The sequence below is a fragment of the Bacillus sp. m3-13 genome (genome assembly GCF_000175075.1).
Classification (GTDB): Bacteria; Bacillota; Bacilli; order Bacillales; family Bacillaceae_I; genus Sutcliffiella_A; species Sutcliffiella_A horikoshii_C.
In genome coordinates, this window is sequence record NZ_ACPC01000009.1 from 346,028 (window position 1) to 403,698 (window position 57,671).

A 57,671-nucleotide genomic window follows, 5' to 3' on the forward strand; every position below is an offset into this window, starting at 1 on the left:
TCACCTAATATTAGATTTTTAAACGAATAGAGAAGGCATACAGGAGGAAACAGAAATGGACATAAGAAAACAGACGGAAGAGATTGTCCAAGCCTTAGGGGGAAAAGAAAACGTTAGCGCAGCCACACATTGTGTGACTCGTCTCCGTTTGGCTTTGCATGATGAAAGTAAGGTGGACCAAAAAGCGTTAGAAAGCATTGATGTAGTGAAGGGTTCTTTCTCCACTAATGGTCAATTCCAAGTTGTAATTGGACAAGGAACGGTCAATAAGGTTTACAAAGAGTTTGTAGACATTACCGGTGTTGGGGAGGCTTCTAAAGATGATGTGAAAAAAGCTGCCGAATCCAACTTGAATCCCTTGCAGCGTGCCATAAAAACTTTGGCGGATATTTTTATTCCGATACTGCCAGCTATCGTTACAGCAGGTTTACTAATGGGGATAAACAATTTATTAACAGGGCCTGGTATCTTTTATGATGAACAATCTGTTATTGATGTTCATACAGAATGGGCGGATATTGCAAGTATCATTAACCTTATAGCCAATACCGCCTTTGTCTTTTTGCCGGGGCTGATTGGTTGGTCCGCCGCAAAGCGTTTTGGCGGCAGTGAACTGTTAGGGATTGTGCTTGGACTTATGCTTGTGCATCCTGATCTTCTTAATGCATGGGGATATGCAGAAGCACAAGAAGATGGAGCAGTTGAAACTTGGAAATTCTTCGGATTAGAGATTGAAAAAGTCGGATACCAAGGACAAGTATTGCCTGTTCTTGTTGCAGCATTTGTATTGGCTAAAGTAGAACAATTTTTAACCAAACGTGTAAGTGATGCGTTTCATATGCTTATCGTACCGCCAATCACTTTGTTATTGACAGGATTCGTTACATTTGTAGCAATCGGACCTGTTACATTTGCTATCGGTAATTTCCTGACGAACGGCTTTGTCGGAATTTTTGATGCAGTTCCTGCACTAGGTGGACTTATTTATGGTGGTTTATATGCACCGTTAGTAATTACAGGGATGCATCATACTTTCCTTGCAGTAGATTTTCAGCTCATTGCGACAATTGGTGGAACATTCTTATGGCCGATGGTTGCCCTGTCTAACATCGCACAAGGTTCAGCTGCTTTTGCCATGATGCTTGCGACGAAAGATGAGAAGTTGAAAGGATTGGCGTTAACATCTTCCATTTCTGCTTGGTTGGGGATTACAGAACCAGCAATGTTTGGTGTTAACTTACGTTTCCGCTATCCATTTTTTGCAGCGATGATTGGATCTGCCATTGCAGGGATCATCATCACCATTGCTGGTGTTAAAGCTCCGTCCATTGGGGTTGGTGGAATACCTGCTTTCTTCTCCATTATGGCGGAATACTGGCCAATTTTCTTCCTTGGAATGGGAATTGTGCTTGTCGTACCATTTGTCATTACTTTCTTAATAGCAAAAGTGAAAATGAGAAAAGAAGCGTAGAGATTGTAAAAAGGGGTTGGACCCCTTTTTGCAATTTTTTCAATTAGGAAGGGAGAGATTGATAGATGAATCATTCTTGGTGGAAGGAAAGTGTCGTATATCAAATTTATCCTCGTAGTTTTATGGATTCCAACGGAGATGGAATTGGTGATATCCAAGGCATTATTATGAAGCTAGATTATCTGAAGGAACTTGGTATCGATACCATATGGCTATCACCCGTTTACGAATCGCCAAATGATGATAATGGATACGACATTAGTAACTACATGAAAATAATGGACGAGTTCGGATCGATGGAAGATTGGGAAGAACTGTTACAACAGATACATATGAGAGAGATGAAATTGATTATGGACCTTGTGGTCAATCATACTTCTGATGAGCACGAGTGGTTTGTGCAGGCGAAAACATCTAGGGAGAATCCGTATCGTGACTATTATATTTGGAGAGACCCAAAAGGAGACGGCAAGGAGCCGAACAACTGGGCATCCAATTTCGGAGGTTCTGCTTGGGAATACAATGAAGAAACAAAAGATTACTACTTGCACTTATTCTCCAAAAAGCAGCCAGACCTAAACTGGGAAAACGAACAGCTTCGTGAAGAAGTGTATCGCATGATGAAATGGTGGTTGGACAAAGGTGTTGACGGTTTTAGGATGGACGTCATCAACTTTATTTCTAAAGTAGAAAACATGCCTGACGCAGAGATCAAACACGGGAAAAAATATGCTTCGGGAAGTAAGTACTACCGTAACGGCCCAAAGATTCATGATTATTTGAAAGAAATGAATGAGAAGGTATTATCCCAATATGATGTCATGACCGTTGGAGAAATGCCTGGGGTTACTCCTGATCAAGCAAAAGAGTATACAGGAGAAGAGAGAAATGAACTGAACATGGTTTTTCAATTTGAACATATGGGATTGGATAATGGACCGCACGGAAAATGGGACTTGAAGGAACTAGATTTACTTGATCTCAAACAGAGTTTATCAAGGTGGCAGTATGCGCTCGCAGAAAACGGCTGGAACAGTCTTTATTTTAATAACCATGATCAACCAAGATCCGTCTCTAGATTTGGAAACGACGGAAAATACCGAGTGGAAACAGCTAAAATGCTGGCTACGCTTCTTCATATGATGAAAGGTACTCCATATGTCTACCAAGGGGAAGAAATCGGCATGACAAATGTAAGATTTGATTCAATCAAATCTTACAAAGATATTGAAACTCTTCAAGCTTATTCTGACTTAAAAGAGCAGGGATGGAGTGAAGAGGAAGTGATGGAAAGTCTCTTCAAAAAAAGCAGGGACAATGCCAGAACTCCGATGCAGTGGAATGATGAAGAGCAAGGTGGTTTTTCTAGCGGGGAACCTTGGCTCGCAATAAACCCGAATTACAAATCTATCAATGTAGAAGCGGAAAGAAATAATGAACATTCTATCTTTCATTATTACAAACGATTGATTCAATTACGAAAACAAAATGAACTGATTGTTTATGGAGATTACCAATTGATACTTGAGGATGAACCAGAGATTTTCGCCTATGTTAGAAGCTATCAAAACAAAAGGCTGCTTGTGATTTGCAACTTCTATGACAACAATCCGGTTTTCAAACTACCAAGAGATATTAACTTTATGACTAAACAACTATTATTAAGCAACTATACGGTAGAAGAACAAAGTAATATTGCTGAATTCACTTTGCAGCCTTATGAAGCGCGAGTGTATTTATTGAATTAACATCTATTATTTAATATATAGAAAAAGAGGTGCTTGAAGATGAGTAAAATAGAACAAGAACCGTGGTGGAAAAGGTCTGTTGTTTATCAGATTTATCCAAAAAGCTTCAATGATACTACAGGAAACGGAGTAGGTGATATCCAAGGTATTATTGAGAAGCTTGATTACTTAAAAGAACTTGGAGTGGATGTTATTTGGTTGACTCCTATTTATAAATCACCGCAAAAAGATAATGGTTATGATATCAGCGATTATTTTTCCATTCACGAAGAATACGGAACGATGGAAGATTTTGATCAGCTTTTGTCCCAAGCACATGATAGAGGAATTAAAGTTATCATGGACATTGTTGTGAACCATACATCCACCGAGCATGAATGGTTCCAGAAATCAATAGAACAGAAAGATAATAACCCTTATCGCGATTTTTATATTTGGAAAGACAGCAAGCAAGATGGCAGTGAACCGACAAATTGGGAATCCAAGTTTGGTGGAAATGCTTGGGAATTTGATGAAAAAACAGGTCAATGGTATTTGCATCTATTTGATGTGACGCAAGCAGACTTGAATTGGGAGAATGAAGAAGTTCGCAAACAAGTCTATGATATGATGACTTTTTGGTTTGAAAAGGGAGTGGATGGATTTTAGGTTGGATGTAATTAACCTCATTTCCAAAGACCAGAGTTTTCCGGATGATGACGGATCGGTGCCTCCAGGCGATGGCCGTAAATTTTACACAGATGGACCGCGAGTACACGAATATATGAACGAAATGTACGAAAAAGTATTTTCTAAGTATGACAGCATGACGGTAGGGGAAATGTCCTCGACTACAATTGATCATTGTATTAACTACACTCGACCAGATCGAAACGAGCTCAGCATGACATTTAACTTCCATCATTTAAAAGTGGATTATCCGAATGGAGAAAAATGGTCTGTTGCAGATTTTGATTTCCAACAATTAAAGGATATTTTATCTACATGGCAAATTGAGATGGAAAAAGGCGGCGGTTGGAATGCCTTGTTCTGGTGCAATCATGATCAACCACGTGTCGTATCCCGATATGGAGATGATGGCAAATATCACAATAAATCAGCAAAAATGCTAGCAACAAGCATGCATATGATGAGAGGTACTCCTTACATTTATCAAGGAGAAGAGTTTGGAATGACTAACCCAGGGTTTGTGAAAATAAGTGACTACCGGGACGTGGAATCCTTAAATATTTTTAATTTAAAGAAGGAAGCTGGAATGAGTGAGGAGGAAATATTGGAGATCCTCCGTCATAAGTCCCGCGATAATTCAAGAACACCGGTGCAGTGGAATCGTGATGAAAATGCCGGGTTCACGAATGGCACACCTTGGATTGGAGTAGCGGGTAATTATAAAGAAATTAACGCAGAGTCGGCTTTGAATGACGAAGATTCCGTTTTCTATCATTATAAAAAGTTAATTGAACTACGCAAGAACTATGATGTTATCACACATGGAGATTTCCAATTGATTTCCGGAGATCATCCGCAAATCTTTGCCTATATGCGTAATAGTGAGAATGAAAAACTTCTTGTAGTGAGCAATTATTATGGCATAGAAAGTTCTTTTGTGCTGCCAGTGGATATTGATGTAGATGGTTACAAGTCAGAAGTGTTGGTAAGCAACTATAAAGATTCTAGCAATCAGTTTAATGAAATAACCCTTCGTCCATACGAATCCATCGTTTATCACCTGAAAAAGTAGTGCTACAATAGCTATAGGTGGTAGAAAATGAAAAATAACAAATATCAGGCAATTTATCAGCAGTTGGTAATGAAAATAGAAAAACAGGAATTCATGGCGGGGAGTAAGCTTCCGTCCGAGCATGATCTGATGGAACTTTTCGATACTTCAAGAGAAACGGTAAGAAAGGCTCTAAATCAACTTGCTCAGAATGGTTATATTCAAAAAGTTCGTGGAAAAGGCTCTATTGTACTTGCACGTGATAAATTTGATTTTCCCATTTCAGGCTTGGTCAGCTTCAAGGAACTTGCCGAGAAAATGGGTAGGCCTTGGCAAACAGTTGTGCACGAACTACAAAGTGTAGTAGACTCTTCTGAGTTAGAATCTAAATTAGGGGAAAGCGAACTATGGAAGGTAGTCCGGTCGCGCAGAGTGGATGATGAAAGTATTATCTTGGATAAAGATTACTTTATCAAAAGCCAGGTTCCTTATCTTGACCAGGATATTTGCAAAAACTCCATTTACAACTATCTTGAGTCAGAGCAAGGTCTGCAGATAGCATTTGCCGATAAAGAGGTAACAGTAGAGGAAGCAACAGATGAGGACAGGCAGTTACTGGACTTAAATGGACTTACTCATGTGGTAGTGGTGAAAAGTATCGTCCATCTGGATGATGCAAGTCCCTTTCAATATACGGAATCGCGCCACCGACTGGACAAATTCCGATTTGTTGATTTTGCAAGAAGAATGAAATGATAATGAGGAAAGGCACTCTCGGTTATACGAGAGTGTCTTTATTGCTTTTTAGCGTCCTCATCGCAGGTATGAAGACCTCAGTGACAGGAAAGGAGGAAAGGTACTCATTCCGGGTATGAAGACCTTAGTGACGAAGAAAAAGGAGGAGAGAGGTACTCATCGCGGGTATGAAGACCTTAGTGACGAAGAAATAGGAGGAGAGATGTCCTCATCATCGTTATGAAGACCTCAGTGACGAGAAAAAAGGAGGAGAGAGGTACTCATCACCCGAATGAAGACTCCAGTGACGAAGAAAAAGGAATAGAGATGTCCTCATTGCCCGTATAACGGCCATGGTTTCAATGAAATTAATAGAATAATCAAAATAAAAGCGCAAAGGCAAGATTAGGAAGCGTCTAAAGAGATTGATATCTCATTTGTCCGCAGGTTTATGCTGCATTAGCGATTTTGTTCTTTCGATATATATTTTAATTTTCAAAAATATCATTTAAATTACCCTTATCTTCTTATATAATGGTTATATTAAAGATTCGAATATCGAAATAAATGGAGGGGAAGTAAATGGCACAGGTATTAAATAAAGCATTGAAAAGAGAGGAAGTCCCGGTAGAGCAAACTTGGAACCTTGAAGATTTGTTTGGTTCCACAGTAGAATGGGAGCAGGAATTACAAGCGGTCCAACAAGATCTTTCCACTGTCACTCGTTATAAAGGAAAAGTTGTGAAAGATGCGAAAACATTACTTATGTGTTTAAAGGACAAAGATTCATTGACAGAAAGAGTTATGAGGGTGATGACTTATGCATCCTTGAAACAATCCGAAGATGGGACAAACCCTGGTAATCAAGCAAATTCAACTCGTGTAGGCGGCATGCTTTCCAACTTTAGCGCAAGTATATCGTTTTTCCAATCTGAGATCCTCCAACTAAACGAAGAAACATTGAATGCATACATATTAGAAGAACCAGAGTTGGAAGAGTATAAAAAAACCTTGGTGGATGTTTTGGAAACAAAGCCACATAAACTTTCGCCTGAGGCAGAAGAAGTACTTTCTGCTTTCGGAGAGGTGCATAATGCACCATATACCATCTATCAAAGAAGTTTAATTTCGGATATGAGATTTCCTTCATTCTTTACTGAAGATGGAAAAGAGCACCCTTTATCTTTTAATTCTTTTCCTAATTATGAAGGGTCTTCCAATACAGAATTACGTAGAAAAGCGTATCAAACGTTTATTGAGACTCTAAAACAATACAAGCATACGTACGCAGCTACTTATGCAACTGAAGTGAAAAAGCAGGTAGTAGAAGCGCGTCTGCGAAACTATGATTCTGTATCGGATATGCTTCTTCACGACCAACAGGTGACTAAAGAAATGTATCATAATCAGTTGGATACCATCCAACATGAGTTGGCACCACATATGCGCAGATATGCAAAATTGAAAAAGCGCGTGCTGGGTTTGGAGAAGATGCATTTCTGTGACTTAAAAGCTCCACTAGATCCAGATTTCAACCCTGAGATTACCTATGAGGAAGCATCCAAATTAATTTTAGATTCCTTGGAAGTGATGGGACCTGAATACATGGAAATTATGGAAGAAGGGCTAAACAATCGTTGGGTTGATCTGGCTGATAACGTAGGGAAGGGTTCTGGTGCTTTTTGTTCCAGTCCGTATGGTGTTCATCCATACATTCTCATGACATGGAGTGACTCGATGAGGAATGCCTATACACTGGCACATGAATTGGGTCATGCAGGGCATTTCCGTTTAGCAGGCAGATACCAGAAGCTTTCTAACACCCGTCCATCAAGGTATTTTGTCGAAGCGCCTTCCACTATGAATGAAATGCTCTTAAGTCAGCACATCTTATCTCAGCCAAATGATGAAAGAATGCGCAGATGGGTAATCTTACAATCATTAGGGACGTATTATCATAACTTTGTGACACATATTCTTGAAGGGGAGCTTCAGCGCAGGGTTTACAACCTAGCAGATAAAGGGACTCCTATTACTGCTAATGTCCTCTGTGAACAAAAGACCGCATTGCTTTCTGAATTCTGGGGAGATGCAGTGGAAATGGATGAAGGAGCTGGATTGACCTGGATGCGACAGCCACATTATTATATGGGGCTTTATCCATATACTTATTCTGCTGGCCTGACTGCTTCTACGGCAGCAGCCAAAAAGATCCAGGAGGAAGGCCAGCCGGCTGTGGATCGTTGGTTATCCGCTTTAAAAGCAGGAGGAACATTGAAACCGTTAGAATTGATGCAATTGGGTGGAGTTGATATGACAACACCTGAACCAATTAAGACAGCTGTCGATTATGTTGGATCATTGATTGACGAACTAGAAAAGAGCTTTTCCTAAACCTCCCCAGCACCTTATCTAAACACAGATAAGGTGTTTCTTTTTAGCCTTTTCCGAAATGAACCAGCTAATCTATCAACATTTCCGCACTAAACCCGATAAAAAAAGAAGAGGACTAATTAGTAAAGAACGGAAGGGCGTATCAAATATGGAAAAGACAAGTGGAATCTTATTAGACTCCGGTACAAATGAAGTGGAATTTCTTGAGTTTCTAATAGGTAGTACCAGCTTTGGCATAAATGTATTAAAAGTAAGAGAAATCATCAAACCTGTAGCCGTCACCAAAATCCCACATTCTCACAAAAATGTGGAAGGAATCATGGAACTAAGGGGAGAAGTGCTGCCAATCATTAACCTAAGAACGGCATTAAATATAGAAGAGAAAAGTGAGTTTTTGGAAGAAAAGTTTATCGTTACAGAATTCAATGGCATGAAAGTCATTTTGAGGGTCGATCACGTAACTCAGATTCACCGTTTATCATGGGCTGAAATGGAAAAACCGGCTTCCTTACAGCATGGATTTGAAGATCATATCACCGGGATTATCAAACAACCATCACAGATGATACTTCTATTGGATGTGGAGAAGATTATGTTTGATATATATCCTAACCTTGATAAAGAAGCGTCCCGTCTTCATAAAAATCTTAACCCTGCTCGAAGTGAAAAACGGATTATCATTGCTGAAGATTCTCCGATGCTAAGAAAACTTTTAGAAGAGACATTGCTAGGTGCAGGATTTGAACATATTCAATTCTTTGAAAATGGAAAAAGTGCATGGGATTTCATGGAGACCGTAGTCAAAAATGGAGAGCAAAAGGTGGACTTGTTAATTACGGATATTGAGATGCCCCAAATGGATGGTCATCACCTCACAAAGAAAATCAAGGAAGATGGCGTTCTTTCCAAGATACCGGTTATCATCTTCTCATCCCTGATAACAGATCATCTCAGACATAAAGGGGAACAAGTAGGAGCGAATGCCCAAATCAGCAAACCCCAATTGACAAAGTTAGTGGAATTACTAGATGACCAACTGCTAATTAACTGACCTAATAAAGAAATGGAAAAGCCCAATCTATTAAAAGATTGGGCTTTTGTCAATTCATCTTATAAGTAGCTCTCACCAAGTTTTTTAAATACAGGCTTTTGGTACTGTCTTTTTGGATGGTTTTTTTGTCCTTCTGTCGGTTGGAAATTGGTGTACCGTTGAAGTAAACTTTTTGCTACAGATAATGACATGTTAGCTTTGGGATTGCGATAATGATCATTTAACTCGCCAAGATGCGGCAATTCTGTGAAGTCTTCTTTTGTAGGCGGAAGGTGAAAGTAATATTCCCCTGCCAATACAAGAACGTCAGATTGTTGGCGGCTGTTCTTGGGGTTTCTAGAAAAATGCAATCCTTTTTTTGTAGCTTTGCCTTCGGTGATAAGTTTCTCTAAGGCTTTTCTTTTTAATGTATAGAGAAACTTTGGATCCGGCGCGGTTTTTGCATGCCGATTGACAGTAAAGATGGCACGTGAGAGGTTTTCAATAGAAGATTCAATAGGGGAATCGGTTTTTCTTTGGTTTGAATAACTTTTATTATGCATAATAGGCTCCTTTCCTTTCCCTTATTATACTGTGCCTTCACTGAAAATGGAAGGGTAGCCCCAACTTCATCCATTAACGGGCTGAAGCTAGAGCATGTTCCGTGTTTTTATTCATAATGGAGATAAAAATATCAACAAACTCCGGATCCCATTGGGTGCCCCTTCCGCTTTGCAGAATAACCAGTGCCTTATCCTTTTTCATCCCTAGCCGATATGGACGATCCGATGTCATGGCGTCATAGGCATCTGCGACAGCAATGATTCTGCCGAAAAGCGGAATCTCGTGACCAATTAATCTATCAGGGTAGCCATTTCCATCAAAGCGTTCATGATGGTTTCTGACACCTTGGATTAATGGTGACATTGCCTCTTTTGGCTGTACTTGGTCTAAAATTGTGGCGCCAAGCAAAGGATGTCGTTTTATTTCCTCGAATTCTAAATCTGTAAGCTTCCCATCCTTTAATAATACCTCGTCCTTCACTCCGATTTTGCCGATGTCATGAAGAAGGGCGGCGTTTTTTAACAGCTCAAGCTGATGAGGGGGCAGTCCAGCTTTTTTGCCAATTAATACGGAGTACCTGCTTACCCTCAATGAATGTCCTGCTGTATAGGGGTCGCGTGCGTCAAGGGTGGTGGAGAGGGTTTGATAGAAACTTTCCATCAACAGCCTATTCGTTTCATTTCTCTCTTCAAGTCCTTGCACCATGGAATTAAAGCCTTGAATCACTTGGGAAAATTCATCAGAATACAGTTCCTTTGCGGGTGATAGATTGTTATTTTCTACGTTTTGCATGCCTTTTAACAGTTGAGAGATGGGTTGGATGATGTCTTTGAATAACAAAAAAGCCCCAAAAGAAGAAAACCCTGCAGCAATGAGAAGAATCAATACTCCCCAATTCCAGAAATCCACTTCCAAGGTAAGAGTTTCAAAACGGACTTCGGTTGCCAAACTGAATAAAAGTACTGGAAAGATCCCGATAAATAATGCTCCTACAAGAAATTTCGTACGTAAAGATACGATGATATCACCGTTTATAGATAAAGGAAGTTGATGCACTTTCTGAGTGGTTTCCTGTAAACAGTCCAAAACCGGTCTAATCGCTTTGACAGTAAGAAAATACTCTATAAACGCGTGCATTCCGGCAATTAACACGGCACCAAGAGAAGCAAGAAAGACATATCGAAAGGGCATGTTCAAGAGCCCTGAGTGTATGCAGATTATCGCAAGGGTGATGGCGGGAACAGAAAGCCCAAGCAGGTGGGGGCCTATAATTCTTTTAACTGTTAAAATGGGAAAGCGTTGTATATGTAAAAAAGCTTTCTGAAAGTCGGAATATGTATTATTTGTATTGGTAAGTATCACTTTGATCGGTTGCAGTTGTTTATGGAATGCATAAAATTCACACAGCACCATGATGAATGCAGAAGAAAATAAAATGCTAACCATGATAGTAATCTCAGAAAGGGATAGGTTTAGCGTAGAGAAGATTAGAATGCCGCCTACCCCAAGAACTGCTATGGATGAACCAAGGATATAATTTATGACAAGCTGTTTTACAAAACGAGTATATGTTTGCTGATGCAAGAAATCCCTTCCTTTATCACTAAATATTTCTAGTACAATTATAATCAATCTTATCGGTATGTTCTAGTAAATTTGTTGGATATGGAAAGTAAATGTTATGAAGGGCGAATTAGAACACTGGTCCCATTAGGTACCATGGATGCAAGTTGAAGGACATCTTGGTTATACATGCGGACACATCCTCGTGAGACAGCCTTTCCAATAGAGCTGGGATCGTTCGTGCCATGAATTCCATAGGATAATTTGGAGAGGGAGAGCCACATTGCACCGAATGGTCCACCAGGGTTAGGTTGTCGGTTTACTATAACATAATTGCCAACAGGTGTTTCAAAGAGCATCCTGCCAACTGCAATGGGATATGTTTTAATAATGATCCCATTTCCCTTTAGAACCAGTTTCCTGTTAGTAATGGATATTTCAATGGAATAGGGGATGGTATTTGCATCAGGAAGACCGGGAATGATGATTAGCTGACCAGGATATATTACATTAGGGTTTGAAATGGAATTTACAGCCAAAATCTCAGCCAATGGCCGCCGATAATCCAACGAAATAGAACTTAGTGTTTCTCCTCGCCTCACTACATGTACAGCCACCAAACTCACCTCTTTTATCTTGATGTAAAAAAAGCCGGTGCAGAGTGTGCAGCGGCGTTGGGTTTTGATCATTCCATTATCTATAATAAGGATAAGGTGGATATGGTCTCGGGTACGGTCCTGGGTATGGTCCATAATAAGGATAAGGTGGATAGTATGGTCTAGGAGCTAAAAGAGAGCCTACTGCCAATCCCCCTAAAAACGGAAAAAAAGGAAACCCGAAACCTAATCCTCCAATAAATCTGTTATTCGGGTAGTTTCGATACATAGACATATGCCTCCTTTATAGGGTCTCTATAAGGTATGGCAATGGTAAAGGGCTTGCGCTTGTACCAGATAGCCCATTTATTGACGTTCTAAAGTGAAAAATGTAATTTCCGGCGGCGCCAAAAAGCGGTAAGGTTCCCTAGTAGTGCCTAGCCCTTTATTCACATATAGAGTCAAATCATCAAAATAGTAAAAGCCTTCATAAAACTTGGATCCAAGAGGAGGAGTAATAAGCGGACCGAAAAAGGGAATCTGCACTTGTCCTCCATGGGAGTGTCCGGAAAGTTGAAGATTTACATGAAACTGCTCTGCTATAGAGTCAGCTGCATCCCCTTCATGGGCCAATAATATCGTATAAGCATCTTCAGGGATATTACGCAAAGTTTCATTAAAATCAGGTCTTCCCAGCATCAAATCATCCACACCTGCAATGTATATTTGACTTTTGTCTATTAACTCTATGGTAGTATTCTCATTTTTTAACACAGTGAAATCGGAAGACTCCATAATTTCCTCATAAGTCTCTGTTCCATATCCTCCATGGTCGTGGTTTCCATAAATCGCAAATTTGCCAAGTGGAGCTTTGATTTGTTTCAAGATATTTATAAGGTTATAGGAGCCATCGTACTCTAATGGATTGTCCATCAGATCTCCAGTGAAAAAGACAATATCAGGTTCCTCTTCATTTATAAGGCGTACTACTTTTTCTAATTCTGCTTGTCCGAAATGATGGCCAACATGCGTATCAGAAAATTGAGCAATCTTTATTCCGGAAAAACTTTTAGGAATAGTAGAGTGCTTAACTTTATGTTTTAATATGTTCATTTGTTTTGGTTCTATATATCTAGCATAAAAATAGCCTACACCAGTTGTCAGCAAAGCGGTGAAGACTATTGTAAAGATACGTTTAAAAAAGCCTCGCCTCGTCATTTTACTCATATATATATACCAACCTTACCTAATATGATATCAACCATTATAGCACCTTTTAGAGAGGAATTTCTCTTTCTATCTTTCTACTTTTATATGGAAACTTTTTGTATAAATTTTATAAAACATTTTAATTATTTTGAATATTAGGTTAGAATAGTATAGAGACATAGGATTGGGGGAGATTTTATGGGAGAAAAGAAAGTTGTCATCGTTACGGGTGGCTCTAGCGGTATGGGGAAATATATGGCGTTGAAGTTCGCTCAAGAAGGTTATAATGTGGTGATTACCGGTCGTGATCTTGATCGCCTTGCGCAAGCTAAAGAGGAGATTCAGGGACATGATGGTGAGGTATTGACAGTGCAGATGGATGTAAGAGAGCCTGAGCATGTGGAGAGAATGGTTAAGTTGACGGACGAAGCATTTGGTAGAATTGATGTGCTTGTCAACAATGCAGCCGGTAACTTTATCTGCCCGGCTGAAAAATTATCTGTTAACGGTTGGAAGTCTGTCATTGACATCGTCTTGAATGGAACGTTTTATTGCAGCTCTGCCGTAGGGAATTATTGGATGCAAAGAAATGTGAAGGGCAGCATGATTAACATGGTAGCAACTTACGCTTGGAATGCGGGAGCAGGTGTGGTGCATTCTGCTGCTGCGAAAGCAGGAGTACTATCTCTTACTAGAACCCTTGCGGTGGAATGGGGAACAAAATACGGAATCCGCGTAAATGCAATTGCTCCAGGACCTATCGAAAGAACTGGTGGGGCAGACAAATTGATGCAATCTGAGGAAGAAGCTAAAAAAGTTGCGGAAAGTGTCCCATTGAAGCGTTTTGGTACACCTGAAGAAATTGCAGAATTAGCATTTTTCCTAAGCTCCGAAAAAGCAGCCTACATAAATGGAGAATGCGTAACCATGGACGGCGGCCAATGGCTCCAACCATTCCCGTTTTAAGTTATAGTGATTTATAGCTGTTAATTGGAGCAAAAGGCGAAGACTCCTGCGGGGGAGTAGCGGCAATGTTGAGACCCCGCAACGAAGTGAGGAGGCTCAAGGTCGCCCCGCGGAAAGCGAAGCCATTTGCGGAAATTAACAGCGGTTGTAAAGAAGGTAAAAGCTCGAGTAAAGCAATTTTATTGCTTTACCGGGCTTTTTTTCATACTTGTATACCCGTTTTGCTCATACTAAGCAAAAGCAACAAGGAGGAAACCCAATGAGCATTTATTACAAGTATGACTGGGACGAAGAAAATAAAGAATTAACAGTATATATTAACCCAACAGAAGCATTCTACGAGTTTTCCGTTGAATACGCCAGTAACCATGAAAAATTATCAAAAAGAAAAAACCTACTGGATTCAGCAAGGAAATTGGCCTCAGAAGTATTGCCCAAAGGGACGGTTGTCAACAGCTATCGAGTGAAATTTCAACAATTTCTCATAGCTGTACTAGATGAAAAGAATGGAGCCACAAGAGAACTGTTAGAAGGTCCAGCTTGCGGAAGTTACAAAGTGAAACAAAATGAAACGTTAAAAGACATATCGCAAATGTTTTCAGTTGATGAGAATAGCTTAAGAAAGGTAAATCAACTTGATGGTGATACCATATTTGTTGGGATGAACATTAAGGTACCTTGTTATCTTCACACAGTGGTAACTTCAGACAGCTTACTAAAAATAGCTAAGAGATATGATATTTCACGGGATTCAATTAGACGATTAAACAATCTCGATACTGATTGCTTGAAAATTGGCCAAGAATTAAAAATCCCAAAAAGAATGCAATAAAATCCTGTCACCTTTTTATTTTCGCGTCATAAATTGGGCTAAATCATGATATAATCGTTCCAAACAAGACAAAGGGGAGAACGAGATGGATCCACTTGATATTATGACAAATATCGAAAAGGTCACCCCTTATTATCAAGCAATTTTCAGTGCTGCTTCCCAAGAAGTCATTGGGTATGAAGTACTTGGAAGATTCCAGATGGAGAACGGTGATGTGAAAAGTTTAGGGGCATTTTTTCGTGATAAAACAGTGCCTGGGGAATACCAGCTCGAAGTGGATAAGGTTATCATAAATAAAGCTTTAACCTATTATACCGAGCAAGATTGCACGTCGAAGTTATTTTTCAACCAAAATGCAGAACTTCTTTTGGAAGATCAGGGGGAATCCTTGCTTGAACTCTTTCTATCCTATGTTCCAAAAGGGTTAAAGCTTGAGAATATTGTAATTGAAGTAGATGAACATTCATCTATGGAAGGGGAGGAATTTCTCCAACATCTTTTCAATTACTATAGGACTTATGGTATCCAACTTTCTGTAGCAAATATCGGGGATGCTGGTGCAAATATGGATCGAATTGGACGCTTAAATCCTAATATACTAAAGGTTAATTTAGAAATCCTTCGTCAATCATATGAAGTCGCGGCCCACCAAGATATTTTGTATTCTTTATCCATTTTATCTAGGAAAATAGGAGCTGCATTAATGTATGAGAACATGGAAGCATCTTTTCAATTACAGTATGCTTGGAGAAATGGTGGAAGGTACTACCAGGGTTACTATCTGCATAAACCTGAACCTAATTTTATTGACATTTACCATGCAAAAAATGTTCTTGTAGAAAAGTTCCAACAATTCATTCGTTATGAGAAAAGGAAATTGCAAGCCATTCACCAGTTTACCGGTATGCTTCAAACTAGACTTCAACCACTTATTCTGAAAGGACATAACCTTGAAGATTATGATGAATGGTTGAACTCCATCGCGGACGAACTAACAAACATCAGCTTCAGAATGTATGTTTGTGATGAAAATGGATTTCAGCTTTCTTCGAATCTCACAAAAGATAATGGAAAGTGGAAACCAGACAAAAGTTATAAAGGGAAAAACTGGAGTTGGAGGCCATATTTCCTTGAACATGTCATGAAAATGACTATCGAGAAAAAAGGAATATTATCCGACTTGTATAGTGATATTGAATCAGGTGAAAGTGTTCGGACCTATTCTTGTCTGATTAATCAAAACCGGTTCCTATATGTGGATATTTCTTATGAGTATCTATATGAAAACCAGGATCTTTTATAAGCTATGAATAGAATTTACCCGTTTGTTTACCTTAAGAGTATAGTATGCTCGGTGAGGTGATAGAAATGGGTTCTTTTGATTTTATTTTGCTAATAGTGGCATTGCTTATTTTAGCTGGTGGAATGATTTACACTTATAAAGTTGGTCGGCAGTCAAGTACGCAGTCAGCAAATCAGGATTCTTCTATCGATGAGAAGGTTCAGGATCATTATGTGCTAAGAAATCCTGTTTTTTTAACCTACTTAATTGCGGCGGTATTGGTATTGTCATATATCGTATATGCAGGACTGAATTCCAACTGGTAATGCAAAAACCCTTACATAAAATGTAAGGGTTTTTGTTTTATCCGTATTTTTGTTTTGTCTTTAAAAATGAGGGTAAAAGTTAATAGAGTGAATAATTTGTCAGTTTTCAACGTAATTTTACGAACGGTTACGAACCCTTGTCCGCTCTGTTCTTGATACAATTAGAACACATCATCTGAGGAGGAGAATGGATTGCTTAAAAGTATGACAGGAATTATTGCCATTATAACCATACTATTTTACGGATCAAATTATGCCAGCGCTGAACAATCCCCTAGAGACGAAGAAGTTTATACCTTTTTGAAAGATGCGTTTCAATCACAGCTTTCCTTAGGAGAGAAACATCGTTCTTTAGAAGAAATTGACCTGGTATTAGATCCGTATTTTACAAAAGAATATCAACAATCATTTCTTAAGGAGCATTTATTCGAGGAAGAAGCAGGCTATATAACATACGGAACCGACTTTCCCGCTTATTACATTCCTTTCTTTAGCTATGATGAAGAAACGAAGGTGATGGAAAGCAGTGAGGATGAGATAATCATATATGAATTTTTCACATCTGAGGAGGATATGCCAAGCCTTTATGATGACCACTATGAGTACGTAAAGCTACAAGAAACACCTTCAGGCTGGAAAGTGAATGACTATGGGTTTGAATATGAGATGCCCGATTTTGTGAAAAACAATGAAAAAAAGAAACAAGAGGACTTAATCGTTACTAAAGGCTCGGTGAAAGATGTAAGGATGAATCGAATCACCCCATTTGGAATGTTTGCCTATCCCTTTTTTCATTCCTTACCAGTAACGATCGGGATGATGGCATCTCAATTACTTCATGATTATAATCAGAATACCTTTCTTGTGACAAGATAATCCCACTAGCAAAGAGCGTGACAAAACACGCTCTTTTTTAATGGTAACAAATAAAATGCTTTCTTCTACCGTCTTATTAATGGTATGATGTATTTTCTTGCGGAATCAGGTTCAGAGACTTATTCCTCTATACCTAATAAATTTTGCAGCTTTGACAGGTCAAATCCTTTTACAACCTGCTCATCGACTGTTACAGTAGGAGTGGAATAAGACTGTAATTCATGTACTAAATAATCTCTTGCTTCTAGGTTCTCAGAGATGTCAATCACCTTATAGGAGATATTATGGTGTGTTAAAAATTGTTTTACCACCTGACACGGGGGACAATCAGGTTGAGTATAGACGGTTATATTCATGGATACAGCTCCTCGTAAGAAAAAATTCACAACTTCGCATGTTTTATTCGTCATTTTAGACTACAATAAAAGGGAAGTTATGTTCGAACATTATTATAAATTTGTATTCCTAACTTTTATTTTACCGGATATTGAAAGGTTTTGTACAAAAAAACGAATGGCCTTACAAAACAAGGTGAATGATATAGGTAGGAAGGAATAGAAGGAGAGTTGTTACATGTCACTATTAGTAGGGATTGTAAAAAGATTGAATGATTTAAAGGAAACATCAGAAGCAGGAAATGAACCAGCACAACGCTTTTTTGAAGTAAACGGAGAAAAAGTGTGCAGCGTGAAATTCTTCGACAAGACCAATACATATGAATTGGAAGTATTTCTAAAAGGGGAAAACCCTAAAACATATCAATTTGATAATATTGATATGATTGCTATTGAAATATTCGACCTGATCCACTAAGAATTCCAGGGAAACCCTGAATTTCGAAATGGAGGGAAGTTACATGGGTAAAAACATTGATGATTATATAGATAAAGGGCTTAAAGGAACACCGGAAACAAAGGCAAGTGAGAGACGGGAATACCTCTCGCAAATTCGTGAGCGAATTATTCTTGCATTGACAAACGGCCAAGTGATCCAGCAAAAACCTTATAAGCCCATTGCAGATCTAATGAAAAGATACCCTTCTTCCAAACTGTATCTGGATGGGGAATTGGATTATATACATCTTTCCAAATATATTCGGATTGCGAATGATAACAATATCCCATTTACTATTGTCGACGATAAAGCGTCCTCTACCAATATTGGACTAGTCCTTTCTAGTCCTACAGCAATTGATAAAGAAGATATCTTTGTATCAAAGGAAGAGTTTCAACGACATTTATAGTAGGAGTGGTTTACATGATGCCAACGGTTCATTGTCCTAAGTGCAATCGAGAAGAAGAAATGGATAAAGTACTTACTGCCCATTCAAATCAAAATGTCATGTATCGATGCCCGCATTGTGCGTATTCGAAGTCACAAATCCATACAAGTAAAGGTTAACCAGGCTGTCCATCCACAGCCTGGTTTTTTTGTGTTTATGATCTGGTTGATTTCCGTTCCAGGCGCTTCGCTTGCCTGCGGGCGGTCCGTAAGCCTCCTCACTCCGTTGTGGGGTTCTCACCTGTCCCTTCCTCCCGCGGGCGTCTGCGCGCCTTCCACTCCAATCAACAAGGTTATTCCATTCACCGTAAGTTTAGAAAGCAGTCTAACCTAAATAACGTAAAAGCATAACCTTTTGCTCATGTAATTCCTAGCTGTGGAATGGAGCAAATGGCGAAGACTCCTGCAGGGGAGTAGCGGCAATGTTGAGACCCCGCAGCGAATGCGAGGAGGCTCAAGGTCGCCCCGCGGAAAGCGCAGCCATTTGCGGAAAGGAACAGCGGATTAATCAATCACCTAATGAATGATTTTAGATTAAAAAGGCTTCCGAGTTTTTACTTGTTTTTTTGCGATCAACAGCTGAAAATTCATTGGATTTAACGTATAAACTTTTGATAATCGCGACAATAATGTAGATATATTTGTCATCCAACCAGCTTGAACGAAGAAAACACTACTTTTTTGGGAGAAAGGAACATATAAGTATAAGGGAAAGTACGGAAAAGGAAGTGGATAAATGGATAACCCCAGCAAGTTTATTAATATTACCCACGGCTACCTTACTTTTGAACAAGCTTATGAAAAGATCCTTTTGTTTATCCAAAAAGACGTGAGGGCCCCATACTTACTATCTATCGGTACAGATTCGCATGTTCATCAACAGGAAACCAAATTCATGACAGCGGTGCATTTGCATCGGGTTGGTAAGGGTGCTTGGGGTTGTGTAAGACCATACATCGTAAATAGAGCCATTAGAAGCCTGCATGAAAAAATTTCGCTTGAGACTGCTTTAAGTCAAGAAATTGCGATGTTATTTACAATGGAAAAATTGGAAAAGATACAAAATCTTTTACTGCCACATTTAGAGCATGGCGCGGATTTCCATTTTGAAATTCATCTCGATATTGGACAAAAAGGTGCTACAAAAGATTTCATACAGGAAATGACAGGTCGGATTACTGCCATGGGCCTAGATGCCAAAATAAAGCCGGATGCTTATACAGCCTTTTGTTACGCAAACCGCTATACAAAGTAAAAACAATCGTGGAAAGGAGGGAAAATGGTGAAATGGTGACTTTAACTCAAGAGGAAAAAGATCTGTTGGTAACCTTATTAATATCAACTGACGTGGCCAAGGAATTGGTAATCAGTGAAATAAACGATATAGAGGTGGGGGAAAAGGAACTTGAGACTAGAACCTATCAAAAACTGATTGAACTGTATGATAAAATCTCATAGCGGGACGTCTTCCAGTAGCTGCCTAATCTAGGGCAGTTTTTTTGTTTTACTCTTAATTTTACAAGTTTTAAGTTAATCTTTGTCGAAGAAAGACGATTATTTTATTTTGGTTAAAATTCGAGTCCAAGTCATATTTGTGCTACAATAATATTGGTCAATTACACAAAGTGGCATATAGTATTAGAGAGTAAATATAGAGAGGAAGAACATTTATGATCAGCCTCCAAAGTAGTAAAGTATTAGGAGCAACCATTAAAGATTTAATTATTCCAGCCGAACGGGTGGCACATGTGCAAGTTAAGAATAATCTGGAACACGCTTTACTAGTTCTGACTAAAACAGGATATACAGCTGTTCCTGTTCTAGATCCTAAATATAGGTTACATGGTCTTGTCAGCACTACCCACATTATGGATTCTATACTTGGATTAGAGCGAATTGAATTTGATAAACTTGAACATATGATTGTTGAAGATGTGATGAATAAAGAACTTCCTTGTTTAAATGTAACGGATACAGTGGAGAAGGGTTTGGAGTTACTAGTGGACCATCCTTTTGTCTGTGTACAAGATGAGAACGATGTATTTGAAGGTATCCTGACCCGTCGTACAATCTTAGATAGATTAAATACACATTTTCAAACGAATGAAACGAAAAAAGACCCTGAAGCATAGGGTCTTTTTTTGTTAAAATTCAAGGTTGCATTAATTTGGTTAAAGGGTACAATTTACATAGAGTCACGAAATATATGAAGCATACTAAGAATCTATAGAGTTATTCAATAGAGAGAGAAGGGAAACATATGGGAACTGCAACACTTGAGAGGCAAGAAGTGAAACAAGCCTCACCAAACAAAACGAAGAAGGCATTGGTCCTAGCAGCTATTATGCTGGCAATGTTCATGGCAGCCATTGAAGCGACGATTGTGTCTACAGCGATGCCGGCAATTGCTGCAGATCTTGGGGGATTCTCTTTATACAGTTGGGTATTTTCTTCCTATTTATTGATGAATGCTGTAACAGTCTTAATATATGGAAAACTGTCGGACCTGTTTGGTAGAAAACCAATCCTTACATTTGGAATTATCGTCTTTTTAATCGGATCTTTATTATGCGGAATGGCTACTTCCATTGAAATGTTAATCGTGTTTCGTTTTATTCAAGGTTTTGGGGCAGGAGCCGTTATGCCGATAGCCTCCACTATTGTGGGGGATATGTACACAAAGGAGGAACGGGCAAAGATACAAGGGTATTTATCGAGTGTATGGGGAATCTCTGCAATCTTAGGGCCAGCTATAGGCGGATTGCTTGTTCAGTATGTTAGCTGGAGATTTGTATTCTGGGTAAATATCCCTTTAGGCATTTTAGCCATTATCGGTCTGTATCTCTTTCTGCATGAGGGAGTGGAAAAGAAGAAGCACTCCATTGACTATGCAGGAGCTGGCTTATTATTTGTATCTGTAAGTTCATTCATGCTTGTCATGGTAGAGGGCGGTGTAAGGTGGGAGTGGATTTCAGCTCCTGTATTTAGCCTTATTTCCTTATCCTTGATAACTTTTATATTCTTTATTTTGCAAGAAAAGAGAGCGAAAGATCCAATGATGCCGTTTGATATATGGCAAGAAAGGTCTATCTTAATTGCCAATACGACTTCGTTGACAACAGGTGTCATGTTAATTGGTATTTCTAGCTTCCTACCAGCATTTGTGCAAGGTGTTATGGAAAGGCCACCGATTGTTGCAGGCTTCACCCTGACTACCATGTCCATTGGATGGCCAATCGCTGCCATGATAGCAGGCAGGCTTTTGTTAAAAATAGGTTTCAGAACCACTTCCATTATTGGAGGAGTTGCGCTGATACTTGGAAGCATCATTTTTATTGACATTGAGCCCTGATGACGGTCCAGTCTGGGCTGCATTTGGTTCGTTCATGATTGGAGTCGGAATGGGGTTTTCCACAACTGCCTTCATCGTCTCTATACAAAGCACCGTTCCTTGGCAAAAACGAGGAGTCGCAACAGCATCCAATATGTTTATGAGAACGCTCGGAAGTACCATTGGAGCAGCATTGTTAGGTGGAATCTTGAACTCAAGAATTCAGGAGCATCTACGGGAAAATGGAGCCTTGGATCAATTTTCTTTAGACTCGACGACGCTTCTTCTTAATGAGGAGCAGCGCAATCAACTTACAGAATCCATGAGAGTCTTGCTTCAAGATGGACTGACTTCCGCACTTCAGACCGTTTACCTTGTCGTTGCAGGATTTGCGGTCATCAGCTTTTTATTAATATTGCTCTTACCTAAGAAAAATGAAGAAAACGGCAACTCTTAAGGATAATAATTTAAGAGTTGCCGTTTTTTCTTTTATTACAGAATAATTTTTATAGACAAATAGAGTATGAGAAAAATAGAAAACGCGCTAAGTATCTTTTGCCAAGGAAGAAAAGCCAGCCTGTTAGCCAGTTTAATTGCAGTTTGAGCACCTACAAAAGATCCTAACCCTAAGGCCACCCCGACCCTCCAATCGAAATACCCCATGGAGAAGTAAACCCAAAATGAGACTGTGCAACTTGTAAAAGTTTGGAGTCTTGTTAGTCCAATGCTGGTAAGAAAAGAATGTCCAGCATTTAAAAAGGAATGCATAAGCAGAGTAGCTTGCCCTGGACCGAATAAACCATCGAAGGCGCCAATACCTATATAAGTTGGATAAAAAAGCGGGGTAGGAGTTCCGGTGTTTTTTGTTTTTTTAAAATTCGATTTTACGATATTTAGAATGGTGGCAATGAACAACAACACCAAAGCAACTTTAAGCAAGACTTCCTCTGTAAGAAAGGAGGCCAGCAATGCACCACTGATGCCTCCAATGATGGTAAAAGGCACAATGGATAAACCAAGCTTCAATTGAACTTGTTGCTTTTTCCATATCGTGTAAAAGCTAGTGAATGAACTAAAAGAATTTGAAAACTTATTTGCGGCAATCGCGGTATGAATAGGTACTCCCAAAAGTAGCATAGAAGGCAAATTAATAAGGCCGCCGCCTCCTCCGAGGGTTCCGACGAATGTTGCGATAAAACCAATTAAGGTAAGATAGTAGTAGGATGTTTCCATTGATGTCACCTTCTTTCAACGGTACTTTCTGTTGCTACTTCAGTGTATGCTTTTAAAAGTCATAATGAAATGACATTAATATTAAGATATACTATAAGAAAAACTTATATTGAGGGTAGTTTATGAACACATCAGAATTTCAAATTTTATCGGTATTGGCAAAAGAAAAAAATATGAGAAAAGCATCTGAACGCTTATTTGTTTCCCAACCTGCTTTATCACAAAGACTGCAATCCATTGAAAAAAATTGGAATACGAAAATATTTATCAGAACGCAAAAAGGATTACTAATTACACCAGCCGGAGAAAAGATTGTGGAATTTGCCGAAGAGGTACTGGCAAAAGAAGCGAAGGTAAGAGAAGATATTACTTCTTTGGATAAAGAAATTTACGGGACCCTTAAAATTGCAGTGGCCACCATCATAGGGCAATATTGGCTGCCTAAAGTATTGAAGAGATTTATTCAGAAATATCCAAATGCGAAAGTCTCTCTTGTAACAGGTTGGAGCAGTGATATTGTCAAAAGTTTATATGAAGATGAAGTTCACTTGGGGATTATTCGGGGAAATCCGGAATGGAAAGGGGTAAAGAAACATGTGCTGAGAGACAAACTTTACCTGGTAGATACGGAAATAAAAGAGCTTTCTGAACTTGAACTTACAGAGCGCCCGTTTATCCAATTTAAGAGTGATTCGACCTATTATCAAGAAATCCAAGTTTGGTGGCATAAGAAATTTCAGGCACCGCCAAAGCGCACAATTGTGGTAGATCAAATTGAGACATGTAAACAGATGGCGTTGAATGGAATCGGCTATGCAATCCTGCCGTCCATCACCTTGCAGGATGATTATGATAACATTAAAAAAATTCCGCTAGAAGAAGATGAAGTGTCCAATTTGCACCGGGATACTTGGTTAATTGGATATGAGTCTTCCTTTAATTTAAAGCAGGTAGAGGCGTTTCTAGAAGTATTAGAGGAATATGAACATGGAGGAAAATGATCCTTCTATTGAGATAATATTGGATTATCTAGAGAAGAAATAGTAATATAAAGCTTTAAGATACTAGACTTAATATTAAGGTGGAGCACTTTTATGGAATGGAAAAATATTTTTCGCGGAATGTTAATGGGTATCAGTGATGTGATACCTGGTGTAAGTGGAGGTACGATTGCTTTTATCTTGGGAATTTACGACCGTTTAATTGAGTCAATAAGCGGGATTTTCAGTAGAGATTGGTTAAAGCACCTTAAGTTCCTTATTCCTTTGGGTATTGGGATTGTAGGAGCATTGTTAATCTTCAGTCATCTGCTCGATTACTTGTTACATACCTATCCACAACCGACCATGTTCTTATTTTTAGGATTGATTATTGGTGTATTACCACTACTAGCTAAAGAATCTAATATGTTACAGACATTTAAAGCACAACATTATTTTGCCCTTTTACTTTCCCTCGTATTGGTTGGTTCTATGGCATTCTTGCAGGAGTCCACAAGACCGGTAATTGAAACTTTAACTCTTGGATCAGCCATCAGTCTGTTCTTTGCTGGCTGGATTGCTAGTATGACAATGCTTTTACCTGGTATCAGTGGCTCGATGGTATTATTGATTCTTGGTTTTTACACCACAGCAATCGCGGCACTTAAAGATATCAATATCCCTATCATCCTTACTATCGGTGCAGGAGTTGCTGTCGGATTTATCATTTCAAGTAAACTGATCAAATACGTCTTAGAGCACTTTCCGAAAATTACATTTGCAGCTATCATTGGCCTTGTGATGGGATCGACGCTAATTGTTTTCCCGGGCTTTTCCCAAAGCATGCTTGCAAATGTAATTAGCATCATTACCTTCATCATTGGTTTAATTGTGGTTCAATTTATCGCACGCACAAATGAAAAAATGGTTGCCAAAAGAGAGACAGAATGAGTCTCTCTTTTTCTATATGAAAAATGTATAATTTTTTTTACTTGTCACACTTTTCTTTGTTTGATAGAGTAAAGGGATAAAGACTTATTGTTTTAGGAGGAATTACATAATGAAAATGATGGATGCAAACGAGATTATTTCTTTTATTCAAAACAGTACTAAATCCACACCTGTAAAGGTTTATGTGAAAGGTGACGTGGAAGGCATCGACTTTGGTGCTTCCTCAAAAACTTTCTTAAATGGCAATAGCGGAGTTGTATTTGGCGAGTGGGCTGAAATTGAAGTGGCTTTGAAAGAGAACGAAGCGAAAATTGAAGACTTTGTAGTGGAAAACGACCGTCGCAACTCTGCCATTCCTCTACTTGATATGAAAGGTGTAAAAGCTCGTATCGAGCCAGGCGCAATTATCCGTGATCAAGTGGAAATCGGCGACAATGCTGTCATCATGATGGGAGCTTCCATCAATATCGGATCCGTAGTTGGAGAAGGTACGATGATTGATATGAATGTTGTACTTGGAGGACGCGCTACAGTCGGTAAAAACTGTCACATCGGTGCGGGAACTGTTCTTGCTGGTGTAATTGAGCCACCTTCTGCTAAGCCGGTTGTCATCGAAAACGATGTAGTAATTGGAGCAAATGCAGTAGTACTAGAAGGCGTTACTGTAGGAAAAGGTGCAGTTGTAGCAGCTGGAGCCATCGTTATTGATGATGTGGCACCATATACAGTGGTAGCTGGAACACCTGCAAGAAAAATTAAAGATATTGATGAAAAAACGAAGTCCAAAACGGAAATTAAACAAGAACTTCGTCAATTATAATAAAGAAGAAAAGAAAAAAGGCGTGGGTGCTTAACTCCACGTCTTTTTCTTAGAAAGAGAGGAACTGTCGTGTCTAACTTAATCAATCCCTTTATACAGATAAGAAGAGACCTGCATCAAATGCCTGAAAAGGGATTTCAAGAAACGAAAACACAAGGATATTTGCTTCGTTATATATATAACCTCCCTCAGGATCATATAGAAATTAAAACTTGGGAAACTGGGATTTTTGTAAGAGTTCACGGAACCAATCCGACAAAAACAATTGGTTACAGAGCGGACATAGATGGATTGCCTATCACGGAGGAAACAGATCTGTCTTTTCATTCTTTACATGAAGGAATGATGCATGCATGCGGACATGATATGCATATGAGTATTGCCCTGGGAATCCTGACTCATTTTTCTCAGAATCCTGCATCTGATAACATCCTGTTTATGTTTCAACCAGCTGAAGAGGGCCCTGGTGGTGCGTTGCCGATGATTCAATCAGAAATCTTCAAAGCCTGGAAACCGGATATGATCGTTGCCCTTCATATCGCCCCTGAATATCCAGTCGGTACGATTGCTACAAAGCAGGGGCTTCTTTTTGCCAACACTTCGGAGCTATTCATCGATCTTAAAGGCCGTGGAGGTCATGCAGCGTACCCACATCAGACAAATGATATGGTAGTTGCTGCATGTTCGCTGGTAACACAGTTACAAACGGTTATTGCCCGTAATGTAGATCCACTCGACAGCGCGGTTATTACAATTGGGAAAATTACAGGTGGTACCGTCCAAAACATCATAGCGGAGCGTGCGCGGCTGGAGGGGACAATTCGTACCCTATCCGTTGAAAGTATGAAAAAAGTAAAAGAGCGGATAGAAGCACTTGTTCATGGCGTGGAAGTGGGATACAACTGCCAAACAACTATCGATTACGGCAGCATGTATCATCAGGTGGATAATGATCCTGCACTTACAGAAGAGTTCATGCAATATGTATCGGAAAACACCAATGTTCGTGTAGTGGAATGTAAAGAGGCGATGACGGGTGAGGATTATGGGTACATGATTGAAAACATTCCTGGGTTCATGTTCTGGCTTGGAGCGGAATCGCCATATGGACTGCATCATTCAAAATTGAACCCGAACGAAGATGCTATCGGTGTAGCGATTAGTACCATCATTTCTTATTTCAATTTCAAAGCGAACTGACATATTTATTTTCGTCCCTTGTATAATTTGGCGCTTGAAAGCCAAATTAACAAAGAGGAGGTGGATTACATATGCCAAAAATCGGTGTAGAACAATCCTTAACAGATGTTCAACAAGCGTTGCAACAAAAAGGTTACGATGTTGTTCAATTAACGAATGAAAACGACGCAAAAGGCTGTGACTGCTGCGTTGTAACGGGAATCGACAATAATGTAATGGGTATCTCCAATAGTGTCACTGCTGGTTCTGTAATTGAAGCTAGCGGAATGACAGCTGATCAGATTTGCCAACAGGTGGAAAGCAGAATAAACCATTAAAAAAAGAGCCGTGATGGCTCTTTTTTTTGGTTGGAGAAACGGTTGATTTCCGTTCCAGGCGCTTCGCTTGCCTGCGGGCGGTCCGTGAGCCTCCTCGGCTTCGCCTGTGGGGTCTCACCTGTCCCTTCCTCCCGCGGGCGTCTGCGCGCCTTCCACTCCAATCAACAAGGTAGTTTCATTTGCTTTAAGTAGTTTAATCCTTTTTCTCAATATAGACTTGATGTGGAAACGGGATTTCGATACCGTTTGCATCAAGTGCTTCTTTAAGGGTTTTGCGTAACTTACGTTCTACAGCCCATTGTTGCATGTTTTCGGTTTTCGCGATGATGCGGATGACCACATCAGAAGCACCAAGGCCTTGAACACCAATTACATTTGGACCTTCAATAATGGATTCATCTTCTGCTGCAATCTGTTCGCATACGTGTTGCATCACTTCGATTGCTTGGTCGATATTATCATCATAGGAGATGCCGATATCAATCAACGCCCTCATGTTTCCACGAGAATGGTTGGTTAAATTCGATATTTCGCGGTTTGGTACATAATGCAAGGAACCGTCGAAATCCCTAATCTTTGTTGTACGCAGGCCCACTTCTTCCACAATTCCTGAAAAACCGGCAGTTGTAACATAATCATCAACATCGACTTGTTTTTCTAATAGAAGGAAGAAGCCTGTCACAACATCACTGACAATTCCCTGTGCCCCGAATCCAATGGCAAGGCCAACAACCCCTGCACCTGCTAAAATAGCAGTTGTTTCAACGGCAAATACATTTTCAAGTACCATAATGACAAGGAAAAAGATTAAAGCATATGTAAAGATGTTAACGGTTAGCTTCTCTAGGGTTTTTGCCCTTCCAGGAGAAATCCCCTGTTTTTGTGACGCTCTTGCGAATGCACGCGTAATGATTTTGCTTCCTATGGATTTTACAATTGTATAAACGATGAGAATCACAATAAGTTTCAGAAAAAGAATACCTAATGCAGTCAATATTGCGTAGAAATCAATATCAGATAAATCAAATACCATATAACGATTACTCCCTTCCTAATTAATTTATGTATGCTCTAATAAGGCATTATAAAGGATTCGTTTACGAAAACCAAATGATTTACGGAAAAGGATTGATTAAGCTTATTGTTTTGTTCTTCAAGGAAAGAATGGTAGTATAAGGTGTGAGAAAAAATTCCCATTTATCATCACGCTATATATAGGGAATACCAACAAGGTGAAATTTGATAAATGAACATTTTATTAAATTCCTTATTTAAATTAATTATCATTTAACATTGACTAAAAATAATGTGTGGTATATAATAGTTGATGTTGATTAAATAACTAAATGAGAAATATCTATTGATTTTCTCATTTGAAATTACAACTTGGAGGGATTTACAAATGGCAGAACGCATGGTAGGTAAACAAGCTCCACGTTTTGAAATGGACGCTGTATTACCAAACAAAGAATTTGGAAAAGTAAGCTTAGAAGAAAATATGAAAAACGATAAGTGGACAGTACTTTTCTTCTACCCAATGGATTTCACGTTCGTTTGCCCGACTGAAATCACTGCAATGTCTGATCGTTACGAAGAGTTCGAAGACTTAGATGCAGAAATCATTGGAGTATCTACTGATACTATCCACACTCACTTAGCATGGATCAATACAGATCGCAAAGACAACGGTCTTGGCGAATTAAGATATCCTTTAGCTGCTGACACTAATCACGTTGTATCTCGCGACTACGGTGTTCTTATTGAAGACGAAGGTATCGCTCTACGTGGATTATACATCATCAGCCCAGAAGGCGAACTACAATACCAAACAGTATTCCACAACAACATCGGCCGTGATGTAGAAGAAACACTACGTGTACTTCAAGCATTACAAACTGGCGGACTATGCCCAGCTAACTGGAAGCCTGGACAAGCTACATTATAATTTGATGCAACCTAGAATAAGGTCTAACGTTTTCGTTAGGCCTTTTCTTTGCACTACATAGATAAAACTAGGAGGTTGTTACGATGAAATTACGTTCCCCAATGCCTGAATTGATAGGCGCAACAGAATGGTTGAACGGACAGGTGACAAGAGAAGACCTTATTGGAGATAAACCAACTCTAATCCATTTCTGGTCTGTTAGCTGCCATTTATGCAAAGAAGCGATGCCTCAAGTGAATGAGTTTCGCGACAATTATAAAGATAAGTTGAATGTAGTAGCTGTTCATATGCCACGTTCTGAGGACGATTTGAATCTTGATTCTATTAAGAAAACGGCTAATGAACATGATATCATGCAGCCTATTTTTGTGGACAGTGAACATAAGTTGACAGATGCATTTGAAAATCAATATGTTCCAGCATATTATGTATTTGATGCAGAAGGTAATCTTCGTCACTTCCAAGCTGGAGGCAGCGGAATGAAGATGCTAGAAAAACGTGTGAACCGTGTTTTAGGTGAAATGGAAAAATAAAATGTTTAGACAAAGGATTACCTTTATTGGTGATCCTTTTTTGTGTACAGATTCTATTTGCACCTTCACTTTCATATACTCTAAAGTTGTTCACTTATCTCAGACTAAAGACGTAGAAAACATAGGTCTTCCTGTCACTTACCATGTCTTAAGTAACCTAATAAAATAATAGTATAAATAATTTAAATTTTTCTAAAAAAGACTGGATAAATATTTCGAAACTCGATATATTAGATACTATCTTATATTTTCCAGCATGAGTTAACAAAGGGAGGGAATACATGTGGAGACTTTTAAGAAGCTTAAAGAGTTTTATTGGCCTTATCGCAAAAATTTCTATATTTCATTGATATTTTTGCTTTTAGTAACGGTCATCACTGTCATCTATCCTGTTATTTTACAGGTGACCATTGATGAAGTTATTGAAAAACAACAATTCCAATACGTACCATATATTGCACTTGGATTCATAGGAATCATGGCATTAAAGGGGTTATTTACGTATTTCAATCAGTTCCTAGGAGACCTATTTGGGATCCGATCGGTTTATCGCTTAAGAAATGAACTTTATGAAAAACTGCAATTCCTGCCGTTTCGTTATTATGATAATGCGAAGACTGGGGATTTGATGTCAAGACTGACAGCAGATGTTGAGGGATTCAGGTTTTTCTTATCATTTGGTTTTGCTGAATTGATACGATTCGTGTTGTTGGTAACCATCAGTTTAGGTTTGATGTTCTATTATTCAGTAGCATTAACTTTTGTCACATTGCTGGCTATGCCTTTTCTGGCATTTGTCACGTACCGTTTCGATAAAAGAGTTCATCCAGCATTCCGAGGAATCCGTAAGTCATTCGGTAAACTGAATACGAATGTACAAGAGAACATCAGCGGAATCAATACGGTCAAATCTTTATCTCGTGAAGATCACCAAATCAATAAGTTCAATGATTCCAATGTGGACTACAAGGATAAATATATTTCCACTTCAAATGTATGGGCTAAGTTCTTCCCGCTGATGGAGTTTATCGGGAATGCCTGTGTGGTGGGTCTTCTTGCTTTTGGTGGTTACCTGGTAATCAATGGCCAGCTGTCAGAAGGTGCACTTGTAGCTTTCTTTAGTCTAGTTTGGTATATTGTTTGGCCGATTGCAAACTTAGGATTTGTTATCAATCAGTTCTCGCAAGCAAAAGCTTCAGGAGAACGGTTATTGGAGATTTTAGAAGCAGAAGAGGACATTCAAGATTCACCGGATGCCAAAGATGTACCAAATCTTAATGGGCATGTAACGTTTGAAGATGTGACATTCAGTTATCCAAATGAGGATAAAACCGCTCTTGAAAATGTTACGTTTGATGCGCCTCCAGGAAAGCAGATTGGATTAATCGGTGCGACTGGATCTGGGAAAACAAGTATCACACAGCTTATCACGAGATTTTATGAGCCGCAGTCCGGGCGTATTTTAATTGATGGGGAAGAAGTAAATAAATACTCGTTGTACTCACTTCGAAACCAAATCGGATTTGTGCTTCAGGAATCCTTCTTATTCTCTTCTTCTATTAAATCCAATATCGCTTACGGACGACCGAATGCTTCCATGGAAGAAATCGTTCGAGCTGCTAAAATGGCGCAGGCGCATGATTTTATCATGGAACTTCCTGATGGCTATGATACGATGCTTGGAGAACGTGGAATGGGGCTTTCTGGCGGTCAGAAACAACGTATTGCGATTGCTCGTGCGTTGATTCTTGATCCTAGTATCTTAGTGTTGGATGATGCAACAAGTGCGGTAGATATGCAAACTGAGTTTAATATACAAAGAGAATTAAAGGCCGCATTGGCCGGCAGAACAACGTTTATCATTGCGCACCGTATTTCCTCACTTAAACACGCGGATGAGATTCTCGTGTTAGAAGAGGGTAAAGTAGTGGAACGGGGGACACATGACGAGCTTGTCCAAAAGAACGGGGCATATCGAAGAATCTATGATATCCAATACAAGGACCAAAAAACGGTTTTGGAAGCTCAGACTAACTGAAGGCAGGTGAAACAGAATGCGAAAAAAACAGAAAATTGAATTGAACGATAATGTCAAAAAAAGATTCTATTATTCTACTGATAATGCGATAGAGAAGCCATTTAACTGGCAACAGATGTGGCGGCTCTTCTCTTATATGAAACCTTATTCGAAAACCTTGTTGCCATTAGCAGTTATTACAATGTTAATTGCAACAGCTGTAAGGCTAGCTATTCCAATCATCATTGGTAAATACTTATATGATGTTGCCATTAAGCAAAAAGACATGGATATGCTTGTCCAACTAGCAGTAATTGTATCTGTTTTATATGTCATTTCCTATGTAGCGAACGCATTGAGGATACGATGGATGAACATGCTTGGGCAGAATGTCATTTATGATTTAAGGAAACATCTTTTCACACATGTACAAGGACTGTCCCACCGCTTTTTCGATCAACGTTCGGCGGGGTCCATCCTTGTTCGAATCATGAATGATATTAACTCCCTGCAAGAATTGTTTACTAACGGTGTTATCAACTTGCTTATGGACTTTATCTTATTAATTGGTATCGTAGTGATTCTCTTTTCATTAAGTCCAGAATTGGCTACAGCAATTTTAATCATTTTGCCGATCATGTTCTTCATTTCCACAAGCTTGCGCAGGAAAATAAGAAGAGCATGGCAGGATGTACGGATAAAGCAATCCATGCTAAATTCTCATTTAAATGAAAGCATTCAAGGAGTACGCGTTACGCAATCCTTTACACAAGAAAGAGAGAACATGGGATTCTTTGACCGTATTAATACGGAAAACTTTGAGTCTTGGAAAAATGCGACCAGACAGAATGCCATTTTCCGTCCATTTGTTGAGATGACAAATGCTGTTGGTACGGCCATCCTTATTTGGTACGGGGCCTACCTTATTCAACAAAGTGTGACTGGCGGCACAAGTACATTAACTGTCGGTATATTCATTTCTTTTGCTTTTTACTTAGGGATGTTCTGGGAACCAATTTCTAGATTAGGACAGTTATATAATATGCTGCTTGTTGGTATGGCTTCTTCTGAACGTATCTTTGAATTTTTAGATGAAAAGCCGATTGTGGATGAGAAGGACAACGCCATTCAATTGGATTCCATTCGCGGTGAAATCGAGTTTAAGGATGTAGAGTTCTCCTATGACAGCAAACGTACCGCTTTGAACCGCATTTCATTGAAAATGGAGGCAGGTCAAACAGTGGCATTGGTTGGTCATACGGGTTCTGGTAAAACGACGATTGCCAACTTGATTTCCCGTTTCTATGATGCAACAGGAGGAGAAGTGAAGATCGACGGACACAATATCCGTGACATCTCTCTTCAAAGCCTTCGTTCTCAAATTAGTGTTGTCTTGCAGGATACCTTTATTTTCTCAGGAACCATTAATGATAATATCCGCTTTGGTAGACCTACTGCCACTGACGAAGAAGTAAAAGCGGCTGCTGAAGCAGTTGGGGCGAATGAGTTTATCGAACGTCTGAAAAATGGATATGAAACAGAAGTAGAGGAGAGAGGTAATGTTCTTTCTGTCGGAGAAAGACAGTTGATTTCCTTTGCCCGTGCTTTGTTAGCAGATCCAAGCATCATCATTTTAGATGAAGCAACTGCGAGTATTGATACCGAAACAGAAGTGAAGATCCAGACTGCTCTTAAACAGCTTTTGAAAGGTCGTACAGCGATCATTATCGCTCACCGTCTATCTACTATTCGCGAAGCAGATAACATCATTGTCCTTGATCATGGGAATATCATGGAGCAAGGCAATCATGATAAGCTGATGGAGCACGGCGGTATTTATTATCACTTGGTAAAAGCGCAGTTTACAATGCAGGATGTAAGCTGAAAATAAGAAAAGACATCGGTTTTTGAGGCCGATGTCTTTTTGTGTTTTTATGTACCGTACGAAATTGCTTAAAAGCGGGCGACAGAATAATTAAATTGGGAATTAGTCAATAAACGGGGGGAATTAGCCAATAAAGTGGTCAAAGTATGCAATAAACCTCTCCAATTATACAATAAATCACTTCAAATTATCGATAATCCATATATTCCCACAAAAACGCCCTTGTTGCAGGAAGTATATGTAAATGAAAGTGCCTTTGAAATGAGATTAAAGCAATAACCAGAGTCGTGGCTATAGATATTTTGATCAATGATACTCAATCTTTTCAGTAATATAGCAAGCAGCCAGAAAAATAGGGCAGAGGACAGCGATCAGGAAGACAATATTGATATCCATCTGTTCATTCTCCTTTCATTTGTACTGATAACTCATTCAATCTCTCTAACGCATCCTCTTTTTCAAAAGAGCTGTACCAGCGGAAGTCCATTTCATCAAGAATTCTATAGTGCTGACTGATGACATTTTGTTGCAAGCGGAATTCCCCTTGCATTTTTATTTCTTTCCACCAAACTTTGCCGCCCATTGTCTTATCTTTTGGTGTGTCTATCTTCTCGTGAGCAATTGTTTCAATAACTTCTAAGGGATCAGCGCCAAGCACAGAGGATAATACTTGGCTTTCACGGAAAAGGGCGCAAGTAGCTGCACAAACGGTCCAGCCAGCTTTTGTGCGGCCTTTTTCAATTTGTACTAGTGTCTTCTTAGAAATACCCAAAACTTCCGCCATTCTGTCTTGTGTATAGTTATGTTCCGTTCGGATGAGCTTGAGTTTATTTGAAAGTAAAGTGATAGCTTCGTCTTGATTCATCATAGGGTGCCAAATGCTCCTTTTTATATTATATGTGTAATTTTACACTTTATAAGAGGTGGAATCAATAATTTTCTGAAAATAATTACGTGTGATATCATTAAAAAATCAAGAAAATTGTTGATTATGGTACAATAGTATCTATACATATTAGAGTAAATGGGGGAAGCAGCGTTGAAGAAAAAAGAGTTTGCCGTTATTGGATTGGGACGTTTTGGTGGAAGCATGGTTCAGGCATTGAGCGATGAGGGGGTAGAAGTTCTCGCGATTGATAATGATGAAGAGAAAGTAAATCAGTTCGCTAATATCGCTTCACATGCAGTAGTTGGCGATACGACGGATGAGGCTGTGTTAAAAAGTATCGGAATCCGTAATTTTGATCATGTAATCGTTGCTATTGGAGACAACATACAAGCTAGTATCTTGACCACCTTGATCTTAAAGGAGCTCGGGGTTAAACATATTACGGTTAAGGCGACAAATGATTATCATGAAAAGGTTTTGAGCCGCATTGGTGCAGACCAGGTAGTGCATCCTGAGCGTGACATGGGAAGACGTATTGCCCATAATATCGTTTCAAATAACGTTCTTGATTACTTAGAGCTTTCGGATGAGCATAGTATCGTGGAGATTGTTGCTAGCAGGCGTTTGGATGGAAACACATTGATTGATTTGGATATTCGTGCTAAATACGGAATTAACATTGTTGCGATTAAGCGGGGGAGAGATATCATTGTTTCACCTCAGGCGACTGATGCGATCAGGCAAGGGGATATTCTCATTGTTATCGGTGCGGATACAGATATTACGCGTTTTGAGAAGAATGTGGTGGAGGAATAGAAATAGTGCGGACCAGTGAGGGGAGGAGCCCTTGCTGGTTTTTTCATACAAAAAAACTCCCCCAAACCACAAAAGTCAGGGGGAGTTCCAACTATTTTACCTTACAATCAAACTTCCATGATGATAGGAAGGATCATTGGACGGCGTTTTGTTTTTTCGTATAAGAACGGAGCAAGTGTGTCCGTAATTTCATTCTTGATTTCAGACCATTGTGTTGTACGGCGTTCCATGATTTTATTCAGATGCTTGGAAATCAAGGACTGTGCGTCATTGATCAAGTCACCGGATTCTCTCATATAAACGAAACCGCGTGAGATGATGTCTGGCCCAGAAGCAATACGGAAGTCTTTCATGTTAATGCTTACTACCACAACCACTAGACCTTCTTCTGAAAGGATGCGGCGGTCACGTAGAACGATGTTTCCGATATCGCCGATACCATTTCCGTCAATGTACACATTACCGGATGGGATTTTACCAGCTACAGAAGCCTCATCTTCGCTAAGCGCAAGAACTTCACCATTGTCCATGATAAAGCAGTTTTCTTCAGGTACTCCACAATCGATCGCAAGCTGTTTGTGTGTGATTTGCATGCGGTATTCACCGTGAATAGGCATGAAATATTTTGGTTTGATCAAGCGAAGCATAAGTTTTTGTTCTTGCTGTCCACCATGACCGGAAGTATGGATGTCGCTTAATGAACCATGGATAACATCAGCTCCTGCACGGAACAACATGTTGATGGTACGGTTTACACTTAATGTGTTTCCTGGGATAGGAGAAGATGAGAATACAACCGTGTCTCCAGGAATGATTTGAATCTGGCGGTGAGTACCGTTGGCGATTCTGGAAAGAGCGGCCATTGGTTCTCCTTGGCTTCCGGTACAAAGGATAGTGACTTTGTTTGCCGGCATACGGTTAATTTGGTTCGTTTCGATAAATGTATCTTTAGGTGCTTGGATATAACCGAGTTCTTGACCTATATTGATTGCTGCTTCCATGCTGCGTCCGAAGACAGCGACTTTTCTGCCGTGAGCTACAGCGGCTTCCACAACTTGTTGCAAACGGTGGATGTTAGATGCGAATGTAGCGAAAATCACACGACCATCAACTTTGCGGAAGATGTCCTGGATACTCTCTCCAACGCGGCGCTCTGACATAGTGAAGTCAGGAATTTCACTGTTGGTACTGTCGGATAATAGGCAAAGAACGCCTTCTTTTCCGATCTCGGCCATTTTCGTTAAGTTAGCTGGCTCTCCTACTGGAGTGAAATCAAACTTAAAGTCTCCAGTATGAACGATATTCCCTTGAGGTGTTTTTACAACAACTCCGTATGAATCTGGGATACTGTGAGTAGTGCGGAAGAATGTTACCGAAGTTTTACGGAACTTGATGATATCATCTTCTTGAATTTCAATTAGTTTTGCCTTACGAAGAAGACCATGTTCTTCTAATTTGTTTTTGATAAGGCCAAGAGCAAGCTTGCCGCCATAAACCGGAATGTCTACTTCACGAAGAAGGTAAGGGATTCCGCCAATGTGGTCTTCGTGTCCGTGAGTGACGAAAAGGCCTTTAATTTTCTCTTGGTTTTTTACTAAATACGTATAATCTGGAATCACGTAATCGATTCCTAGTAGTTCGTCTTCAGGGAATTTGATACCGGCATCAATTAAGATGATTTCATCTTGAAATTGGACTGCATAGGTGTTTTTCCCGATCTCACCTAGCCCGCCTAAAGCGAAAACCGCTGCTTGATTGTTTTTTACAAATTTCATTGTCTATCAGATCTCCAATACTTTAAAGTTTTCGGCTTGCTTTTCATACTCATAGAAATCTCCTGATACAGGCTGGATAAATTCTATGTTATATGGCTTGTCCTTTAATTTTCTGCGGACTTCAAACACTGCTGATGCTTCCACAAAAAGAGATTCCGTCTTTTCTCTCACTGGTGCTTCAGCTACATCTTCTTGATAATACACTTTAAATAACATTGCTATCTCTCCTTTAAAAAATCTTCTAGCCCTTCGCCTCTCCTTAGGCAGTAAGGGAAGGAACCAGTATATATAGTTATTTTATGTAAGGGAAAAAGGCGGAAGTGTCCGTCGACCCACTATCTTGCGTCAAGCTACAATGCTTTTTTCCTTACAAAAAGACAACGCGAATTTTTAATAATGCTTCCTAGTAATATCCATATAGCATAACCGGTCATTGGCCAAAAAGCCATTATTACCCTATATTATATACGATACATCATGAAATTTCATGTTTTTCCCTAAAAGAAGTGCTTTTCTATTTTCTCCAATAGAAAAGGATTAAAAACAGAGAAAGACAAATTCATGGATAAATAATATGTAAGAGTCCTCCAATAAAGAAGGACTCATTAATAGCAAGGACTAGGCAATTGTTTTTCGTTTAAGAATATTGTTCATTCTACGCAGTATTTTTTTTCTTAGCCTTCTTAGCATAAGCGTTTCACTCCTTGTACTTAAGGTACGTTCTGTTTGTTAGTAGTTAATATGCGTCAAACAGAGTAAATAGTTGCTGGTAAATATACGAAATTTCAGTACATGAGGAAATGGCTTTCACTTCTGAACAATATACGTAGAATTTAGTATGGTTATCATCAGAGTAACATATAAATGGTCTATTGGGAATAAGGCCTTTGGTTGTCTTTTATTACATCTGAAATGAGGACCAAATTTTCATTGACAGCAAACGTTTTCTTCGTGTAGGTTAAAATAAATATTTATTTCGTTACCCTAAAAGTTAAGGTGGTAAGTTGGATGAAACGACTCTATGCAGCATTATTTACATTAAGTTTGATTTGGGGCATGTCCTTTCTATTTATAAAGTTGCTTGTAGTGGACTTAGGCGTCTGGGGAGTTGTTTTTTGGCGGTGTATTTTTGGGGCTGGCACGCTTTTAATCTTGCTACTTATTCAGAACAAATTAAAGTTACTCCGGAACCTCCCGCTATTTCCTATTGTTCTTATAGCAATTTTAAATAATGCCCTTCCTTGGGCGCTTATAGCAGTTAGTGAAACATCGATCAGCAGTAGTCTGGCTTCGGTTGTCAATGCAACGACACCGATTTGGACAATCTTGATTGGCTTTTCCATCTTTTCAAGTAAGATGGAGAAAATGCAATGGATTGGTGTCAGTGTCGGGTTTCTTGGGATTATCGTTTTACTGGAATTGAACATTCTACAATTGTTTCAGGATAATCTTCTCGGAGTAGGTACGATGTTGGGAGCAACCATTTGTTATGGTTTCGGTGCTCACCTTAGCAAGAGGCATTTACAAAACACTCCGATCACTGTTATATCGTTTAGTACGTTAGCAGTAGCTGGAATCTTGTCTGGGATTATGATGGCATTTGTGCAACCATCAGGATTTTTAGCAGTAGGAAGTGTTTCCATTGTTGTATCTTTGATTGGTTTAGGGGTCTTTGGATCGGGTGTTGCTTATCTCCTTTATTATTACATGGTAAAGGAAGGGAGTGCGGAGTTTGCTTCTCTTGTCACGTATATTGTGCCGATAACAGCCATGTTATGGGGAAGCCTATTATTGGGTGAAAAAATAACCCCTCACATGCTTTTTGGTTTGATTCTAATCTTTAGTGGTGTATATTTATCTTCGTATAAAACTAAGGCAAAAAAACAAAAAGTGATAAAAAATGTCACAGTCTAAAGAAGTAAGGTGATTAAAAATGGAAAAGAAAATAGTGTTTTTTGATATAGACGGGACTCTTTTGAATCATGATAAAGAACTACCTACCTCTACTAAAACAGCAATAAAAGAACTGAAAGAACAAGGAGTTTATGTCGCAATCGCTACAGGAAGGGCTCCGTTTATGTTTGCGGACCTACGCAAAGAATTGGAGATAGATACTTTTGTGAGCTTTAACGGCCAATATGTCGTTTTTGAAGGAGAAGTTATATACAAAAACCCGCTAAATGTAGAAAAATTGCATTTGCTACGTGAAAATTCCGAAAAAGTGTCACATCCATTAGTGTATTTAAATCATGAAACAATGAAGGCGAATGTTGAAAATCATCCGTTTATTAATGAAAGTATGGGAAGCCTGAAGTTTGTTCATCCGGAATATGGTCCAAGCTTTCTTGATGAGACGGAAATTTATCAGGCATTATTGTTCATAGAGGACGAACATCAGCAAAGTTATGTGAAGGCATATGAAGATTTTGATTTCATTCGCTGGCATCAATATTCTACAGATATTCTTCCAAAAGGTGGCTCTAAAGCAATCGGTATTCAAAGGATGCTAGAAAGATTGCCATTTAAGAAAGAGAATGTATTCGCTTTTGGAGATGGGTTGAATGATATTGAAATGATTGATTTTGTCGGAACAGGGGTGGCGATGGGTAATGCTCATCCTGAGTTATTGAAAGTGGCCAACCATGTTACGAAAGATGTGGGGGAAGATGGAATTCTTCTTGGGCTCGAGCAAGTTGGATTACTAAAACAGAAAATCCGTTAAGTATATAGAAGAAAGCCTGATCGAATGTCGATCAGGCTTTCTTTCCATTAAAAAATAATAAGATTCGGTTGCTTTCCGTTACAGGCGCTTCGCTTGCCTGCGGGCGGTCCGTGAGCCTCCTCGACTTCGTCTGCGGGGTCTCACCTGTCCCTTCCTCCCGCGGGCGTCTGCGCGCCTTCCACTACAATCAACAAGATGACTTCATTTACTTATGTTTTTAATTTGAAAAATCATCTTTCTATCGGTATTGCTCCTTCTGGAGGTTGGAATGGATTATCTTGGTTTATGTGGTCATAGAACATGACGCCGTTTAAATGGTCGATTTCATGTTGAAATACAATGGCCACTAATCCTTTTAAGCGTAGTTTAATTTCTTCGCCCTGCAGAGTGGTGGCTTTGACCGTTACGCGAGCATATCTCGGTACAAGTCCGGGGACATCCCTATCTACAGATAGACAACCTTCACCCGAGGTAAGAAAACTTTTTTCAACAGAATGGCTAACGATCCTAGGGTTAAAAAGTGCGTAGCTATGTAGTGTTCCACTTTCGTCTCTAATATGAACGGCAATCATCTTTTTAGGAACATTAATTTGGGGAGCTGCCAGCCCGACTCCAGGACGTAAATTATATTGTTGAGAAATATCAGGATTTTGACTGTTTTGAAGGTACTCCATCATCTTTTGCAGAGTAATGGAATCTTCCTGAGATGGGGGAAGGGATACGTCGCTTGCCACTACACGTAATGTGGGATGCCCTTCTTTTATGATGTCTTTCGCTGTAAGCATGATTTCACTCCTATCTAATATACATTTATACTATACTCCAAAGTAGCTTATAAATGGTAGCTGCAATCTATCTCATTATATATTACCAAAAGCGTATGTTACTTAAAACAATTCGTTTTGCCTTATTTAATTTTATGCTTATCATATGAATTTCATATTGTAAAAATTAGCAATAAAATTTATAGTTAAATAGAAGATATGTTAGGGGGATTTAAATTGCGTTTTTGGAAAAGGACTGTATATACGGGTACTCTGGCTTTTTCCCTAGTACTGGCAGGTTGTGTTAATGGAGAATCAGCTGAACAAGAGATATTTCAAACATTAGAGGAAGTAGTTGAACTTGAAGCCAGCTTTGAAGAGCAACAAGGACCTTTATTGGAATTAGAAAAAGAGGAATCTGCTATTTATGAAGAAATTCTTACCCTTGGGATGAAAGAGTTTGATCAAATTGTTAAACTTTCTCAAGAAGGGCTTGCTTTAGTGCAACAAAAAGAAGCTGCCATGAAAAATGAAAAAGAGAGCATAGAAGCAGCAAGGGGTCAATTTGAAGAGGTGAAAACTTCTATCGAATCATTAGAAGATGAAGAGTTGAAAAAAGAGGCACAAGCGTTATATCAGCTAATGGAACAACGTTATGAAGCCTACATGACTTTATCGAATCATTATATGAAGTCAATGGAAGTCGAAAAAGAAATGTACGAGTTATTCCAAACGGAAGATTTGACTTTGGAGCAACTCCAAGTCCAGATAAATGATTTGAATGAGAAGTATGAAAAAATCAATGAAGCAAACAAATCGTTCAATGACCTTACCGACCAGTATAATAAAGCTAAATTGGATTTTTACAAAAAAGCGGGACTTAACGTCAGCTATGATAATTAAGTTTAAAAAAGACACGTTGGAGCTAGCCTCCCCGGGTCTTTTTTGTTGGAGAAATATGTTTTATTCTTATCTCAAAATAGTCAATGTTTCGTTAATGATTAAGATTGAGTTATATCGGGAATGGGATTTATAGCGTTTTTTATTATTACGACATAACATGAAGTTGACCTGTTCTGCATTGTGATACAGTTTTAAAAGTTGTATTAGTACAGTTAAGGGTTCAGAATAAACTTTTTACTTTTTTTGGTTTTGAAAAGCAATGCAAGCAAAGAGATTGACGGGATTGCGAACTGTGTTGTAAACTTGACCTTGGTGAAAAGTTGTATTAATATTTTCTTCGGAAAGATTAATACAGTATAAATTTAAGTGTTTATCATGCGTATTGCTGAAGACACGAAAAGAGGAAAGATACGTTTTTGCATCACAAACAGAAAAATGTCTTTTAAAACACGTTTTTGGGTAACCTATTTTTGTATGTAATGATGTATTAAATAGTTCTCTTAATAGAAAGGAAGAGGTGACGTAGATGGCTGCAAAAACTAAAAATGCTAAATTTGATCCAAAGCAGCAGAAAGCGAAAGTGGAAGAACAATTCCAAACGTTCCAAATCTTAAATGAAGAAGGCGAAGTAGTAAATGAAGCTGCAATGCCTGAACTTAGTGATGATCAATTAAAAGAATTAATGCGCCGTATGGTATATACTCGCGTACTTGATCAGCGTTCCATTAGCTTGAACAGACAAGGACGCCTAGGTTTCTACGCTCCTACAGCAGGTCAAGAAGCTTCACAATTAGCTTCTCAATTTGCACTAGAAGCAGATGATTTTATTTTACCAGGATACCGTGATGTGCCACAGATGATCTGGCATGGTCTTCCTTTATATCAAGCATTCCTATTCTCTCGTGGTCACTTCCACGGCAACCAGATGCCAGAGGGTGTTAACTTATTGCCACCTCAAATCATCATTGGTGCTCAAATCATTCAAACTGCAGGTGTTGCACTTGGACTGAAGAAAAAAGGGAAAAAGACGGTAGCAATTACATACACAGGAGACGGTGGAGCTTCCCAAGGTGATTTCTACGAAGGTATTAACTTCGCAGGGGCTTACCAAGCACCAGCAATCTTTGTTGTACAAAACAACCGTTTTGCTATTTCCACTCCTGTTGAAAAGCAATCTGCAGCAGGTACCATTGCTCAAAAAGCAGTTGCAGCAGGTATTCCTGGAATCCAGGTAGACGGAATGGACGCATTAGCAGTTTACGCGGCAACTCGTGATGCTCGTGAGCGTGCAGTGAATGGTGAAGGTCCTACATTGATTGAGACATTAACGTACCGTTATGGTCCACATACAATGGCTGGAGATGACCCAACTCGTTACCGTACTTCTGAACTTGATGATGAGTGGGAAAAGAAAGATCCGTTAGTACGTTTCCGTAAATTCCTTGAGAACAAAGGGATCTGGAGCGAAGACGCAGAGAACAAAGTAATTGAAGAAGCGAAAGAAGATATTAAGGTTGCTATCAAGAAAGCAGATGACCAACCTAAACAGAAAGTCACAGACTTAATCTCTTTCATGTACGAAGAGCTTCCTAATAACCTAAAAGAGCAAAATGAAATCTACAAAGAGAAGGAGTCGAAGTAAGCCATGGCGCAAATGACAATGATTCAAGCGATCACTGATGCGTTACGCACAGAATTGAAAAATGACGAAAACGTCTTACTTTTCGGTGAAGACGTTGGTCAAAACGGTGGGGTTTTCCGTGCAACTGAAGGCCTTCAAGCTGAGTTCGGGGAAGATCGCGTGTTTGATACACCACTTGCAGAATCAGGAATCGGTGGACTTGCTGTTGGCTTCGGTGTAACTGGCTTCCGTCCTGTAATGGAAATCCAGTTCTTCGGTTTCGTTTATGAAGTAATGGACTCTGTTAGTGGACAACTTGCTCGTATGCGTTACCGTACTGGTGGGCGTTGGTCCGCACCAGTTACAATCCGCTCTCCATTCGGTGGAGGGGTTCACACACCTGAACTTCATGCAGACAGCTTAGAAGGACTTATGGCACAACAGCCAGGACTTAAAGTGGTAATTCCTGCAACTCCATATGATGCGAAAGGTCTTTTAATTTCTGCAATCCGTGATAACGATCCAGTTGTTTTCTTGGAACACATGAAATTATACCGTTCTTTCCGACAAGAGGTTCCAGAAGAAGAGTACACAATTGAGCTCGGTAAAGCTGACGTTAAACGTGAAGGATCCGACATCACAATGGTTACTTACGGCGCAATGGTACATGAGTGCTTAAAAGCAGCAGACCAACTTGAAAAAGACGGCGTATCTGCAGAAGTAATCGACTTGCGTACAATTAGCCCATTGGATATCGAAACAATCATTGCATCTGTTGAAAAAACAGGCCGTGCAATTGTTGTCCAAGAAGCACAAAAACAAGCTGGTATCGGAGCAAGCATCGTAGCAGAAATCAACGACCGTGCAATTCTAAGCCTAGAAGCACCGGTATTACGTGTAGCTGCACCTGATACGGTATTCCCATTCTCTCAAGCAGAGAGCGTATGGTTGCCAAATCATAAAGATGTTCTAGAAACAGCGAAAAAAGTTCTGAACTTCTAATATATAACCAGTTCTTCAACAGAACTACCAAAAGGAAGTCCATTCTTCGCCTAGCCAAGAGTGGGCTCTCCATTTTATACAAAAGTAAGCAGAAGAAGGTTATCTCGTTTTAGTAGTCTTACTGTAGATTGGAGTGCAAGGTGTGAGACTCCTGCGGGGGGAAACGGTAGGTTGAGACCCCCGAGCGTTGTGAGGAGGCTCAAGCACCGTCCCGCGGAATGAACACCTGGAACGGAAATCTACAGACGTTAACAGATTCCTTATAAAGCTATCTATCATAGGAGGTTGAATACTGTGGCATTCGAATTTAAACTGCCAGATATCGGTGAAGGTATCCATGAAGGTGAAATCGTAAAGTGGTTCGTAAAACCAGGTGACGAAATCGAAGAAGATGATGTACTTTGTGAAGTACAAAACGATAAAGCAGTCGTAGAAATTCCATCTCCTGTTAAAGGGAAAGTAACGGAATTAAAAGTGGAAGAAGGTACTGTCTGTACTGTTGGACAAACCATCATCACACTAGACGCACCAGGTTATGAAGACCTTAAATTTAAAGGTGACGACCACGGAAGCGACGATGCAAAAGCAGAAGAAAAAACAGAAGGACAAGTTCAAGCAACAGCTGAAGCTGGTCAAGATGTGAAAAAAGAAGAAGCGCCTAAAGAAGAGCCAAAAGCTGAAACTGGCGCTGGTACTCAAGAGCAAGTAGAAGTAGATCCAAACAGACGTGTAATCGCAATGCCTTCTGTACGCAAATATGCTCGTGAAAAAGGCGTAGAAATTCGTCAAGTAGCTGGTTCCGGCGACAATGGCCGTGTTCTTAAGAGCGATATCGATGCATTCTTAAGCGGAGGAAGCGCTAAAGCAGAAGAAACTACTACTGAAGCGGCTCCTGCAGCTAAAGAAGAAACAAAAACAGAAACAAAACAAGAAAAACAAGCAATTCCTGCTGGTCAATACCCAGAGACTCGTGAGAAAATGAGTGGTATGCGTCGTGCAATCGCTAAAGCGATGGTTAACTCCAAGCACACTGCACCTCACGTAACATTAATGGATGAGATTGATGTGACAGAGCTTGTTGCTCACCGCAAGAAATTCAAATCAGTTGCAGCAGACAAAGGTATTAAGTTAACATTCTTACCATACGTAGTTAAAGCACTTACATCTGCGTTACGCGAGTACCCTGTACTTAATACATCTCTAGATGATGCAACAGACGAGATTGTTCACAAGCACTATTACAACATTGGAATCGCTGCTGATACAGAAAAAGGCTTATTAGTTCCTGTAGTGAAAGATGCGGACAGAAAGTCTATCTTCTCTATCTCCAACGAAATCAATGAACTTGCTGGAAAAGCACGTGACGGTAAATTGGCATCTGATGAAATGAAAGGTGCATCTTGCACAATCACAAACATCGGATCTGCTGGTGGACAATGGTTCACACCGGTTATTAACCATCCAGAGGTTGCGATTCTAGGTATCGGCCGTATCGCAGAAAAACCTGTAGTGAAAGACGGAGAAATTGTAGTGGCTCTAGTTCTAGCATTATCACTAAGCTTTGACCATCGTATGATTGATGGCGCTACTGCTCAAAATGCGCTTAACCATATCAAGCGTCTATTGAACGATCCACAATTATTGTTAATGGAGGGTTAATAAATGGTAGTAGGAGATTTCGCAATTGATGTAGATACGCTTGTCATCGGTTCTGGCCCTGGCGGATATGTTGCTGCAATCCGCGCGGCTCAACTGGGACAAAAAGTAACAATCGTAGAAAAGAACACACTTGGTGGAGTATGTCTAAACGTTGGATGTATCCCTTCCAAAGCGTTAATTTCTGCAGGTCACCGCTTTGAAACAGCTAAACATTCTGAAGACATGGGAATCAAAGCTGAGAACGTAACAGTTGATTTCTCAAAAGTTCAAGAATGGAAAGCTGGAGTTGTGAAGAAATTGACTGGCGGAGTAGAAGGTCTACTTAAGGGGAATAAAGTAGACATCGTTTCTGGGGAAGCTTACTTCGTAGACGGTAACACAGTTCGTATCATGGATGAAAACTCTGCGCAAACATACAAGTTTAACAACTGTATCATTGCAACAGGTTCTCGCCCAATTGAAATTCCGACTTTTAAGTACTCCAAACGTGTTCTTGATTCTACAGGGGCATTGGCACTTAAAGACATTCCAAAGAAACTAGTTGTTATTGGTGGAGGTTACATCGGTACGGAGCTAGGTACAGCTTATGCAAACTTTGGAACAGAAGTTGTTATTGTTGAAGCGGCAGATGAGATCTTGGCTGGATTTGAAAAGCAAATGAGCTCTCTTGTAAAGCGTAACCTGAAGAAAAAAGGAAACGTAGAAATCTTCACAAAAGCAATGGCTAAAGGTGTAGAAGAAACAGAAGATGGTGTGAAAGTAACGATTGAAGTAAAAGGCGAAGAGCAAACAATCGACGCTGATTACGTATTGGTTACTGTTGGTCGCCGTCCTAACACAGATGAGCTTGGCCTTGAGCAAGTTGGTGTGGAAATGACAGATCGTGGCGTTGTCAAAATTGACAAGCAGTGCCGCACTAGCGTTTCTAACATCTATGCTATCGGTGATATCGTTGATGGACCACCGCTTGCACATAAAGCTTCTTACGAAGGTAAGATTGCTGCAGAAGCAATTGCTGGTGAGCCTGCTGAGATCGACTACTTAGGTATTCCTGCAGTAGTATTCTCTGAGCCAGAACTTGCATCTGTCGGTTACACAGAAGCACAAGCGAAAGAAGAAGGAATCGAAGTGACAGCTGCTAAGTTCCCATTTGCTGCGAACGGCCGTGCATTGGCATTGAACGCAACAGACGGATTCTTAAAGCTAGTAACTCGTAAAGAAGATGGATTAATCATTGGTGCTCAAATTGCCGGTTCTAGCGCATCTGACATGATCGCTGAACTTGGTCTTGCAATCGAAGCTGGTATGACAGCGGAAGATATAGCGATGACTATCCACGCGCATCCAACATTGGGAGAAATCACAATGGAAGCTGCAGAAGTGGCAATGGGAAGCCCTATTCATATCGTGAAATAATGGACCAACCTAAAGAGCCTCCGCAAATGTGGAGGCTCTTATTTTTTTGCTTTAAACCACAAAAAAGGAATTCCTCCGGCTAATAGGTGGAATTCCCAGCTTGATTTAACGCTTGTTCAATGGAAATAATGATATCTTTTTTAGGCTTTGAGCCTTCTATTTGTGTTACGACTTCATTGTCATGAACTACAATTAATGAAGGGGTTGCCTTTACATTGAACTGCTTATATAATAATTTTTCATTTTCAGAATGAACTACTTTTAAATTTGCAACTTCATCTGGAAATGAATTTTTCAAATCAATGATCGCATCATAATATGTACTCTCATCTTGTAAATTAGATTCGTCCGTAAAGAAAACGAGTGTCCGAGAATCATCAGGAAATTGAATGTGAGTTATCGATTGATTTTCTTGACAGGAAGATAAAATGAAAAAAGACAACGTGAAAAAAATAACAGCGCCTCTAATCATGGCAATCCTCACTTTCTATTAACAACATATATTAAAATGCATAGTTACTTTTTTATTCTGCTATTTGGTGCTATTCTACCATTAAATTTTATATAAACAGGCCTTGTCACGTAAATGTTACATAATTGAAAAATAGATAGCTCCTTTCTGGCATATTAATTATAAAGGTTTTTAATCAAGATAAATCGGTTACATAAATAGAAATATGCAGTAAGGAGCTGCTTTTATGAAAAATTATGTGGTGTTTTTAATACAAAATATTTTTTGGGGGACATATAGTCTGATAGAATGGTTTTCGGTTCGGGATAAAGTGCAGGCCAAAATTATTTTATTAGGTATATTTATCTATCTCTGTTATACACTTGCCATGTCAATAATTCATAAAAAGAAGCATGCGGCATTGACAACTGCCATCAGTTTTATTTTCTATTTTAGTTTTCAGAGTCTATTTTACTATTTTGTTTTTGGTGGTTGAATTATCTTACTAAGATTTAATAACTGGAAAAAGATTGCCTTCATATAGTAATTGCTAGTATGATTAAAGGTGAAACTTACGTATGGAGGAAAGAATATGAAAAAATGGATACTATCAGCATCATTATTGCTCCTCCTTGTAGCTTGCGGGCAAAATGGACAAGTTGAAAATGAACAAAATTCCTCTTCAGAAAATCAGACGGAAGAAAATGATTCTGTGGTGGAAGAGGATGAAAAAGAAAAAGATGTCCCTGTATCAAAAACAGAAGACCCGAAAAAAGAACCCGAGGAAGAAGAAGTAGCTGACTCCGAGGAAGATCAGAATGAAGAAGAACAAGAAAAAGAAGAAGACTCAGGTAACGAGGACCAGGTACAAGAAACTTCCCCTCAAGAACCCCAATATGTCGTAAATCCTACCACTTCTGCTTTAGAACCAATAGGTGATGCAAACTCCGAGGTGGTTCTATTAACAATAGATGACGCTCCTGATTGGTATGCATTAGAAATGGCTACGACTTTGAAAGAACTAGGCGTAAAAGCTATCTTCTTTGTAAATGGTCACTTCCTTGAAACGGAGGAAGAGCAGGAGGTACTAAAAACCATTTATGAGATGGGTTTTCCGATTGGTAATCATACGATGACACATAAGTCCTTAAGGCAGCTTACGGAAGAAGAACAGCATGAAGAAATAGTAATGCTTAGCGACCGGGTAGAAGAAATCACAGGTGAACGCCCCCGCTTTTTCCGTGCTCCGTTTGGCACGAATACAGATTATGCCTTAGAACTTGTAAAGCAAGAGGGCATGATTGCGATGAATTGGACATACGGTTATGATTGGGAAACAGAATACATGGATGCTGAAGCACTTGCAGATATTATGGTTAATACGGAATTTCTGAACAGCGGAGCCAATCTGTTAATGCATGACCGTGAATGGACTAAAGATGCGTTAGCGGATATAGTTAAAGGGCTTCAAAACAAGGGATATGAGATACTTGATCCAGACCTAATTGGGACTGAAGATGATAGCGTAGAACCGGAATAAATAAAGAAGGCCCGCTCGGTTATGAGCGGGCTTTCTTTATCAACGTTTATAGTAGTACATGATGCTGCCGGTAAATAGTTTAAGCTCAGCTTCTAGCTTCTTCGCAAAAAACTTACAGAGCTCGTTAGCCTTTGCTTTATCTCCGTGGGTACTTTGGTCATGCAACGTAACCTGTATGTAGGAGAGTGGTTCAGTCTCGTCTGAGGTAGCTACCTGTGTACCAACACCGATAAGAATCATTTTGTACCGATCCTCCGTACCTTTTAAATAAAACCATTGGCCTTTGCCTACAGGCTTTTCTTTTAATTCGTAGGGGAAGGCTGCCTGGCTGTATTCCCATCCTAATTGTTTTCCAGTTTTAGATGTTATGTCTTTATAGTAGTTTAATAACTCTTTTACATGTTCAACGGTAAGCGTTTTCTCTTTTGATTTGGGAACTAAATTAATGTAAGCGCTACTGGCCATCAAATTCACTCCTAAGATTACTATTCCATAATATATATTCTAGCATTAGAGGAAATCGGCTGACAATCACTAAGTGAAAATTCTTGCAAATCAAGCATTTTATAAGTTATAATAATATTCTGAATAACCAAAAAATAAAAAGGAGGTACCTTATGAACTTATTTGACAAGCTTTATGATAACAATGAGAATGTTCCTGTTCGCTTTGTTGGCTTTACGACTAAAGATGTTAGATATGATTTTGGTATCGTGTACACGAATATGTTTTTTGGTAAGCCCCTTGTCATCTGTATGCAAACCGGCCGTTCTACCCTCCTCGACCCTAAAGACATTACTGACCTTAACCACCTTCAGCATGTATTCCGAATTGATTCACAAGAGCAAGCAGAAGACCTAGCAGAGTTCTTTACTGAGGCTATACCTGCAAGTCCGTTTCAAGAACAATATGAATAAAAGCTAATCTCCTTCGAGGCCAATGTCCTGTTTTCAGGGTATTGGCCTATTTCGTAAAGATAAAAAAGTATGTAATTCAGTTGATTTCCGTTTCAGGCGCTTCGCTTGCCTGCGGGCGGTCCGTGACCCTCCTCAGGCTTCGCCTTCCGGTGTCCCTTCCTCCCGCGGGCGTCTGCGCGCCTTCCACTCCAATCAACTAAGGGTTTTTACATACCAAAAGATTCAAGAAGAATATCTTAACGAGTTAGTTGGATTAGCATAAACGTTTTTTAACGAAATTTCTAGCTGTGGATTGGAGCAAATGGCAAAGACTCCTGCGGGGGGTAACGGTTGATTGAGACCCCGCAACGAAGTGAGGAGGCTCAAACACCGTCCCGCGGAAAGCGAAGCCATTTGCGGAAAGGAACAGCGGTGATAAACCAAGTTTTATAAGACTGGGCAGTTTATGCCCATTTTTATGTGGTGGCAAATTTAAATGTGTTATACAATTTAATCATTGACATAACACATTCGAGGCTTTATGATGTAAGTAACAACATAAAGCGCTTTCATTAAAAGGCAGCTTTGACAAAAAAAATTTCTTTTAGGAAAGAGGTTGAAGGGTATGGGTACAATCATTTGTCAAACTTGTAACAGCGCGGTGGATCACTTTGAGGATGAAAAAGTTACGACTTATTATGCAAAATGTCCAGATTGTCAGTGCTCTGAAAAAAGCGAAGATTTAGCCTAGAATTATATATTAATAGAAAGAGCAGGTCCCCGGGGTAGGAGGGGACCTGCTCTTTGTTCATTTTATCGAATTGCTTTGTGTTCCTTAATTACTCTTAAGGTTTTCAATTCATGATCTTCGGGACCTTGTACTGGCAGTCCTACTTCTAACGTTCTTGTAATGTAGGACAAGTTTTCTTCTGTTATGATCTCACCAGGTGTGAAAATTGGAATGCCTGGAGGATACACCATGATAAACTCTGCGATAATTCGGCCGGCAGATTTTTCAAACGGAACAACTTCCGTTTCAGAGTAGAAGGCATCGCGTGGTGCGATCGCTAGCACCGGAATGTCGGGAAGAAGAACTTTTACTTTTTCACCGGAATCTCCAGCCTGTTGATGAAACTCTGCTGATAAGTCTTTAAGGGCTTCTAATAACGTTCCAGTCTCCACCTCCGAGTCTCCAGGTGTGATAATACAAAGAATGTTATAGAGGTCAGAAAGCTCGACTTCGATGTTATATTTTTGACGAAGCCATTTCTCGACATCATACCCTGTAAGGTTTAGTTTTTTTACAGAAATAATCAGTTTCGTCGGGTCATAGTCAAAGGTTGCTTTTCTGCCTAAGATTTCAGGTCCAACACAATGTAAATGCTCAATTTCATTAATAGCATCTCGTGTTTGGTTGGCAAGTTGGATCGTCTTTTCTATAAGCAAGTGTCCTTCGGTGGCAAGTCGTTTCCTTGCAACATCCAATGAAGCCAATAGTAGGTAAGAGGTGGATGTAGTGGTTAACATACTTAAAATGCTTTGAATGCGATTTACATTCACCAATCCTTCTCGTACATTCAATATAGAGCTTTGTGTCATAGAGCCTCCAAGCTTATGGACACTTGTCGCAGCCATGTCAGCTCCGGCCTGCATAGCGGATAAAGGAAGTTCCTCATGGAAATGGATATGAACACCGTGCGCTTCATCCACAAGAACAGGGACGTTAAAAGAATGAGCAATTTCAACAATCTGACTTAAATCAGCTGAAAAGCCAAAATAAGTTGGGTTAATGACAAGAACACCCTTTGCATCAGGATGTTGTTGAAGCGCCTTTTCTACAGAGTCTGTTGTGATGCCGTGAGAGATTCCTAAGTCTTTGTCCACTTCTGGGTGAATAAAGATTGGTACTGCTCCTGAAAAAACAATGGCTGACATGACAGATTTATGAACATTCCTTGGAACGATGATTTTCTCTCCAGGCCCGCAAACAGCCATTACCATTGTCATGATGGCGCCACTTGTACCTTGTACGGAGAAAAAAGTATGGTCAGCTCCAAAAGCTTTTGCTGCAAGGTCTTGAGCTTCTTTTATCATTCCCTTTGGCTGATGAAGGTCATCAAGGGGTCCAATATTGATTAGATCTATGGAAAGAGCATTTTCACCGATAAATTCTCGGAATTCAGGGTCAATGCCTGCTCCTTTTTTATGTCCGGGAATATGGAATTGAACGGGGTTCCCTTTGGCATGATTTAAAAGTCCAGTAAATAATGGCGTGTCGTTTTGAGAATATGTCAACTTACTTATGCACCTCTTTAATTTAGCTTAGTTTCGGTTTTTGTTTATCTTAACGCATCTAATTACGCAGAACAAACATTCACATAAAACAAATGAAATTATAGCATTTATCCTCTTCATTGCATAGCAGGAATTTGTCACATTATAAAGAAACATATAAAGAGAGATAGAAAGGGGAAGATGATCATGAAATGGGAGACAAGAGTAACCAAACTTTTAGATATTAAATATCCAATTATCCAGGGTGGACTTGCTTATTTAGCATACGCTGACCTGGCTGCCGCGGTTTCAAATGCAGGAGGTCTAGGGCAAATTACGGCAATGAGTTTGGAAAGTCCAGAACAATTAAGAGAAGAGATTCGAAAGGTCAGAAGAATGACAGATAAGCCATTTGGTGTGAACTATGCAATTGGCCAACATGGGAGACCTTTTGAGCATATGTTGGATATTGCTTTGGAAGAAGAGGTTCCAGTCATCTCCATGACAGGAGGAAACCCTGCACCGATTTTCAAAAGGCTGGAGGGGTCAGATTGCAAAAAATTAGTTCTGGTAGCTGCTCGCAGACAAGCAGAAAAAGCAGAAGAGCTAGGCGCTGATGCCGTCATGGTCGTAGGACAGGAAGGAGGCGGTCATCTAGGCAAAAATGACTTAGGTACCATGGTATTAGTACCAAAAGTAGTAGACGCCTTAAAGATACCTGTCATCGCTTCAGGAGGTATTGGTGATGGGCGCGGGATGATGGCTGCATTGGCACTTGGTGCAGAAGGGATAGAAATGGGAACTAGATTTATCGCAACCAAGGAGTGTCTGCATGCTCATCCTATATACAAAGAAAGGCTAGTAAGCGGAACTGAGAATGATACGGTAGTTATTAAAAGAAGCCTCGGTGCACCTGCAAGAGCCATACAAAATACTTGGACGGAGCAAATATTAAAGATAGAACAGGAAGCAAAAGGGTATGAAGGATTGAAAGACTTCATTAGTGGTACTGCGAACAAGCGGTATATCTATGATGGCGAAGCGGATTCAGGTTATGCGTGGGCAGGGCAGGTAATGGGATTGATCGAGGATGTTACAAGTGTGGATCAACTTTTGTCTAGAATGGTAAAGGACGCGGAAAATATTAGAGAGAAGTGGACAAACTAGATAAGGAAAATGATATACTTTACTTTTCCACTATACATATTTTGAGGTGAAGTTATGGATTTCTCTTATCCCATTTCCTATGATTGGTCTACAGATGAAATTGTAGATGTTATTGCACTATATGAAGCGGTTGAGCTCACTTACAGCAAAGGCATGGAGCGTGACCAGCTTTTATCCTTATATCGCCGGTTTAAAGAGATCGTGCCAGGCAAGGCAGAAGAACGAAACCTTGCAAATGAGTATGAGGAACTTAGTGGTTTCTCTGTCTATCGTACGAATAAAAAAAGCAAAAGACATGAATCCAGGCGAACAGGTGAAGATGTCGAAGTGATAACGAAAAAATCTCAGAACCTAGTTGGTTCTGAGATTTTTTTTGTTTATGCTTCCACCGTCTGTTTTGTCATCTGATAAAGCCCTTTTACTGTTTGGATAGCTTCCTCGATGCGCGCAACCGTTTCATCTCCGGTAAGCTTGATTGCCTCTTCTTTAGGTATTTGTATGCCGCAAAGTATTTCTGCTTTTTTTACGTTAATCAGTCGTTCAAATAGCTCTTTGTGGGTTTCCTCCGTCAAATCAGATTGGCGAATAACTTCTGGTTTCGTGTGATCTTTAGACCAGACAAATTCAGAAGGAATCTGTTCGCGAATGGACGATACATTTTTAAGTAATATCTCACCAAAAGCTTCTTTCATCGGTGCTTCATAGATAACCGCAAACCAGACAAATACATGTGTCTCCCACAAGCCGATCTGGAAATGTGGTAACATCTTGTATCCACGTGCATTGTTTGCAAAGGCAACCCAGGAATCTTTTGGAGGGTTCTTGGTTCTTCTTGCATGTTTGGCAACATGATAGTGCATTTCATCACCAGTCATGGCAGTTAGTGAGGGAGAGAAATATTGGCCAAGCTGTTCAAACTTTGGCTGTATTTGAGATTTTAGAGCTTCCATTCTTTCTTCAAGTCCATCTATTGTAAATACTTCAAAATCTTCTTTTTTAAATCCTCTGAAATTTTCGTTTGTCATGTAGTCGCCCCGTTTCTAAAACATTGCTTATATTTTTATAATCTTCATTTTAGCATAGCCAATTTTTCCTGCCAAAAGATTAGATTTTCAACCTCATCCTTTCTTTTTAGGTAACTGCACATTTTAGTTACCATCTTTCATTCCCTTCATATGATATAGCAACCATTAGAAAATTAAATCCTTTGGACCGAGAAACTTTTTAGAAGGAGGGAATAACCGTGAAACAAGTGGCGACACCTTGGAAAAAGAAAAAAGAGGAAAATCAGCGCGCGGTCTTACGAATGGAAATCGACTATGAACTGGCAGTTTTATTCGAAGCAATACAAGAGAGTGATAAGGAAAAAATGAAAAAAACGAAATCTAAATTAGAGCAACTAAGAAAAGAAATGTTAAGTCTAGAGGTTTAGTGGCATAGGCTACTTAGACGAACCTGTATGAGGTTCGTTTTTCTGTGTGACCTATTACTTGATTTTACCCCTTCGTTTCAGTAAGCTAAAACATACATAATTTGTTTAATCGTAATAGAATAGCTGTAATGACAAGGCTAACAGAAGGGCAGGAGAACACATGAATTGGACTGAAATTGATGAGAATGCAAAAAAATGGACGAGAGAAGCGGGAGAACGTATTCGAACTTCTTTCAGCAAAGAATTGATGATACATACAAAATCCTCTCCTGATGATCTGGTGACTAATATTGACCGGGAAACGGAACAATTTTTTATAAAACGAATTAGAGAAACTTATCCAGACCACCAAATTCTTGGTGAAGAAGGATTTGGTGATGATTTGGACAAACTTGATGGAACAGTTTGGATTATCGACCCTATTGATGGAACGATGAACTTTGTCCATCAGCAACGTAATTTTGCTATCTCCGTTGCTGTATATGAAGATGGTGTGGGAAAGATTGGGCTGATTTATGATGTGGTTCATGACGAGTTATACCATGCAAAAGCAGGGGAAGGAGCTTATTTGAACGATACGAAACTCCCACAGTTGGAAGAGGTGGCAGTAGAAAAAGCGGTTATCGGTTTAAATGCCACATGGATTACGGAAAATAAGCGAATCGACCCCACTATCCTTGCTCCGCTTGTGAGGAAAGTAAGAGGTACAAGATCTTATGGGTCGGCAGCGCTTGAAATGGCGTATGTAGCAACAGGGCGCATTGATGCATATATTACGTTGAGACTTTCCCCTTGGGATTTTGCAGCGGGACTAATACTTGTAAACGAGCTCGGTGGTAAAGTGACCACACTCCATGGTGAACCGCTTAATATGCTTGGACAAAACAGTGTCTTTGTAAGTAAACCGGGTTTACATGAAGTGATCAGCAAGGATTACTTGTATAAATTGAAGAAATAAATGAAACCCACGGTCGTGAATAGACCGTGGGTTTCATTATTTTTAATAAGTTATTGTAGGAACATTTTGTCAATTTTATAATTGTCCGTTTTCACGCATTTTTCTTTTTGTTTTGAATCCAAGTCCCATGACCACACCGAATAATACAAACGCTCCAACGATTCCAAGCGTGTTTCTTTCACCAATTGCGATTCCAACCATGCCTAAAGAAACCGCTGCCAAAACAGCATAAAGCATGAAAATCCACTTAATATCCTTCATAAAATCAACTCCTTTGGTTAACGCTAATTACATATAACATATATTTTACATAAGTCTCTTTCTCTTTTCTACCATGTTTGTGGTATAATACTAAAGTTATTAAGTTGTAAAATTAGGGAGATGAAATAGTGAACATCCGCAATGATATTAGAAACATCGCAATTATCGCTCACGTAGACCATGGTAAAACAACGTTAGTGGACAAATTGCTACATCAAGCTGGGACGTTTAGAACGAACGAGCAGGTAGCAGAACGTGCCATGGACTCCAATGATTTAGAAAGAGAACGTGGGATTACTATATTAGCTAAAAATACGGCAATTAACTATAAAGATACGCGCATTAACATCATGGACACACCTGGACATGCCGACTTTGGTGGAGAAGTGGAACGTATTATGAAAATGGTTGATGGTGTACTTTTAGTAGTAGATGCTTATGAAGGCTGTATGCCTCAGACGCGCTTTGTATTGAAAAAAGCGTTAGAGCAAAACCTGACACCAATCGTAGTTGTTAACAAAATTGACCGTGACTTTGCTCGTCCAACTGAAGTTGTTGACGAAGTAATTGACTTGTTTATCGAGTTAGGTGCAAACGAAGAACAACTTGAATTCCCAGTTGTATATGCATCTGCGATCAACGGTACAGCTAGTACAAATCCTGAAAAACAAGATGAAAACATGGAAGCGATCTATGAGTCCATTGTTGAACATATCCCAGCTCCAGTTGATAACAGTGACGAGCCGCTTCAATTCCAAGTAGCGCTTCTTGATTACAATGACTATGTGGGACGTATTGGGGTTGGACGAATCTTCCGTGGTACGATGAAAGTTGGCCAACAAGTTGCTCTAATGAAGCTTGACGGTTCTGTAAAACAATTCCGTGTAACTAAGCTATTTGGTTTCATCGGCCTTAAACGTGTAGAAATTGAAGAAGCAAAAGCTGGGGACCTTGTAGCTGTTTCCGGAATGGAAGACATCAACGTAGGGGAAACAGTTTGTCCGGTTGATCAGCAGGATGCACTTCCTGTTCTACGTATCGATGAGCCGACACTTCAAATGACTTTCTTAGTAAATAACAGTCCGTTTGCAGGTAAAGAAGGTAAATTTGTTACTTCTCGTAAAATTGAAGAGCGTTTGAATGCACAGTTGGAGACTGATGTAAGCTTACGTGTAGACCCAACCGATTCTCCGGATGCGTGGGTTGTTTCAGGGCGTGGAGAGCTTCATTTATCCATTCTTATTGAGAATATGCGCCGTGAAGGTTTCGAGCTTCAAGTGTCTAAACCTGAAGTAATCATCAGAAATATCGATGGTAAGA

The 57,671-nt window shown here is 39.6% G+C and carries 57 protein-coding genes and 2 pseudogenes (1 of these 59 cut by a window edge); 43 read left to right on the plus strand and 16 right to left on the minus strand.

Annotated features, from left to right (window positions below):
* The first annotated feature begins 55 nt into the window (after positions 1 to 55).
* From treP to M313_RS0103965, 6 genes and pseudogenes are all read left to right on the plus strand, one after another.
* Positions 56 to 1,471 carry a PTS system trehalose-specific EIIBC component gene (gene treP / locus M313_RS0103930; protein WP_010192678.1) on the plus strand — a complete coding sequence of 472 codons (1,416 nt, stop codon included), beginning with the start codon at positions 56 to 58 and terminating at the stop codon, positions 1,469 to 1,471.
* A gap of 65 nt (positions 1,472 to 1,536) precedes the next feature.
* Entirely contained in the window at positions 1,537 to 3,219 is a 1,683-nt protein-coding gene (locus M313_RS0103935) for a glycoside hydrolase family 13 protein (protein WP_010192679.1), read from the plus strand.
* Positions 3,220 to 3,258: 39 nt separating this feature from the next.
* Positions 3,259 to 4,960, plus strand: a pseudogene (gene treC / locus M313_RS22635) (alpha,alpha-phosphotrehalase).
* Between the two features lie 27 nt (positions 4,961 to 4,987).
* On the plus strand, positions 4,988 to 5,695 hold the full coding sequence (gene treR, locus M313_RS0103945) for a trehalose operon repressor (protein ID WP_010192681.1): 708 nt from the start codon (positions 4,988 to 4,990) through the stop codon (positions 5,693 to 5,695).
* Positions 5,696 to 6,256: 561 nt separating this feature from the next.
* Complete coding sequence (gene pepF, locus M313_RS0103960) at positions 6,257 to 8,068, plus strand: oligoendopeptidase F (protein ID WP_010192686.1); 1,812 nt, start codon at positions 6,257 to 6,259, stop codon at positions 8,066 to 8,068.
* Between the two features lie 148 nt (positions 8,069 to 8,216).
* Positions 8,217 to 9,119 carry a chemotaxis protein gene (locus tag M313_RS0103965; RefSeq protein WP_010192687.1) on the plus strand — a complete coding sequence of 301 codons (903 nt, stop codon included), beginning with the start codon at positions 8,217 to 8,219 and terminating at the stop codon, positions 9,117 to 9,119.
* A gap of 59 nt (positions 9,120 to 9,178) precedes the next feature.
* On the opposite strand, the gene M313_RS0103970 is transcribed toward M313_RS0103965, so the two are convergent.
* The 4 genes from M313_RS0103970 to M313_RS0103990 all read right to left on the minus strand — a co-directional run bounded on the left by M313_RS0103970 (position 9,179) and on the right by M313_RS0103990 (position 13,048).
* A complete protein-coding gene (locus M313_RS0103970) occupies positions 9,179 to 9,661 on the minus strand; it encodes a YkyB family protein (RefSeq protein ID WP_010192689.1) in 483 nt (160 codons plus the stop codon).
* 73 nt (positions 9,662 to 9,734) lie between these two features.
* The gene (locus tag M313_RS0103975; RefSeq protein WP_010192691.1) at positions 9,735 to 11,246 is read right to left on the minus strand and encodes an HD domain-containing phosphohydrolase; all 1,512 of its coding nucleotides are present in this window, start codon (positions 11,244 to 11,246) and stop codon (positions 9,735 to 9,737) included.
* A gap of 95 nt (positions 11,247 to 11,341) precedes the next feature.
* Positions 11,342 to 11,842 (minus strand): L,D-transpeptidase family protein, encoded by a 501-nt coding sequence (locus tag M313_RS0103980; protein ID WP_010192692.1) that lies wholly within the window; start codon positions 11,840 to 11,842, stop codon positions 11,342 to 11,344.
* Between the two features lie 345 nt (positions 11,843 to 12,187).
* Positions 12,188 to 13,048, minus strand: a complete 861-nt coding sequence (locus tag M313_RS0103990) for a metallophosphoesterase (protein WP_010192697.1) — start codon at positions 13,046 to 13,048, stop codon at positions 12,188 to 12,190.
* A gap of 180 nt (positions 13,049 to 13,228) precedes the next feature.
* Here M313_RS0103990 and fadH point away from each other — a divergent pair, with 180 nt between their 5' ends.
* The 5 genes from fadH (at position 13,229) to M313_RS22645 (ending at position 17,312) form a co-directional block, all read left to right on the plus strand.
* Positions 13,229 to 13,996 carry a 2,4-dienoyl-CoA reductase gene (gene fadH / locus M313_RS0103995; protein WP_010192699.1) on the plus strand — a complete coding sequence of 256 codons (768 nt, stop codon included), beginning with the start codon at positions 13,229 to 13,231 and terminating at the stop codon, positions 13,994 to 13,996.
* 259 nt (positions 13,997 to 14,255) lie between these two features.
* Complete coding sequence (locus M313_RS24500) at positions 14,256 to 14,828, plus strand: LysM peptidoglycan-binding domain-containing protein (protein WP_010192703.1); 573 nt, start codon at positions 14,256 to 14,258, stop codon at positions 14,826 to 14,828.
* Positions 14,829 to 14,913: 85 nt separating this feature from the next.
* On the plus strand, positions 14,914 to 16,131 hold the full coding sequence (locus M313_RS0104010; protein ID WP_010192705.1) for an EAL domain-containing protein: 1,218 nt from the start codon (positions 14,914 to 14,916) through the stop codon (positions 16,129 to 16,131).
* A gap of 44 nt (positions 16,132 to 16,175) precedes the next feature.
* A complete protein-coding gene (locus tag M313_RS0104015) occupies positions 16,176 to 16,436 on the plus strand; it encodes a hypothetical protein (protein WP_050780629.1) in 261 nt (86 codons plus the stop codon).
* 192 nt (positions 16,437 to 16,628) lie between these two features.
* Positions 16,629 to 17,312, plus strand: a complete 684-nt coding sequence (locus M313_RS22645; RefSeq protein ID WP_010192708.1) for a DUF3993 domain-containing protein — start codon at positions 16,629 to 16,631, stop codon at positions 17,310 to 17,312.
* A gap of 119 nt (positions 17,313 to 17,431) precedes the next feature.
* Here the strand turns inward: M313_RS22645 and M313_RS0104025 are convergent, their stop codons facing one another.
* Positions 17,432 to 17,668 (minus strand): glutaredoxin domain-containing protein, encoded by a 237-nt coding sequence (locus M313_RS0104025; RefSeq protein ID WP_010192709.1) that lies wholly within the window; start codon positions 17,666 to 17,668, stop codon positions 17,432 to 17,434.
* A 217-nt stretch (positions 17,669 to 17,885) separates the two neighbouring features.
* Between M313_RS0104025 and M313_RS0104035 the strand changes: the two genes are divergently transcribed.
* The 7 genes and pseudogenes from M313_RS0104035 (at position 17,886) to M313_RS22650 (ending at position 22,381) form a co-directional block, all read left to right on the plus strand.
* On the plus strand, positions 17,886 to 18,125 hold the full coding sequence (locus M313_RS0104035; RefSeq protein WP_010192712.1) for a YkuJ family protein: 240 nt from the start codon (positions 17,886 to 17,888) through the stop codon (positions 18,123 to 18,125).
* A 43-nt stretch (positions 18,126 to 18,168) separates the two neighbouring features.
* Positions 18,169 to 18,555: a YueI family protein gene (locus M313_RS0104040; RefSeq protein WP_010192714.1), complete on the plus strand. Its 387-nt coding sequence runs from the start codon at positions 18,169 to 18,171 to the stop codon at positions 18,553 to 18,555.
* Between the two features lie 14 nt (positions 18,556 to 18,569).
* A complete protein-coding gene (locus M313_RS26080) occupies positions 18,570 to 18,713 on the plus strand; it encodes a hypothetical protein (protein WP_087942032.1) in 144 nt (47 codons plus the stop codon).
* A gap of 616 nt (positions 18,714 to 19,329) precedes the next feature.
* Positions 19,330 to 19,848 carry a ribonuclease H-like YkuK family protein gene (locus M313_RS0104055; protein WP_010192720.1) on the plus strand — a complete coding sequence of 173 codons (519 nt, stop codon included), beginning with the start codon at positions 19,330 to 19,332 and terminating at the stop codon, positions 19,846 to 19,848.
* A gap of 32 nt (positions 19,849 to 19,880) precedes the next feature.
* On the plus strand, positions 19,881 to 20,051 hold the full coding sequence (abbA, locus tag M313_RS25545) for an antirepressor AbbA (RefSeq protein ID WP_010192724.1): 171 nt from the start codon (positions 19,881 to 19,883) through the stop codon (positions 20,049 to 20,051).
* A 212-nt stretch (positions 20,052 to 20,263) separates the two neighbouring features.
* Positions 20,264 to 20,725 (plus strand): cyclic-di-AMP-binding protein CbpB, encoded by a 462-nt coding sequence (gene cbpB, locus M313_RS0104065; protein WP_010192727.1) that lies wholly within the window; start codon positions 20,264 to 20,266, stop codon positions 20,723 to 20,725.
* A 128-nt stretch (positions 20,726 to 20,853) separates the two neighbouring features.
* Positions 20,854 to 22,381: pseudogene (locus M313_RS22650) on the plus strand (MDR family MFS transporter).
* 35 nt (positions 22,382 to 22,416) lie between these two features.
* Here the strand turns inward: M313_RS22650 and M313_RS0104075 are convergent.
* Entirely contained in the window at positions 22,417 to 23,157 is a 741-nt protein-coding gene (locus M313_RS0104075) for a sulfite exporter TauE/SafE family protein (protein ID WP_010192729.1), read from the minus strand.
* A gap of 122 nt (positions 23,158 to 23,279) precedes the next feature.
* Here M313_RS0104075 and ccpC point away from each other — a divergent pair, with 122 nt between their 5' ends.
* The 5 genes from ccpC (at position 23,280) to M313_RS0104100 (ending at position 27,425) form a co-directional block, all read left to right on the plus strand.
* Entirely contained in the window at positions 23,280 to 24,158 is an 879-nt protein-coding gene (gene ccpC / locus M313_RS0104080; RefSeq protein ID WP_010192732.1) for a transcriptional regulator CcpC, read from the plus strand.
* 93 nt (positions 24,159 to 24,251) lie between these two features.
* The gene (locus tag M313_RS0104085; RefSeq protein WP_010192735.1) at positions 24,252 to 25,088 is read left to right on the plus strand and encodes a DUF368 domain-containing protein; all 837 of its coding nucleotides are present in this window, start codon (positions 24,252 to 24,254) and stop codon (positions 25,086 to 25,088) included.
* Positions 25,089 to 25,197: 109 nt separating this feature from the next.
* Positions 25,198 to 25,908 (plus strand): 2,3,4,5-tetrahydropyridine-2,6-dicarboxylate N-acetyltransferase, encoded by a 711-nt coding sequence (gene dapD, locus M313_RS0104090; RefSeq protein WP_010192738.1) that lies wholly within the window; start codon positions 25,198 to 25,200, stop codon positions 25,906 to 25,908.
* Between the two features lie 69 nt (positions 25,909 to 25,977).
* Positions 25,978 to 27,108 carry an N-acetyldiaminopimelate deacetylase gene (locus M313_RS0104095; RefSeq protein WP_034774155.1) on the plus strand — a complete coding sequence of 377 codons (1,131 nt, stop codon included), beginning with the start codon at positions 25,978 to 25,980 and terminating at the stop codon, positions 27,106 to 27,108.
* Positions 27,109 to 27,179: 71 nt separating this feature from the next.
* Positions 27,180 to 27,425 carry a YkuS family protein gene (locus tag M313_RS0104100; protein ID WP_010192741.1) on the plus strand — a complete coding sequence of 82 codons (246 nt, stop codon included), beginning with the start codon at positions 27,180 to 27,182 and terminating at the stop codon, positions 27,423 to 27,425.
* Positions 27,426 to 27,618: 193 nt separating this feature from the next.
* On the opposite strand, the gene M313_RS0104105 is transcribed toward M313_RS0104100, so the two are convergent.
* On the minus strand, positions 27,619 to 28,458 hold the full coding sequence (locus M313_RS0104105) for a mechanosensitive ion channel family protein (RefSeq protein ID WP_010192744.1): 840 nt from the start codon (positions 28,456 to 28,458) through the stop codon (positions 27,619 to 27,621).
* Positions 28,459 to 28,827: 369 nt separating this feature from the next.
* On the opposite strand from M313_RS0104105, the gene M313_RS0104110 reads away from it, so the two are divergent.
* From M313_RS0104110 to M313_RS0104125, 4 genes are all read left to right on the plus strand, one after another.
* Complete coding sequence (locus tag M313_RS0104110; RefSeq protein ID WP_010192747.1) at positions 28,828 to 29,370, plus strand: peroxiredoxin; 543 nt, start codon at positions 28,828 to 28,830, stop codon at positions 29,368 to 29,370.
* Between the two features lie 83 nt (positions 29,371 to 29,453).
* Positions 29,454 to 29,903 carry a TlpA disulfide reductase family protein gene (locus M313_RS0104115; RefSeq protein ID WP_010192748.1) on the plus strand — a complete coding sequence of 150 codons (450 nt, stop codon included), beginning with the start codon at positions 29,454 to 29,456 and terminating at the stop codon, positions 29,901 to 29,903.
* A 283-nt stretch (positions 29,904 to 30,186) separates the two neighbouring features.
* Complete coding sequence (locus M313_RS0104120; RefSeq protein WP_010192749.1) at positions 30,187 to 31,941, plus strand: ABC transporter ATP-binding protein; 1,755 nt, start codon at positions 30,187 to 30,189, stop codon at positions 31,939 to 31,941.
* A gap of 16 nt (positions 31,942 to 31,957) precedes the next feature.
* Complete coding sequence (locus M313_RS0104125) at positions 31,958 to 33,805, plus strand: ABC transporter ATP-binding protein (RefSeq protein WP_010192751.1); 1,848 nt, start codon at positions 31,958 to 31,960, stop codon at positions 33,803 to 33,805.
* Positions 33,806 to 34,205: 400 nt separating this feature from the next.
* Here the strand turns inward: M313_RS0104125 and M313_RS0104135 are convergent, their stop codons facing one another.
* Positions 34,206 to 34,670 (minus strand): helix-turn-helix transcriptional regulator, encoded by a 465-nt coding sequence (locus M313_RS0104135; protein ID WP_029326329.1) that lies wholly within the window; start codon positions 34,668 to 34,670, stop codon positions 34,206 to 34,208.
* 159 nt (positions 34,671 to 34,829) lie between these two features.
* Between M313_RS0104135 and M313_RS0104140 the strand changes: the two genes are divergently transcribed.
* A complete protein-coding gene (locus M313_RS0104140; protein ID WP_087942033.1) occupies positions 34,830 to 35,510 on the plus strand; it encodes a potassium channel family protein in 681 nt (226 codons plus the stop codon).
* 107 nt (positions 35,511 to 35,617) lie between these two features.
* Here M313_RS0104140 and rnjA read toward each other — a convergent pair whose 3' ends face one another.
* Entirely contained in the window at positions 35,618 to 37,285 is a 1,668-nt protein-coding gene (gene rnjA, locus M313_RS0104145; protein WP_010192757.1) for a ribonuclease J1, read from the minus strand.
* Positions 37,286 to 37,291: 6 nt separating this feature from the next.
* On the minus strand, positions 37,292 to 37,501 hold the full coding sequence (locus M313_RS0104150; RefSeq protein ID WP_010192759.1) for a DNA-dependent RNA polymerase subunit epsilon: 210 nt from the start codon (positions 37,499 to 37,501) through the stop codon (positions 37,292 to 37,294).
* A 792-nt stretch (positions 37,502 to 38,293) separates the two neighbouring features.
* Between M313_RS0104150 and M313_RS0104155 the strand changes: the two genes are divergently transcribed.
* Both M313_RS0104155 and M313_RS0104160 read left to right on the plus strand, forming a co-directional pair.
* Positions 38,294 to 39,199: a DMT family transporter gene (locus M313_RS0104155; RefSeq protein WP_010192760.1), complete on the plus strand. Its 906-nt coding sequence runs from the start codon at positions 38,294 to 38,296 to the stop codon at positions 39,197 to 39,199.
* A 19-nt stretch (positions 39,200 to 39,218) separates the two neighbouring features.
* On the plus strand, positions 39,219 to 40,007 hold the full coding sequence (locus tag M313_RS0104160) for a Cof-type HAD-IIB family hydrolase (protein ID WP_010192761.1): 789 nt from the start codon (positions 39,219 to 39,221) through the stop codon (positions 40,005 to 40,007).
* Positions 40,008 to 40,237: 230 nt separating this feature from the next.
* On the opposite strand, the gene def is transcribed toward M313_RS0104160, so the two are convergent.
* Complete coding sequence (gene def, locus M313_RS0104165) at positions 40,238 to 40,792, minus strand: peptide deformylase (protein ID WP_010192762.1); 555 nt, start codon at positions 40,790 to 40,792, stop codon at positions 40,238 to 40,240.
* A 216-nt stretch (positions 40,793 to 41,008) separates the two neighbouring features.
* Between def and M313_RS0104170 the strand changes: the two genes are divergently transcribed.
* The 5 genes from M313_RS0104170 (at position 41,009) to lpdA (ending at position 47,372) form a co-directional block, all read left to right on the plus strand.
* Complete coding sequence (locus M313_RS0104170) at positions 41,009 to 41,674, plus strand: YkyA family protein (RefSeq protein WP_010192764.1); 666 nt, start codon at positions 41,009 to 41,011, stop codon at positions 41,672 to 41,674.
* Between the two features lie 526 nt (positions 41,675 to 42,200).
* The gene (pdhA, locus tag M313_RS0104175; protein WP_010192765.1) at positions 42,201 to 43,316 is read left to right on the plus strand and encodes a pyruvate dehydrogenase (acetyl-transferring) E1 component subunit alpha; all 1,116 of its coding nucleotides are present in this window, start codon (positions 42,201 to 42,203) and stop codon (positions 43,314 to 43,316) included.
* A gap of 3 nt (positions 43,317 to 43,319) precedes the next feature.
* Positions 43,320 to 44,297: an alpha-ketoacid dehydrogenase subunit beta gene (locus M313_RS0104180; RefSeq protein WP_010192766.1), complete on the plus strand. Its 978-nt coding sequence runs from the start codon at positions 43,320 to 43,322 to the stop codon at positions 44,295 to 44,297.
* A 294-nt stretch (positions 44,298 to 44,591) separates the two neighbouring features.
* Positions 44,592 to 45,956, plus strand: a complete 1,365-nt coding sequence (locus tag M313_RS0104185) for a dihydrolipoamide acetyltransferase family protein (RefSeq protein WP_010192768.1) — start codon at positions 44,592 to 44,594, stop codon at positions 45,954 to 45,956.
* 3 nt (positions 45,957 to 45,959) lie between these two features.
* Positions 45,960 to 47,372, plus strand: a complete 1,413-nt coding sequence (gene lpdA / locus M313_RS0104190; RefSeq protein ID WP_010192769.1) for a dihydrolipoyl dehydrogenase — start codon at positions 45,960 to 45,962, stop codon at positions 47,370 to 47,372.
* A 79-nt stretch (positions 47,373 to 47,451) separates the two neighbouring features.
* Here the strand turns inward: lpdA and M313_RS0104195 are convergent, their stop codons facing one another.
* Positions 47,452 to 47,844, minus strand: coding sequence for a thioredoxin domain-containing protein (locus tag M313_RS0104195; RefSeq protein WP_010192770.1), 393 nt, complete (start codon positions 47,842 to 47,844; stop codon positions 47,452 to 47,454).
* Between the two features lie 571 nt (positions 47,845 to 48,415).
* Between M313_RS0104195 and M313_RS0104205 the strand changes: the two genes are divergently transcribed.
* Positions 48,416 to 49,363, plus strand: coding sequence for a polysaccharide deacetylase family protein (locus M313_RS0104205; RefSeq protein WP_010192772.1), 948 nt, complete (start codon positions 48,416 to 48,418; stop codon positions 49,361 to 49,363).
* A gap of 39 nt (positions 49,364 to 49,402) precedes the next feature.
* On the opposite strand, the gene M313_RS0104210 is transcribed toward M313_RS0104205, so the two are convergent.
* On the minus strand, positions 49,403 to 49,828 hold the full coding sequence (locus M313_RS0104210) for a DUF1885 family protein (protein WP_010192773.1): 426 nt from the start codon (positions 49,826 to 49,828) through the stop codon (positions 49,403 to 49,405).
* Positions 49,829 to 49,980: 152 nt separating this feature from the next.
* Here M313_RS0104210 and M313_RS0104215 point away from each other — a divergent pair, with 152 nt between their 5' ends.
* Positions 49,981 to 50,280 carry a DUF3055 domain-containing protein gene (locus M313_RS0104215; protein WP_010192774.1) on the plus strand — a complete coding sequence of 100 codons (300 nt, stop codon included), beginning with the start codon at positions 49,981 to 49,983 and terminating at the stop codon, positions 50,278 to 50,280.
* 604 nt (positions 50,281 to 50,884) lie between these two features.
* Positions 50,885 to 51,010: a GapA-binding peptide SR1P gene (locus M313_RS24965; protein WP_010192775.1), complete on the plus strand. Its 126-nt coding sequence runs from the start codon at positions 50,885 to 50,887 to the stop codon at positions 51,008 to 51,010.
* Between the two features lie 62 nt (positions 51,011 to 51,072).
* Here the strand turns inward: M313_RS24965 and M313_RS0104225 are convergent, their stop codons facing one another.
* Positions 51,073 to 52,554, minus strand: coding sequence for an aminotransferase class I/II-fold pyridoxal phosphate-dependent enzyme (locus M313_RS0104225; protein WP_010192777.1), 1,482 nt, complete (start codon positions 52,552 to 52,554; stop codon positions 51,073 to 51,075).
* A 186-nt stretch (positions 52,555 to 52,740) separates the two neighbouring features.
* Here M313_RS0104225 and M313_RS0104230 point away from each other — a divergent pair, with 186 nt between their 5' ends.
* Both M313_RS0104230 and M313_RS22655 read left to right on the plus strand, forming a co-directional pair.
* A complete protein-coding gene (locus tag M313_RS0104230) occupies positions 52,741 to 53,700 on the plus strand; it encodes an NAD(P)H-dependent flavin oxidoreductase (RefSeq protein WP_010192779.1) in 960 nt (319 codons plus the stop codon).
* Between the two features lie 54 nt (positions 53,701 to 53,754).
* Positions 53,755 to 54,108, plus strand: a complete 354-nt coding sequence (locus tag M313_RS22655; protein ID WP_010192781.1) for a UPF0223 family protein — start codon at positions 53,755 to 53,757, stop codon at positions 54,106 to 54,108.
* Here M313_RS22655 and M313_RS0104240 read toward each other — a convergent pair.
* On the minus strand, positions 54,078 to 54,725 hold the full coding sequence (locus tag M313_RS0104240) for a YktB family protein (protein ID WP_010192784.1): 648 nt from the start codon (positions 54,723 to 54,725) through the stop codon (positions 54,078 to 54,080). The two genes, M313_RS22655 and M313_RS0104240, sit on opposite strands and share 31 nt — an antisense overlap.
* 218 nt (positions 54,726 to 54,943) lie before the next feature.
* Between M313_RS0104240 and M313_RS0104250 the strand changes: the two genes are divergently transcribed.
* Complete coding sequence (locus M313_RS0104250; protein ID WP_010192786.1) at positions 54,944 to 55,132, plus strand: YkzI domain-containing protein; 189 nt, start codon at positions 54,944 to 54,946, stop codon at positions 55,130 to 55,132.
* A gap of 160 nt (positions 55,133 to 55,292) precedes the next feature.
* Positions 55,293 to 56,090, plus strand: coding sequence for an inositol monophosphatase family protein (locus tag M313_RS0104255; RefSeq protein WP_010192787.1), 798 nt, complete (start codon positions 55,293 to 55,295; stop codon positions 56,088 to 56,090).
* Between the two features lie 75 nt (positions 56,091 to 56,165).
* Here the strand turns inward: M313_RS0104255 and M313_RS0104260 are convergent, their stop codons facing one another.
* Positions 56,166 to 56,351, minus strand: a complete 186-nt coding sequence (locus M313_RS0104260) for a YlaF family protein (protein WP_010192789.1) — start codon at positions 56,349 to 56,351, stop codon at positions 56,166 to 56,168.
* Between the two features lie 128 nt (positions 56,352 to 56,479).
* On the opposite strand from M313_RS0104260, the gene typA reads away from it, so the two are divergent.
* Positions 56,480 to 57,671, plus strand: partial view of a translational GTPase TypA gene (gene typA / locus M313_RS0104265; RefSeq protein WP_010192792.1) — the 5' portion only. The gene runs 644 nt beyond the window's last position; 1,192 of the gene's 1,836 nt are visible here — the first part of the coding sequence; it begins with the start codon at positions 56,480 to 56,482; its stop codon lies beyond the right edge, outside the window.

What these genes read in the sequence shown, in the direction of transcription:
- pepF (WP_010192686.1), top strand. Translation starts at nt 6,257, where the DNA reads ATGGCACAGGTATTAAATAAAGCATTGAAAAGAGAGGAAGTCCCGGTA.
- M313_RS0104085 (WP_010192735.1), top strand. Translation starts at nt 24,252, where the DNA reads ATGGAATGGAAAAATATTTTTCGCGGAATGTTAATGGGTATCAGTGAT.
- M313_RS0103935 (WP_010192679.1), top strand. Translation starts at nt 1,537, where the DNA reads ATGAATCATTCTTGGTGGAAGGAAAGTGTCGTATATCAAATTTATCCT.
- M313_RS0104105 (WP_010192744.1), bottom strand. Translation starts at nt 28,458, where the DNA reads ATGGTATTTGATTTATCTGATATTGATTTCTACGCAATATTGACTGCA.
- M313_RS0104160 (WP_010192761.1), top strand. Translation starts at nt 39,219, where the DNA reads ATGGAAAAGAAAATAGTGTTTTTTGATATAGACGGGACTCTTTTGAAT.
- treP (WP_010192678.1), top strand. Translation starts at nt 56, where the DNA reads ATGGACATAAGAAAACAGACGGAAGAGATTGTCCAAGCCTTAGGGGGA.
- M313_RS0104230 (WP_010192779.1), top strand. Translation starts at nt 52,741, where the DNA reads ATGAAATGGGAGACAAGAGTAACCAAACTTTTAGATATTAAATATCCA.
- M313_RS22655 (WP_010192781.1), top strand. Translation starts at nt 53,755, where the DNA reads ATGGATTTCTCTTATCCCATTTCCTATGATTGGTCTACAGATGAAATT.
- M313_RS0103970 (WP_010192689.1), bottom strand. Translation starts at nt 9,661, where the DNA reads ATGCATAATAAAAGTTATTCAAACCAAAGAAAAACCGATTCCCCTATT.
- M313_RS0104210 (WP_010192773.1), bottom strand. Translation starts at nt 49,828, where the DNA reads ATGGCCAGTAGCGCTTACATTAATTTAGTTCCCAAATCAAAAGAGAAA.
- M313_RS0104135 (WP_029326329.1), bottom strand. Translation starts at nt 34,670, where the DNA reads ATGAATCAAGACGAAGCTATCACTTTACTTTCAAATAAACTCAAGCTC.
- M313_RS0104100 (WP_010192741.1), top strand. Translation starts at nt 27,180, where the DNA reads ATGCCAAAAATCGGTGTAGAACAATCCTTAACAGATGTTCAACAAGCG.
- M313_RS0103990 (WP_010192697.1), bottom strand. Translation starts at nt 13,048, where the DNA reads ATGAGTAAAATGACGAGGCGAGGCTTTTTTAAACGTATCTTTACAATA.
- M313_RS0104125 (WP_010192751.1), top strand. Translation starts at nt 31,958, where the DNA reads ATGCGAAAAAAACAGAAAATTGAATTGAACGATAATGTCAAAAAAAGA.
- M313_RS0104155 (WP_010192760.1), top strand. Translation starts at nt 38,294, where the DNA reads ATGAAACGACTCTATGCAGCATTATTTACATTAAGTTTGATTTGGGGC.
- M313_RS0104075 (WP_010192729.1), bottom strand. Translation starts at nt 23,157, where the DNA reads ATGGAAACATCCTACTACTATCTTACCTTAATTGGTTTTATCGCAACA.
- M313_RS0104150 (WP_010192759.1), bottom strand. Translation starts at nt 37,501, where the DNA reads ATGTTATTTAAAGTGTATTATCAAGAAGATGTAGCTGAAGCACCAGTG.
- fadH (WP_010192699.1), top strand. Translation starts at nt 13,229, where the DNA reads ATGGGAGAAAAGAAAGTTGTCATCGTTACGGGTGGCTCTAGCGGTATG.
- M313_RS0104215 (WP_010192774.1), top strand. Translation starts at nt 49,981, where the DNA reads ATGAACTTATTTGACAAGCTTTATGATAACAATGAGAATGTTCCTGTT.
- M313_RS0104260 (WP_010192789.1), bottom strand. Translation starts at nt 56,351, where the DNA reads ATGAAGGATATTAAGTGGATTTTCATGCTTTATGCTGTTTTGGCAGCG.
- M313_RS0103965 (WP_010192687.1), top strand. Translation starts at nt 8,217, where the DNA reads ATGGAAAAGACAAGTGGAATCTTATTAGACTCCGGTACAAATGAAGTG.
- dapD (WP_010192738.1), top strand. Translation starts at nt 25,198, where the DNA reads ATGAAAATGATGGATGCAAACGAGATTATTTCTTTTATTCAAAACAGT.
- rnjA (WP_010192757.1), bottom strand. Translation starts at nt 37,285, where the DNA reads ATGAAATTTGTAAAAAACAATCAAGCAGCGGTTTTCGCTTTAGGCGGG.
- M313_RS0104055 (WP_010192720.1), top strand. Translation starts at nt 19,330, where the DNA reads ATGGATAACCCCAGCAAGTTTATTAATATTACCCACGGCTACCTTACT.
- cbpB (WP_010192727.1), top strand. Translation starts at nt 20,264, where the DNA reads ATGATCAGCCTCCAAAGTAGTAAAGTATTAGGAGCAACCATTAAAGAT.
- M313_RS0104205 (WP_010192772.1), top strand. Translation starts at nt 48,416, where the DNA reads ATGAAAAAATGGATACTATCAGCATCATTATTGCTCCTCCTTGTAGCT.
- pdhA (WP_010192765.1), top strand. Translation starts at nt 42,201, where the DNA reads ATGGCTGCAAAAACTAAAAATGCTAAATTTGATCCAAAGCAGCAGAAA.
- M313_RS0104180 (WP_010192766.1), top strand. Translation starts at nt 43,320, where the DNA reads ATGGCGCAAATGACAATGATTCAAGCGATCACTGATGCGTTACGCACA.
- abbA (WP_010192724.1), top strand. Translation starts at nt 19,881, where the DNA reads ATGGTGACTTTAACTCAAGAGGAAAAAGATCTGTTGGTAACCTTATTA.
- M313_RS0104140 (WP_087942033.1), top strand. Translation starts at nt 34,830, where the DNA reads ATGGGGGAAGCAGCGTTGAAGAAAAAAGAGTTTGCCGTTATTGGATTG.
- M313_RS0104035 (WP_010192712.1), top strand. Translation starts at nt 17,886, where the DNA reads ATGTCACTATTAGTAGGGATTGTAAAAAGATTGAATGATTTAAAGGAA.
- M313_RS24500 (WP_010192703.1), top strand. Translation starts at nt 14,256, where the DNA reads ATGAGCATTTATTACAAGTATGACTGGGACGAAGAAAATAAAGAATTA.
- M313_RS0104115 (WP_010192748.1), top strand. Translation starts at nt 29,454, where the DNA reads ATGAAATTACGTTCCCCAATGCCTGAATTGATAGGCGCAACAGAATGG.
- ccpC (WP_010192732.1), top strand. Translation starts at nt 23,280, where the DNA reads ATGAACACATCAGAATTTCAAATTTTATCGGTATTGGCAAAAGAAAAA.
- def (WP_010192762.1), bottom strand. Translation starts at nt 40,792, where the DNA reads ATGCTTACAGCGAAAGACATCATAAAAGAAGGGCATCCCACATTACGT.
- M313_RS0104255 (WP_010192787.1), top strand. Translation starts at nt 55,293, where the DNA reads ATGAATTGGACTGAAATTGATGAGAATGCAAAAAAATGGACGAGAGAA.
- M313_RS24965 (WP_010192775.1), top strand. Translation starts at nt 50,885, where the DNA reads ATGGGTACAATCATTTGTCAAACTTGTAACAGCGCGGTGGATCACTTT.
- M313_RS0104015 (WP_050780629.1), top strand. Translation starts at nt 16,176, where the DNA reads ATGCTCGGTGAGGTGATAGAAATGGGTTCTTTTGATTTTATTTTGCTA.
- M313_RS0104195 (WP_010192770.1), bottom strand. Translation starts at nt 47,844, where the DNA reads ATGATTAGAGGCGCTGTTATTTTTTTCACGTTGTCTTTTTTCATTTTA.
- M313_RS0104010 (WP_010192705.1), top strand. Translation starts at nt 14,914, where the DNA reads ATGGATCCACTTGATATTATGACAAATATCGAAAAGGTCACCCCTTAT.
- M313_RS0104110 (WP_010192747.1), top strand. Translation starts at nt 28,828, where the DNA reads ATGGCAGAACGCATGGTAGGTAAACAAGCTCCACGTTTTGAAATGGAC.
- M313_RS0104025 (WP_010192709.1), bottom strand. Translation starts at nt 17,668, where the DNA reads ATGAATATAACCGTCTATACTCAACCTGATTGTCCCCCGTGTCAGGTG.
- M313_RS0104240 (WP_010192784.1), bottom strand. Translation starts at nt 54,725, where the DNA reads ATGACAAACGAAAATTTCAGAGGATTTAAAAAAGAAGATTTTGAAGTA.
- treR (WP_010192681.1), top strand. Translation starts at nt 4,988, where the DNA reads ATGAAAAATAACAAATATCAGGCAATTTATCAGCAGTTGGTAATGAAA.
- lpdA (WP_010192769.1), top strand. Translation starts at nt 45,960, where the DNA reads ATGGTAGTAGGAGATTTCGCAATTGATGTAGATACGCTTGTCATCGGT.
- M313_RS0104040 (WP_010192714.1), top strand. Translation starts at nt 18,169, where the DNA reads ATGGGTAAAAACATTGATGATTATATAGATAAAGGGCTTAAAGGAACA.
- M313_RS26080 (WP_087942032.1), top strand. Translation starts at nt 18,570, where the DNA reads ATGATGCCAACGGTTCATTGTCCTAAGTGCAATCGAGAAGAAGAAATG.